This window comes from Sphingomonas rustica (assembly GCF_039652585.1).
Classification (GTDB): Bacteria; Pseudomonadota; Alphaproteobacteria; order Sphingomonadales; family Sphingomonadaceae; genus Sphingomonas; species Sphingomonas rustica.
In genome coordinates this window covers 1-56,427 of sequence record NZ_JBDIZK010000015.1, presented here as the reverse complement: position 1 = coordinate 56,427, position 56,427 = coordinate 1, and the positions used below count along the sequence as shown (strand labels likewise).

Sequence of the window (56,427 nt, the reverse complement as noted above, 5' to 3'; positions counted from 1 at the left end):
GAGCATCCTCGACCCGGACGCAGCCGGCGCTGAACAACCGTTCGCCGCCGCGCAGCAGGCCCTTCTCGTTGGTGTCGTGCAGGTAGACGCCCTGTTCGTTGGGGAACATGAACTTGATCCGCCCCATCGGATTGCCGGGGCCGGGACGCTGGCGCACGCGAAGCTCGGTGCGACCGTCGGCGACCGCGCGCCAGTCGACCGCCGAGGCGGGCAGGATGCGGGCGTCCTCGGTCCAGTCGGACAGGATCTCGTAATTGCGCGCCTTCAGGTGCGAGGGGCCGCGGGCCAGCACGCCCTGCGCCACGCGGCTGGGCACCAGGTCGGGCGGCAGGTTCCAATAGGGATTGATCGCGGCATAGCGGATCAGCGCGGCCATCATCGGGGTGGGATCGGTCGGTTTGCCGACGACGACGCGCATCGTGTCGACCACGCGGCCCTGGTCATACATCCACAGCCGGGCGGCGGCGGCGTCGACCAGCACGAACCGGCCGCCATGCCCCTCCGGCAGGGCGCGGGCGCGGTCGAGATTGGTGCGGATCAGGCGCACCTTGTCGGGATCGCGGTCGCGAACATCGCCCTCGCCGATCCAGGCGATCGCCGCCATGCGCAGATCGGCATAGACCGGGTTCATCCAGCCGATGCGTTCGAGCCAGGCGCCCAGCGCCGGCGCGCCGCCGGCGCGGCGCAGCAGGTCGCCCGGATCGGGTGCGTCCGGGCGAAGCTCGGCATCGGCATAGATCACGCCGACGTCGCGCGGCCGCGCCATGTCGCGCGCCAGGGCGATGAAGCCGCGCGTCAGCAGCATTTCTGCCCGGGCCAGCGACCGCGGCGAGCCGTCGGTGCTGCGGTCGATCGCGTCGAGGATCGGGCGCAGGCGATAGGACTCGGGATCGAGCCCGTCGAGCCGGGCGGTGCGGATCAGGTCGATCAGCGTATCGGCGGCGCGTCCGACACGGCCGTTCGCGACCCATAACGGCGCCCAGTCGCGCGCTGCGTAGAAGCGCTCGACCTCGCGCGGGATGCCGCCCGAGCGGCGCAGCGCCTCGGCAAGCTCGGGATCCGGCAAGACGGGCTGGGCGCGCACCGGGGCAGGCGCGGGCGCGCGGCGCGAGGCCGATTGTGCCGCGGCGGGGCCGGGCAGCACGGGCAACGCCACCGCCAGCGCGAGGCCGGCGGCGACGGCAAGGCGCACCCGGCGGCGAAGCCGGGTGCGCAGGTCGGTGTCTTGCGTCATCGGCACGAGGATGCCGGTCAGCCGCGCTCGCCCGCGCGGCGCGGTGCGGGCGGCGGCGGCGTCCATTCGGGCAGCCCCTCGGCCTCGCGCAGGTGACGCTCGACGATCGGCCAGGTGGCGGCGGCGCAGCGGCGCAGGTTCGAGTTGTCGCCGCGATCGGCATAGTTGCGATGCAGCGCCAGCGCCTCGCGGTGGCCGGTGATCTGCTCGCGCTTATAGCCCGTGTCGAACTCGCCCGGGGGCGCCATGCGCAGCCGTTCCAGCGCATCGCGGTGATGCGGCATCAGGCCCGGCGGGGGCGGCGGCAGCCCGGCATCGGCGGCGCAGCGCATCAGGTCCTGGGTCGTGCGGGTGTGATGGTCGATCATCATCTGGGCGAAGGCGCGGATCGCCGGATTCTGCGACCGCTGGAGCGCCAGGCGGCTGGATTCGATCTCGAACAGGTCGCTGCTGGCGGCGAGGCGCATGAAGCCGGGGGCGGCGAGCGGCGACGACGGATCCATCGCCATTTCGGGTGGTTCGTCGCGGGTGGTGGCGCAACCGGCCAAGGTCATCGCGGCCGCACCGGCGGCGATCAATAATGCTTTCATGGTCTTCTCTCCCTGGGTTGTGACCCTGGGAGGGCGTACGCACTGGAGGGTGCCGGGTTCCGCGTGAGATCGGCCTCCCATTTCGAGAAGATCGCGAGCAAGTGAGCCGGCGGAGAAACCGAAACGCTGCTCCCCGTCGAGTGAGTCTCAGCGCTTCAACCGGACCGACATTGCCAGCTTGCGTGCCAAGGGCAGGAGTGGGCGAGCCTCCTTCATCTGACTCCCGGGGATGAACCGGTACGCCGCGAACATGCGATTACCGATCGCAGAAATGCATACGCCGACGACACTGGTCGCGGCAGGTTCCACTGCAGCGACGAGGACAGTGCCGCCCATGTACACGCAATCTTCGTCGGTTCCCATCACACGCAGGTCGGTCTTGACCTTGGGATCGACACCCACATTCTCCTTCGCGTTCTCGTTGATAGCGGTTTCGTCATCGTCCGAAAGTATGCGCTCGGAATCGCCGAGAGCCGAGCTCTGCTCTCGAAGCGTCTTGATCAATTGCGATCGCGTAACCGGCGTATTGGTCATCGCTCTCGGGCTCTTGATCACAAAAAAATCGGCTGAGCTGGGGTCGTCTGCCTTAGCGCAGGGCAGGAAAATCGCGAGCGTGGCGTTAACGGGGTCCAGCCGGTCGTGCATCTGCAGCACGGCCGCCGCCTGTTTGGTGGGCAGGCAGAACCCATCCGGAGCAGGCACCTCCATCGCCACGCTGCCGATGGAAAATTGCGCCTTTTGCGCAGGCTGGGCTTGCGCCGCCCCGGTCCAAAGCGATGCGACCGTGGCGATCGCAGTGCAGATTTGATGTTTGATTTTCATATGCCCCCCAGACCGTGCTTCCCACTGATGGCCCGTAGCGTCCAGCCAAATCCGACGGCTGCCGCTGCTACGCCGGCGTCAGGGTGTTTCGACGGCCATCGCGACCACCGTCTCGAACTCGCGCGCCCAGCTGGTGACGGCGGGCAGGCACTGGTCGCGCGACATCGCATTGCGCTTCCGGTCGGCAACGCCGGCGTCATAGGCGAGCGTGCCGCCCTCCAGCAGTTCGGGCCCGCCGGGTGCGCGCACCAGCGGCTTGTCCCGCCACCAGTCGCGCCAGCGGCGGACGTCGCTTTCGGGCAGGTGCGGCGCGCACATGCCGATCATATACTGGCCGAGCGACCAGTAATGGTAGAGGCGGAAGGCGGGGCGATCGATCCCGCCGGCCTGAAGCCGGGTCCCGTTTTCGGTCCAGAGCCGGTCGATCTCGGCCTCGGTATCCGCGGATTGGGCGTGGGCCGGGGCTGCGAGAACAAGGGCGATCAGGAGAAGGGGCAGGCGCATCGAAAGGCCTCGATAGGTAAAAGCGCAGGATGATGCCCTATGTCGAGCCGGGCAAGGGCGCATGTCGCTGGCGCAACGGGTCGCTGGTGAGGACGGGACGATGCGCGTTCCCTATGGTGATGGCGGCGCGACGACCGAGTGTGTCTTGCCGATGACCTGTCCCAACGGACCGTGAGACGATCGAAACGGGTTTGCGAGGCGCTGGCCGGTTGGCGTGATCGGGCTTCGACAAGCTCAGCCCGAACGGAGGTCAGGCGTTCGCCCGTGTCCGGACGACAGTCTTGCCGATGCAGGGTGAAGCCCGGAACGGTGCCATCCAACCGCAATCGGTTCAGGCGTCGGGATGGCGACACCCTCTGTGCATTCCCCCACCTAACCCCCAACCACGCGCCTACCCCGATCGCCGAAACAACAGGCGAGTTTGGTCATGTGCGTGGGTGGTACTCCTGATGTTCCTGCGGCGCCCGAGCGGCAGGCGGCGCGTAATCCGGGCGGGGATCCGCGGATGCGGTTGCTCGACCGCGACCGGCGGCGGCGGGGCTATGCCGCGGCGATGATCGCGGCGGCCGGCGGGCCGGCGGCGACCACCAACGTCACGGGCGTCTGAGCGCATGGCGGGTGAATTCCCTGGCGGGCAGGCGGGCCCGGCTTCGCCGTTGGCCGGCGAAGGCGGCGGCGCGGCAACGGGCGGTGCGGCGCCGGGTGCGGCACCGCGCGGCGATGGCGATGGCGGTCGCGACGCGGCGGCGCGGCGGGTGCAGGCTCAGCAGGCCCAGAAGGTGCGGCGCGCCGAGGATGCGGCGCTGCGCACGCATTGCGAGCATCGGTTCAAGTCGATGATGCCGCCGGGCGATGTCGTCGCCGAATGGTATGAGATTGCCGGGCTGTGCATGCCGTCGCGCTCGCGCGCGCTGGTCGAGGGCAATCGGGCGCGGCTGCGCGCCCAGGCGTCGTCGCGCGCCAATCTGTACGACGGCTATCCGATCCGCAGCTTCGAGATCTGCGCCAACGGCATGTTGTCCGGCCTGTCCTCGCGCTCGCGCCCGTGGCGCAAGTCGGTGCTGGAGGACGAGGGGCTGATGGACTTCTACCCCGTCCGCGTCTGGCTGGAAGCCTATGACAAGCTGGTCTATTCGGCGCTGGCCGCGTCCAATTTCTATGAGGCGCTGCTTGCCTGTTATGGCGAGATGGCGGGCTTCGGCACCGGCGCGATCCTGTTGCAGAACCATGACGGCGTGGCGTCGCCAAAGCTGGTGGCGCATGCGCTGACCGTCGGCGAATATGGCATCGCCCTGGGCGAGGACCTGCGCCCCGATGCGCTGGCGCGCAGCTTTACCCTGACCGCGCGGCAGATGGTCGGCGCCTATGTCACCGACCGGTTCGATCGAAAGACGATGCACTGGGACCGGGTGACGACGCGGGTGCGCGAGGCGTGGGACAAGGGCAATTACGAGCAGCGCTTCACCATTCGCCAGCTGATCGAGCCCAACCCGGCATGGGTGCCCGGGCGGATCGGCAGGATCGGCATGCGATACCGGTCGATGAAATGGGAAGCGGGGCAGGACGATCGTCGCGCCTTCCTGGCGATCGAAGGCTACCGGTCGCAGCCGTTCATGGCGCCGCGATGGGAAACGCTGGCCGGCGACGTGTGGGGCACCGGGCGCGGCAAGAAGGCGCTGCCCGACATGCGCGCGCTGCAGCTTCAGGCCAAGCGCAAGGGCGAGGCGACCGACATGGTGGTGAAGCCGCCGACCTGGGGGCCGCCGACGGTGGACCGGGTGGGGATGCTGCCGGGCAATCACACGACGGTGGCGGCGCTGGACATGAACAGCCCCGGCATCCGCCCCGTCTATGCACTGCCGTGGCAGACGATCGAGGTGGTCGGCCGCGACGTCGTCGATGCGCGCCAGGCGATCGACCGGATGACCTATGCCGACCTGTTCATGGCGATCACCAACATGGCCGGCGTCCAGCCGCGAAACATGGAGGAGCTGATGCGCCGGCACGAGGAGCAGCTGACCCAGCTGGGCCCGGTGACCGACCGCGCCAATGTCGAATTGCTGCAGGTGGCGTCGGACCGGATCGGCGATATCCTGGACTCGCGCGGCGACCTGCTGAACGTGCTGCCGCCGCCGCCGCAGGAGTTGCAGGGGGCGGAGATCCGCACCGATTTCGTGTCGGTGCTGGCCCAGGCGCAGCGGATGCTGGGGATCGGCCAGACCGAGCGGGCGGTGAGCTTCGTCGGCAACCTGGCGGCGGCGTTTCCGGGCGCCGCGGACAATATCGATCCCGACGAGATCGTGCGCGATTACTGGGAGCGGTCGGGCGCGGTCAGCAGCGGGCTGCGCGATCCGCGCGCGGTGGCGCAGATGCGCGAGCAGCGGGCCCAGGCGCAGCAGGCCGAGCAGATGGCGGCGATGATGCCCGCGGTGAAGGACGGGGCGGAGGCCGCGCGGCTGCTGTCCGAGGCCGATGCGAGCAGCGGCGGCGCGCTGGCGGCGATGCTGGGCGGGGGCGGCGAATGACCCCCGGCGGCATCGACCTGGACATGAAGCTGTTGATGACGTCGCCGCCGTTTCGCCGATTCCTGTTGCGGCTCGCCCGGCTGGGCGGGCTGTGGCTGCCGGGCGGCGCCGGCGGCGACGGACAGATGCACCAGCGCGAGGGCGCACGGGCGCTGGCGCTGGAGATGATCCGCATCGCCGCGGCGGGACTGCCGCCCGGCGCGACCACCGAAACCGTGCTGGCGACGATCCTGCGCGAGGCGACCCCCGAGGAGATGACGAGTGACCGACCAGATGATGCATGACGCGGCAAGCGAAGCGGAGACGGATTATTCCGTCGATGAGGCCGATGCCGGCGGCGAGGAGGCGAGCCTGCTGGGCGGTGCCGGCGGCGATCCGGCCGATGCCGGCGCCGCGGGCGGCCTGCCCGACGCCTATGCGCTCGACATGCCCGAAGGCTTCACGCTGGACGGCGAGACGCTGGCCGAGGCCGATCCGGTGTTCCGCGAGATGGGCCTGTCGAACGACGCTGCGCAGAAGCTGGTGCCCGTCGCGGCCGGGTTCGGCCGGCGGATGTTCGACGCCGGGCTGCGCCAGGCGGGCGACCGGCTGATGACCGATGCCGCGACGACCCGGCGCGAATGGGCCGATGCGTTCGAGGCCGATCCCGAATTCGGCGGCCAGAACCGCGCCCGCACGCTGAGCGAGGCGGCGCGCGCCTTCGACCATTACGGGCTGAAGGCGGGCGAGGGCCTGCGCCAGCTGCTCGACGAGAGTGGACTTGGCAATCACCCCGACCTGATCCGCTTCGTCGCGCAGATCGGCCGCGACCTGGGCGAGGGCAGCTTCGAGCGCGGCGATGCCGTGCGTCAGCCGCGCGCCGCCGAACAGAAGCTCTACGGCGCCGAATTCCAGGCCCGGTGAGACCGAAACTCAAGCAGAAGGACGAGACGAGATGGCAGTACGGAACGGGGCCCTGGCGACGCTGATGGACGTCACCGCCGCCTATGGCGAGGCGGGCGAAGCGCAGGGACAGATTGCGGAGATCCTGACCAAGGACAATGCGATCCTGGACGATATCAGCTGGAAGGAAGGCAATCTGGTGACCGGCGAGCGCACCTGGGTGCGCACCAGCAAGCCGGGCGTCAGCTGGCGCCGGTACAATCAGGGCGTGCCGCGGACCAAGGGCAATGTCGGGTCGTTCGACGAGGCGTCGGCGCAACTGGCCGCGACGTCGCAGATGGACCGCAGCCTGGCGGTGCTGGGCGGCAATCCGGCGAAATCGCGCATGGCGTTCGCCAAGCCGTTCTTCGACGCGATGAACGAGGAGTTCGCCGAGACGCTGTTCTACGGCAATTCCGCGATCGAATCGAAGGAGTTCACCGGCCTGGCGCCGCGGTACAATTCGCTGAACGGCGTGACCGGCGACTGGATCATCGATTGCGGCGGCACCGGCGTCGACAACCGGTCGATGTGGCTGGTCAACTGGGGCGAGGACACGGTCACCGGCCTGTACCCCAAGGGCACCAAGGCCGGGCTGATGCACATGGACGCGACCGCCAACCTGGCATCGGGCCCGGACGGTTTCCCGATCGGCGACCTGGTGCTGGACGAGGAAGGCAACAGCTATCTGGGCTATTCCGACTTCTTCCAGTGGGACTGCGGCCTGTCGGTGAAGGATCATCGCCATGCGGTGCGCGCGGCGAACATCGACTTCTCGCTGCTGACCAAGGATCGCAGCACGGGCACCGACCTGGAAGACGCGATGGCGCAGATGATCGAGCGGGTGCAGTCGATCGGGCCGAACGCCGCCTTCTATGTGCCGCGTCCGCTGGGCGGGTTCCTGCGTCGCCAGGCCCTGCACGACAGCCGCGGCGGGCGCGGCCTGCTGGGCTTCGACACGATCGGCGGGCGCAAGGTGACGGTGTTCGACGGCATCCCGATCCGGTCGATCGACGCGCTGAACGTCGACGAGGCGCGCGTCGTCGCCTGATCGGGCGGCGATCCCTTTCCCATTCCGACAGAGGAACCAAGAGCATGAACACGGACAAGCAACTGCTGTGCTCCGACAAGCAGGCAGTGACCGTCGACACGGTGTCGACGGATTCGATCCTGGTGACCGGGCTGGCCGGCGCCGATCGCGGGCGGCGGATGCGCGCCTTCTGCCAGATCGAGACGGGGTTCACCCCCGACGGCGCCGCGACGGGCATCACCTTCGAGGTGATCGAGGCGGACAATGCCGCGCTGACCACGGGCGTGGTCTCGCTGTTCTCGCGCACGGTGCTGAACGGCGCCGGCACGGTGAACCTGGCCGCAGGCCAGCGGCCGATCGACGTGGCGCTGCCGCCGCTGAGCAAGGCCTATCTGGGCTTTCGCTATACCACCAATGCCGGCGACTATACCGCCGGCCGGGTGACGGCGGGCGTCACCTCGACCACCGACAGCCCGGTCCAGTCGCGGCCGCCGGCCGAGAGCCACGGATACTGATCGTGGCGGCGGGCGTGACGCACATCCCGCGCAAGGCGTTCGTCGGCGGGCAGCTGGTGGATGCCGCGGTCCCGCCGGGCGAGGGCGGGGCGGGCGTGGCCGATCCGCTGGACCGCGACGGCGACGGGAGGCGGGGCGGTTCGCTGCCCCGCCGACCGGCGGCGCTGAGCGGACTGCGCAAGGCGGAGCTGCTGGCGGTCGCGGCGGCGGACGGTGTGGCGGTGGCGCCGGATGCGACGGTGGCGGCGATCCGGCGGGCGATCGAGGTGTCGCGAGGGCGGTGAGTCGGTGACGGCGTTGTTGGCGGCCGTATCGGGCGGGGTGCCCGGTGCGGCCGTTGGCTTTTGGGCGCGCAGAGGCGCTGAGGCGCAGAGGGGGCGTTGTTTCACGCCCGCCGTTCGGGCCGAGCTGGTCGAAGCCCGCGCACCTCGCCGAGCGATGCGCTTGAGGGCAGTCGCCCGGGCGAACGGGATGGCAAGCGCCAGCGCTATACAGGGGGCAGGCGCGTCATCGGGCAGGGCAGGCGGTCGCCGGTGTCAGGCGGATATTTGCAAGGGTGAGGCGAACGGGTGTGGGTTCCTCATCGTCGGGCAGTTCGATGGCGAAGCTGCCGGCGAACGTCGGTGGGCGGACGTCGGGACTGCCGGCGTCGAGTGGGCCGTCCAGCGTGACCAGGACGAGATCGTCGAGCACCGCGGTCGAGCCAGGGCTCAGCCAAGTGGCGCCGTGGCTGCCATTGCCCTCCAGCACGCCGTCGGGGGTGGCGCGACTGCCGGCGCGGAGCGTCCAGCCCGAGGGGAAGTGGCACACTGCCTCGAACCGCACGCCCCAGGTTTCGATGGCGAAGCCGGAGAGCGCTTGGTCGTTCTTCAGCGGCACCTCGACGATCGAGAGAAGATAGGTGCGCGGCGGCGCCGGCTCTGGTGGCGCGGCGAGAAGGGCGAGCAGGCTGAGGATCATCGGCATCGGGCCCATGATGGACCGTGCGACGGCGTTGGCAATGGCACGGGCGCGGTGAGCGAGTCGATTTCGAAAACGGCCCCTAATTCGCGGGCGTGAAATCGAGTCCGTTCCGGATGCAAGCGACGGTGCGGCTGTTGCGACGCGTGCCTGCGCGGATAGGCTGGTGCCGGATAGCGTGGAGGAGCCGATATGTTCACCGGGGCGGTGCTATGGAGCCTCCTGTTTGCCGGCGGCTCGGCATTCATGGACGCTCGGCAAGCCGCGGCACCGATCGACCCGACCTGCCGGATTATCGAAGCTGCCTATACTGCGGCGATCGGCAGCGACCATCTGGCCTATCCACGGGATATCGATCCCTCCATTCGCGTAATCGATCTGACGCAATTCGTTCCCGACTATCGCAAGCGCCTTGCGATGAATGCGACAGAGTTCAACGGGCTGGCGGCGAGGCAATCGCTTTATGCGCAGGAGAAGTATCGGCCGCTGTGCATGCCGGTGTCGGATCCTGCGCCTCGGGTTGACGAGGAAGGCCACCTGCACAGGGTGTCTTTTACCCATCCGATCGTTTCCGCAAACGGCATGCTGGCCATTACCGAGGTGTCGTTTCAAGAGCCGGGCGGCGCGCGCGCCTTTGGCTACGGCATGATGTGCGTCGTGCGGCGCGGTGCCGCCGGGTGGACGGCCAAATGCGTGGATAGCTGGGTTACCTGAGGCGGCGGGTGAAAGGCCAGAGCGTCAGGTGAGTCTGGGACAGCAGCGGGCTGGCCGGCTCGATCCGGCGCGGGTCGACGCCAGTCGTGGCGCACAAGGCTGTCGCGAAACGCGCCCAGAGGTCGGGATCGGCGTGCTCGGATGCCGGCATCGATGCGACGACCGAGCGGAACACATCGCCGGCCGTATGCCAGTTTCCGGCGTCCGAAATGTCGAGCCGGATACCCAGCGTGCGTTCGACGTCCTCGATCGCATCGATCTCGTCGCCGTCGCCGCCTAGTCCGACGCTGGGTGGGCGAACCGCCATCGTTTCGACCTTAAGCGACCGTTCCCAGCCAATAGCCGTAGCTTAGCAGCATAACGAGGACCGTGGTTGGAATCGCCGCCGGCCACACCCTTGTCCGCACCACCAGAAATCCCGTCGCGAGGGCGGCCATTGCGACGAACAACGGCACATAGGGATAGTGATCTCCATCATGCCCTTGCGCCGCATACCAGCGGTGAACGTCGTGAATCTCGGAGGCGACCCAGAGCAGGAACAGCGTCGAAAGCGTTAGGAAGCCGTAGGACACCACCGACTTCACGGGGTTTTGCAGCGCCGACATCAAACCCCTCCACCCTCCTTGCGTGACCGATTTGTTTCATCATCGATTGCGAAGGTCCAGTCATCTCGCACGATGCGGTGGGCGCGCGGTCGATCACGCGTTGGGAAGCGTCGCGGCGAACCGGTCGCGCAGCGCCGGGTTCCGGCTCCACCAGCCGGCCATTTCGCCATCGACGCCCGCACGAAGCGCGGCGTCGATCGACGGGTGGCCGCGGGCCACCTCGATCCAGCGACGGCCGGTCAGCGCGCGCCAGGCGGCCGCGTCCAGCAGCGGGAGCGGGCCATCGGGATCGGACACGAGCGCGACCGCCGATCCGAGCCACCAGGCCTGAAGCGGATCGTGGAAGAGCAGTTCGACCGCCTGAGGGTCGCGCGTGGTGCCTTGGCGGAGCGGTCCGCGCAGCAGCCGGCCGGCAAGTCCCTGGCGGACCGGGGTGACGACCATCGAGGGATGGGGCCGCTTGAGGCAGAAGGTGACCGCGCCGACCCGGCACAGCGCCTCTGCAATGCTGGTCCTGACCGCATTGGGGACGATGGCATCGATCGACTGGCTCGGATCGGGCCATTCGAGCCAGGCCGATCCGGGATCGCCCTGATCGCCGAGACCGGCACGGGCCGGGGCAGGTCCGGGGTGAAACTGAATCATGGGGGGAAGCCTGGCGAGTTGCCATCGGCCCCGCCCGGTGTGCTTTCCAGCCGTCGCAACTGATCGACTATCAGGTCCGGCATGGGCGATCGGGTGACAATCGTCAGTGTTGCACCGATCCCGGGAACCGGGTTTTTCAGATTCACCCGAAACCGTGAAGCATTGTCGATCGCGATAGCGTCGATTGCCCCATATCCGCCGAAACCCTGGTCGGCCACCTCGGCATAATGATTCTCTCCGAAAAACTCGGCCGTCGCCCCGAGGTCTTCGGGGAGCGAGATGACAAGATAGCCGGCCGGAGATCCGGTGAGGTCGAAGGCGATCTGGACGATGCCGTCCTCGACCGACGCCACCTCCTGAATGCTGTGGCAGGTTACGCCGCTCTCGGCTGTCATCTGATCCACTATCCGATCGCGCTGGGCGCAGGGTGAGTGTCGATTACTCATTTGGCGCGTGTCTGCAACCGGGCCTCGAGCATGGGACGAAATTGCGCCTGTGCATTGCGACCGCGTCGCGCGCGCCGCCGCGCTAACCCCGCCGGCATGACCTCCAGACTTGCACTATGGAACATGGCGGTGGCGGAGCTGCCGGCGGATCGGATCGATACGATCGATGACGTCTCGATCGAGGCGGCGCAGTGTCGGGAGCAATATCGCCCCGCGCTGGAGATGCTGCTGGAGGATCACGGATATGATTTCGCGATCCGGCGCGCGGTGCTGGCGGAGATCGCCAATGACCGGCCGGCGGAATGGGCGCACGCCTACGCGCTGCCGCATGATCTGGCGATGCCGCGGCACCTGCTCCGCTACAGCGCCGACGACGTGTCGGCCGATGGCGGGCGATGGTCGTGGCGCGGGCGGTTGCGCGGGGGCGAGGCGGGCGAGCCGTACCGGATTGCGGGCGGGGTGCTGTATGCCGACCTGCCCGCCGCGACGCTGGAATATGTGACCAATGCGCCCGACGAGGCGCGGTTTCCGGCGCGGTTCGCGCGCGCGCTGGCGCTGGAGCTGGCGGCGCGGATCGTGATGCCGATCAAGAAGGACCGCGCGCGCCAGGGCGAGCTGATGCAGCTGGCCGAAGTGGCGCGCGAGCGGGCCAAGGCAAGCGACATGAACCGCGACCGCGAAACCCCGGGCGATTTCGTCGCCGAGGTTCAGCTGGCGCGGATCGGCCTGGGGAGGGCGTGATGGCGGGACCGCGCATCGGACAGCATAATTTCAGCAAGGGCGTCCTGTCGAAGGAGCTGTGGGGGCGGCAGGACATCGCCCCCTATGCCGCCGGCATCCGCCAGGGGAAGAACGTCCTGATCCTGAAATATGGCGGGCTGACCAAGCGGCCGGGCACGCGGCTGGTGTACGAGATCAAGGACGGGCCGCAGCGGTTGATCCCCTTCGAGGGCGCGTACGAGGCGAGCTATGCCATGCTGTTCGGCCAGACGACGATGCGGCTGGGCGTGAGCGGCGGCATGATGATCGAGGACCGGTTGGTCATCGAGAATGCGACGCGGACCAATCCGGTGCGGATCACCGCGTCGCATCACGGCTATTCTACCGGCGACGAGGTGTTCTTCCAGCAGGTGAAGGGCATGACCGAGCTGAACGGGCTGACGCTGAAGGTCACGGTGACGAGCGAGAGCAGCTTTACCGTGCCGGTGGACGGCACCGGCTTCGGCGCGTTCACCGGCGAGGGCGATGCCGAGGCGATCATGCGCAGCGCGCCGCCGCCGCCCCCGCCGCCGCCGCCGCCCGTGCCCGAACCGGTGCCGGCACCACCCCCGCCGCCCGTCGGCGGCGGTGGTGGCGGCGGAGGCGGCGGCGGGCGCTGGTTCGAATATGAGGCGCATTACTGATGAGTGTTGCCCGGATCTTTCGCACGCCCACGCCCTATCATCAGCAGGAGCTGGCCGAGCTGGACCATGTCCAGGCGTTCGACGTCGTGTACCTGGCGCATCTGAACCATGCGCCGACCCAGCTGGTGCGCAGCAGCCATACCAATTGGGCGTTCGCGCCGGTGACGCTGGGACCGACGATCGCGGCGCCGGCCGGTGCCGCAGTGCATGCGACGGTGGCCAACACCGATGCGGACAATGGCGGCAACGCCTATTTCCCGCGGCTGGCGACCTATGCCGTCACCGCGATCAACGACGTGACCGGCCAGGAAAGCCGCCCTTCGAGCGGGGCGTCGGCGAGCAACGACCTGACGCTGAAGCGCAACAAGAATCTCGTCACCTGGGGCGCCGTGACCGGCGCCAACCGGTACCGGGTGTACAAGGCGAACCATGAATCCGCCTTCGGTTATATCGGCGAGACCCAGGGGACGAGCTTCACCGACGACAATATCGATCCCGACCTGAGCGACGGTCCCCCCGAGGCGAACAATCCGTTCGGACCGAACCGCAATCCGTCGACCGTGACGTTCTTCGACCAGCGGCTGATCTGGGCGCGGACGCGCGAGGTTCCGAACGGCGTGTTCACGTCGCGATCGGCCGATTTCGCGAACATGGACATTGCCCGGCCGGCGCGCGCCGACGATGCGATCTCGATCCGGATTTCTGCCCAGAAGGTCAATTCGGTCCATGCACTGGTGCCGCTGCAGAACCTGATTGCGCTGACCGGCGACGGCGTGTTCGTGATCGCGGGATCGGACGGCGATTACCTGTCCGCCGCGCCGCCGCCGATGGCCAAGCGCCAGTCGGGCCGCGGCGCGTCGCGGCTGAAGCCGCTGGTGCTTGACGAGGCGGTGTTCTTTCAGCCGGCGGTGGGATCGGGCGTGCGCTCGCTGGGTTTCACCTTCGAGATCGAGGGCTACCGGTCGAACGACGTGTCGATCTTTTCGCCCGAGCTGTTCCGTGGACACACGATCGCGTCCTGGGCCTATGCCGAGGAGCCGCTGTCGGTGGTGTGGACCGCGCGCAGCGACGGCAAGGTGCCGACCTTCACCTGGCAGCTTGAGCAGCAGGTCTGGGGATGGACGCTGTGCGAGACGGCGGGGAAGGTCGAGACCATCTGTTCGATCCCGGAGGGCGGGGAGAGCCGCGTCTATTGGGTGGTCGAGCGCGAGATCGCCGGCGTGAAGCGGCGCTTCCTCGAGCGGCTGGCATCCGCCAAGTGGAGCGACCTGGACCTCAGCTGCTATCTCGATTGCGCCGTCACCTTCCGGCTGGAGGCGCCGCAGCGGCGCTTCCTGGTGCCGCATCTTGCGGGCGCGACCGTGGACGCGATGGCGGACGGCTTCGCGATCCGCGGGCTGGCATGCGACGGCGCGGGCTGGGTCGATCTGGGCCATGAGGCATCGCGGCTGGTGACGATCGGCCTGGGATATGAGGCGCTGATCGAGACGCTGCCGCTGGCGGTGCAGGCCGAGAGCGGATCGATCCAGGCGAAGCGCCAGATGCTGGGCGATGTCGTCGTGCAGGTGGCGGACACCCGGTTGGGCGCGATCGAGGTGGGGCGGCGGCTGGACCGGATGCAGCAGCCCCGGGCACGCACCACCGAGCCGCTGGGCACGCCGAGCGCGCTGTTCACCGGTGCGGCGGTGGTCGGGACCGAGCCGGTGACGGCGGGCGAGGCGACGCTGTTCATCCGCTCGCGCGAGCCGTTGCCGATGACGGTCACCTCGGTCTTCCTCGATCCGGTGGTAAGCGAGGCGTGATCCGGCTGGCCGAGGCGCGGCGCCCGCACGTCGCGCCGATCGCGCGGGCGATGCGGGAATGGGACAGGGCGGAGTGCGCGGCGTTCGGGCGAACGCCGCGCCAGGCGCTGCGGCTGGGCCTGGCGGCGTCGGCGCTGAGCGCGACCGTGCTGATGCAGGACAAGCCGATCGCGATGTTCGGCGTGACGCCGATCAGTGCGATCGAGGGGCGCGGATGCGTGTGGTTCCTCGGCACCGATGCGGTGCGCGGTTTCCCGCGCGAACTGCTGGTGCTGGGCCGATATGTGCTGAGCGAGATGCAGGCGCGCTTTCCCCGGCTGGAGAACCATGTCGCGCGCGGCAATCGCGATGCGATCCGGATGCTGCGGCATTGGGGTTTCGGCATCGACGATGCCGCCGTGATGATCGGCGGCGTCGAGTTCGTTCCGTTTCACAAGGAGGTTTGAAGATGTGCGATCCCCTGACGCTGACGGTGGCGGCGACTGCCGTGTCGGCAATCGGCACCGGCGCATCGAGCATCGCCGCCGCGCAGCAGGCGCGGTACCAGGCGGAGGTCGCCGACCGCAATGCGCGCATCGAGAATGATGCCGCGCGGGACTCGCTCGAGCGCGGGCGGATCGAGGACAAGAAGCTGCAGGAGCGAACCGCCCAGCTGATGGGTGAGCAGAATGCCGCGCTTGCCGCCAACGGCATCGATATCGCCTTTGGCAGCGCCGCCAATGTGCGCGGCGACGCGGCGGTGATCGGCCAGCAGGACGCGGCGACCTTGCGCGAGAATTCGATGCGCGAGACGCGCGGGTTCGAGATCAACGCCGCCAACTACCGCGCCAGTGCGCAGGCGTCGCGCCAGGCGGCAAGCGGCGCGCTGATCAACGGCGCGTTCCAGATCGGATCGACGATCCTGGGCGGGGCGATGCAGTATGACAAGCTGAACGCGGCGCGGAATCCCAAGATCGTCGGCAAGGCTGCTGGATCTGGTTCCAAGACTACGATGTCCACCCCGATCATCCGGGCCTGATCCCAGGGGCGCGGGTTGTGCAAAGCGATCCGCGAGCTGCCCGCTGACCGATAGGCCGAGGACATGGCACGAGTTCCGATCCTTCGGGAAAACACGGTAGCGCTGGCTCCGCTGAGCGGCGCGCGACTTCAACCTGCGAACAATGGCGGCGGCGCCCTGGGCGGCCTTGGCGCCGGGATGACGTCGCTAGGCGGCGCGATCGGCAAGGCAGCGGAGGTGCAGGATGAGATCGACCTGCAGAATGACGATCGCGGACGCCTGAAGGAGGCGAACGCGTATCAGACTGAAGTCCAGGAAAAGGTTGCCAAGTTCAAGGCACTTCGGGGCGACGCGGCGGTCGAGCAGCGCGAGACGCTGCTGAAGGAAATCGAGCAACTCCGCAGTGACCATGCCGAGCGGACGACGTCGCCTCGAATGCGCGCGATGTTTCTGGATACGATCGCGCCCTATGACCAGGTTCACCTGAACGACATCGAAGTGCACTCATTGGTGCAGATCGATGTCGCGCGAGGTGCAGGCCTCGACGGGCGGCTGAGGACCGCGTTCAACATGGGCGGCACTCATTGGGATGACCCCAACGCGCGTGAGGAAGCTCGAACCGCTGCCCAACAGACGCAGAACCATATACTCGATCGCGAGGGAATTCTGGACCCCGATGCGCGTGCCGCGCGTCTTCGCGAGATCGATTCGGCGTATGTGACGATGGTCGCGCTCGCGATGAGCGGCAAGGGTCGCATAACGGACGCGGAAGCTTATATTGCTGAAAACAAGAGTGTTTTTACGATAGACGATCTTCGCAAGATCGATGACGAACTGAAGCATCCACGCCAAAGACGTCAGGCTGAGGCCGACGTCACCGCGCTCATTCCTGCACTGCGTTTTGCGGAAGACCCGACTGCCAAACCCGGCAAGGGCAAGGGGGCGTTTAAGCTGCCCGAAATCGACCTGCATGATGCGGTCAGACGGATCGAGCTTGAGGCTGTCAAAGGGAAGTGGGAGCCGGAGCAAAAAGACGCCGCCCTGCAATATCTTTTCGGCCGGGTGGATGTTCAGCAGCGGGCGCTGAACCAAGGCTTTTCGCAGGCGCGAGACGACGCCTCGAAAAAGGTGAAGGCACGTGGAGCAAATTTCACCTCCGTCACGCAACTTGGGTCAACCGCAGCTGAGCTTTCCCCTGCTGATCTTCGCAGCTACGCGGCGCTCGCCAAAGCAAATGCGCGGGCGAACATGCAGCGCACCGGTGATCTGGACGCCGCGAGCAGGAAGTTCGCGAACCCTAATTATGCCTGGAGCTCGACGAACAAGGACGATGCCCGCGCCGTGGAAGCGGTGGTGGCAGTCCAAGGCGCGTCGCTGACCGCTGCGCTTCAGGTTTTCAACTCTACCGGTATCCTTGCAACGGCAGGAGTGAAGGCGCTTCGCGCGGGCCTTGAATCAAAAGATCGTGGCATGAGCAGCGAAGCAGCCGCGACGCTCGGGGGCATCTTGCGCCACAACCCAAAGGTGTTTCTCGGGATGGACGGTGCAGACCGCCCGGAACGCGTCGGTGTCCTGTTCAATCATTACCTCAACTTCGGGATCGATTCGGCAGACGCTGCTCGACGTGCTGTGGATGAGACCACGCCGGGATATCGCAGCAAATTGTCGATGCGCGGCCTGCCCATTTCGGTCCTTCGCGACTATTGGCGCGGGAAGGGCGCGCCGGAGGGCATGTTTCCGGGCGCGAAGTTTCATGACGAAGCGAGCAGGGCGCTGGCCGGGGACATCTATTTCGAGCTGTTCCGGAACGAGGTCGAGAAGGATACCGACCCTGAAGCTGCCTGGGCGGTGGCGGGAGAAAAGTTCCGGCAGATGTTCGGCGTCAGCGCAGGCGGCACCATCACTGCTTACCCGATCGAGCTGACATATGACCCGATCGATGGCGGACATGATTACGTGTTTCAGGACGCCATGAAAGCCGTGCGTGAGCTCAAGGGTCGGAAAGACAATCCCAGCAGGATCGTATTTCAGACGGTGTTGGGGGTGACCGATAGCGATTACCAATCAAGGCAGCCGGCGCGCTACCGGCTATACTATGCCTATGCTCGCAACGGTCATCTGATCTGGGAAGTAGCACCCCATTTCTGGCAGGCTGATCCCAACGCGGCGAGTAGAGCCAACGAGGCCAGCTTGCGAAAAGCGAAGGCTGCACAAACCGCTCTTTCGGACGGCCCAGTCGTGCCGACGTTCATTCCCTATCTCTAATTTTGATTGAGGCTGGAGGAAGCCATGCCGTTCGTGCCCGAAAAGCGCTCGCAGCTGACCATCGTTACGCCCCAGACTTTCAGCGTAGCCCGCCGACCCGGTGATCCGACCACAGGAGAGATTTTCGGCGCAGCCTTTCGCCGAGACAATCTGCTGTTCTCTGCCTGGCAGGGGCTCTATAATTTCGCGACCGCCGATCAACGCATCGATCCGAACTATGATGTCTGGAACGACATCAAGGGCACGAAATACGAGTCCGCATGGAAGATCTTCGCTCGTTCGGGCAATGCGCGCTATACCGCCGCTCTGAAGGCGCAATATGATCGCGAGATGGCCGATCGCGACATTCTGGCGCGAGGCGGCGCGATGGCGATGGGTGCGACGCTGATCGCCAACCTTGCAGACCCGACAATGCTGATCCCGGTCGGCGGCCAGGTGGTGAAGGGCGCGCGCGGAGTCTACACCATTCTCAAGGCAGGCGCCCGCACCGCGGCTGCAGGTGGGGTCAGCACCGCGGTTCAGGAAGCCGGTCTCCACGCCACTCAAGTCACGCGCACGTTTCAAGAGAGTGCGATTTCTGTCAGCGCTAGTGTCGTCCTGTCGGGGCTTCTCGGATCGTCGATCACTTATCTGTCGCGAAATGCCATAAATCAGGCCTCAGGCGGGATCCCACCGATCACGCCATCGGCCGGCCCGAATGGTCTCGATCCGCCACCGGCTTTCGGCCCCTTGAACCTGAGTGATCTCTCGGTGGACGGGGTCGCTGCGAACGAGCTTGCGCGCATAACACAGAAGTTAAGTCCCAATCTCCGTCTGAACTTCAGCGAGAGCGTTGTCGCGCGTGAGACCGGACAGCAGCTTTCGGAAAACGCAACCATTCAGACCATGCATGCGCAGGGACGTTCCCTTGGGCCTGCCGTCTCTCGATTTGCTACAATTCGACAGAACGACCTGACAGCACGCACCGTAACCGCGATCGACGACAATTACGCAGAGATGCGCAAGCTCGGCGGACAATTGACGCGCGACGACTTCAACGAGGCGGTGTCCACCGCGATGCGCAAGGGGGACCGCGCGCCCGATGCTCATGTCGCGCAGGCGGCACTCGCGCTGCGCAAGGTGATCGTCGAACTCAACGACGATGCTGCGCGGCTGGGCCTGTTGCACCCGCAAGCCGGGGAACAGATGGCAGAGAGCCTTCTTCCGCGGTTGTTCCGGCAAAAGATGCTGATCGAACAGGAAGGGCAGATCAAGCCGGTCTGGTACCAGGATGTGCACAACTGGGCGGACGGCCAGTATCGTCAGTCTGCGACGCGGTATCTCAATGAGGAGCGCGCTCTGGACGCCGAGGAGGCTCGATTACGGGTCGCGGAAGCCCAAGCGGGAGGAGGGTCGAGATCTCGACGCCCCGCATCCCCCGCCGGAGGACCGCGGCCGACGCGGAAATTCGCTGCAAAGTACGCGGCGCTGACGCGAAAGCGAGATGCGCTGCGCAGTGATTTCCGTACGCTGTGGGAGATCCGATCCGGTGCCGGTCGGCTTGACCCGTTCGACGCCGCGACCGCGCCAAACTTGCGAGACATGGCGGAGCGGTTTGTAGATCGGAACTACGAAGTGCTTACGGGGCGTGACTACGGCGCCAGCACGTCGGTTGCCCCCAGTTTCCAGACGCCCGTCCGTGTCGGGGGGCTGGAGGCCAATGCGCTGCCGGTATCTGACGACGTCCTTGTCCGTCAGGGAGTCCTGGAAACCGACGCGAGCGAGATTGTCTCGCGCTACATTCGGACGATGGCGGCGGACATCGAACTGACGCGTCGGTTTGGCGATCCAATGATGACCAGCGTACTCGCCAAGATTTCCGCGGACCACGCGCTTCTGAGGCAGGGAGTCACCGATCAGCGAGAGTTACGGCGGCTGAAGGCTCGTGAGGAGGCAGACCTGCGGGACATCGAGGCCGTGCGCGACCTGGTGCGTGGCACGTACAAGGCGGTGGAAAATGCCAGCACCTTCGGTCGCGTGGTTCGGACGCTTGGCCATTATGATTTCGTTCGGAAACTGGGAGGCACGGTCGAGTCGGCTCTCTCCACCATCTATCGACCTGCGATGACGCATGGCCTGTCTGCGTATATGGCAGACGGGCTCATCCCGCTGATGCGCAATGGACGCGGGATTCAGCTCAGCCTCGCTGAAGCGAAGCTGGCCGGGTTGGTTCTCGATCGGGTTTTGGCGCAGCGGATGTCGTCGTTGAGCAGCCTTGCCGACGAGATGGCCGCCGGCACGCCGATCGAGCGCCTGATCGAGAACATGGCGCGTGGTGGCACGCGGTGGAGCGGGATCACGCTGTGGAATGACGCCATCAAGGGGATGACCTCCATCCTGTCACAGAACATGATCCTGGCTGGAAAGCTCGATGCGCGAAAGCTGGCTTTTCTGGGGATCGATGCGAATATGGCGAAGACGATCCGGCGTCAGTTTGCCAGCCATGGCGAAACGATCGATGGCGTCCTCGTAGCAAGGACCGAGCGCTGGACGAATGCGGAGGCCGTGCGTGTCTTCCGCGCGGCGGTTGCCAAAGATGTTGATATGACCAACGTGACGCCTGGCGTCGGGGACTTGCCGCTGTTCATCCACACTCCGCTTGGAAAACTTATCGCGGAATTCCGGAGCGTCGCCTTGGCATCGCATCAGCAGGTGCTGCTGCGCGGAATGCAGGAGGGGCGCGCGCGTTTTATTTCCGGCATGGTCGGCATGTCGACGTTGGGAATGCTGACTGCCTATCTGAAGGCTCGCGGAGAAGGAGACGCGGCGTTTCACGAGTTTCAGGAAAAGGCGCGCAATCCTGGCTTCCTCATCGGCGAAGGGCTCGACAATTCAGGCATGTTTGCGCTCGCCTTCGACCTTGCCAACACAGCCGAGAAAGTGAGTGGCGGATATGCGGGTAGCGCATTCAATCCGTTCAAGACGCCTTTGGAAATGGCCGGGGCGAGAGTGAGTCCGGGAGCAACCGGCGTGGATCGCGGAAGGCCGACGCCACCGGAGGACGACCTGTCACGGATCGGCCCTGCAGGTGCTCTAGCAGGATCGGTCGTCGGAATGTTTGCCGATGACCTTCCGGTTGCCATTCAGGGCGCGGTCAACGAGTGGCGAGGATCGCCCGCCACATTGGGCGAAAAGCAGGCATGGCAGAAGCTAGTCCCGGCGGCATCATTCTATGGGCTTCGGGAGATTGCCCAGACTCTCAATGGCGATCTGCCCTATGGGCATTCGCATGGCGACGACGCTCTCGGATTCCCGTGGCAGGCTGGCGGATATGATTCGTCGCGGCCTCGTTCGGCCGGGGCACCGGCAAAGAGAGGAACTGCGGCGCGCTGATCCGCAGGTCGAACCTCGTTCACTTGCACGTCACCTGTCCGGAGAGGTCGCCACCGCCGTCAGCGACGCGCCGTAAACCCGCGCCATACCCACCAGCCGCCGAGCACGAACCACAGGACCGTGAGGGGGCCGAGGACCAGCGCCCAAAGGGCAAGGGTGATCCGTTCCGCCGCCGCATTGGCGCGAAGCTGCGCCGCGATGTGCCGGTCGATGCCTCGGTTCATCTCCTCTTCATGGTACGGGCGGCGGTTCGGCGTTGCGGCGACCTGGTCGACATAGGCCTGGTGCTGTTGAGCCTCCGTCAGGGCGGCGACCCTGCGCTGGTCATGGACATACAGAAATGCGCCCCAGCCCAGGAGCCATGGCGCGATGAGGATCACCAGCAGGCGCAGGATGCCCGGGCCGGCGGATCGGGCTGGGGCGGGGTTGGCGTCGGGGGATTGGTTCATGGTGTCGTGCTCGGGATCGGGTGGTGGTTCCGCAGAATGCGGTGGGTTCGGGCGTTAGCGCTCGAGCAGCGCCCGCACCTGGGCGGTGCGTCCTGGCTTGACCCACCGCGCCAGCTCCTCGTCGGGCATGGCGCGGACTTTCTCGCGTGAGGCGGCGGCCAGCGGCCCGGCCAGCAGCAGGTCGCTGCGGACCAGCGGGCCCAGCAGATGGGCGAGGTGAGCCGCGTCCTCAAGCGGCCGTCCCAGTTCGACCATGCTCCCCAGATCATCGTCGCAGGCGGCGTCGATCAGATCGTTCTGCAGGGACGGAATGGGGGCACGCGTCGGCGTGAGAAATTCGGGTGGGCGGCGGAGGGGCCTCGCGCTTGCTCCCGGCGGATAGGAGATGAACGCCAGGATGCGGTAAGTTCGCGCCCTGCAGTCGAAGGAGAAGGTCATCGTCTGCCAGGCGGAGTCGATCACCGGTGCGTCGGTGTTCACGGCGATGCGCACCCGTCGGTCGGTGTCGGGGCCGGAAATGCTATCCTGATCGAAATAATAGTGCAGGCTGGCGGCGCTGTGAGACCAGTACCAGTGACCGACAACCGCCCTCGACCAGTCTGTCGACTGTCCAGCGCGCGCGTCGACCGTTACCCCACCTGCTGCTGTCATCAGAACCGCGCCGGCGATCCATCCAATGTCGAACATCGCGCCTCATCCCCCCGATCTTCGCCTAGGGTACGAGCTTTTTGCGCCCGGCTCGACCCCTTCGGCGCCCAGACTGCTCGATAATGGCGAGATCCCTACGCAGTCGTCCCTTGTGCAAATCGCGCCTTGCGGGCCACGCATCCCATTAGCCCCGGTCCCGAAACAGCATCGGGAAGCAGCATGACCGTCTCCGTCACCAGCGTGATCGCCGGGCCCTTCGCACCCAATGGCGCGACCACCGATTTCGGCTTCGCCTTCAAGGCATTGTCCGCAGACGAGGTGCGGGTGTTCCGCGGGCCGCCCGACACCGGCCAGCTGGTCGACGCCGCGCTCTACACCGTGTCGATCGACCCCGATGTCGAGGGCGGGATCGTCCGCTTCGCCGCGGCGCCGGCGGCGGGATCGGGGGCGATCCATATCGTCTCGGCGCCTGCCTTCACCCAGGAAGCGGGCTTTTCCGGGGGCGAGACGCCGTTCACCCCGAGATCGGTCAACCGCCAGTTCGATCGCGCCGCGGTGCGATCGCTGGTGCTGAAGGAGCGAAGCGACCGCGCGCTGGTGGTGCCGCGCGGCGAGAGCGTGCCGCCGCTGCCTGCCGCCGCCGCGCGCGCGGGCAAGATCCTGTCGTTCGACGCGGCGGGCAAACCCGGCGTCGCCGGAATCGAAACCGCCGTGTCGCAGTTCCGCGCCGGCATCGCGACCGATCTGGCCTCGTCGCAGCTTGCGGCGACCATGGCGGCGAACAATGCCGCGCGGACCAACTCCGATCGGATCGCGGCCCAGGCGGCGCGGGCGAGCGCGGAGGCCTTTTCCGCTGCCGTCTCGGCCGGCGCGACCTGGCCCAGCATCGCCGCCGGCCTGGCAGCGACGGCGGAGGGCGGCAGCTTCTGGGTGCGGATCGGCGGGGCGGGCGTGATTGCGCGCCTCTATGCGAAGACCGGTGGCAATGCGGTGCTGGTCGGCGAGTTGCCCGGCACCGCCGCCGATGTGCTGGGCCGCAAGATCGCGCCAATGCAGCTTGCCCGCACGCGCCCGCCCGGCATCCGCCTGGCGCACCACCTCTACAAGCTGCGCTACGGCCTGACCGATCAGACGCGGATCCTGGTGTTCGGCGACAGCCTGACCACCAATTCCTGCGGCCAATGGGCCATCCAGCGGGTGCTCGGCCAGCATTATTCGAAGGAGCCGGTCTACAGCTTCAGCCCCGGCTCCTGGGTCGATTATCTGGGCTATGGCATCCCCAGCATGAGCTCGGCGGTGTCGATCGTGCCGGTCCTCGGCACCGCGTCCTATCGTCAGAAATACGACTATACTTACAGCTTCGACGGCTCGTTCGTCGAACATGTCGATGGCCAGCAATCGATCATGGGCCACCAGATCAACGGCGACACCGTCCTGATCCCGATCATCATCGAACCGGGCGCCGGCAGGGTAAAGATCGAATGCAGCACGCTCCAGGTCGCCAGTTCCACTGTCGGCTGGACCACGCCGACCGATGACGAGATCGTCAGCGCACACAGCCTGACCGGGGGCGAGCTGATCATCGATGCCAATGGCCCGCGCGGCCTCGCCACGGTCCGCCTGGAATTCGCGTCGATCAACTACCGCAGCATCCGCATCACCCATCTGTCGGGCAATGCGGTGCGCACCTTGTGGCCCAGCGTCCAGGTGCGCAACGCGGCGGCGATCAACTATTATCTGGTTGGCCAGTCGAGCAATGCCTGGTCGAACACCACCGACGCTTCGGTCCCGCTGATGGCGGGGCTGATCCGCGACTTCGCCCCCGACATCATCTGGCTGGTCAGCGACGACAAGGCCGCCGATTACCAGGCGATACTCCCCCGGCTGGAATCCGCGATCGGCCAGTCGGGCATGGCCAACCCGCCTGCGGTGATCCTCGAGCGCAATCCCTTCTATCGCAACGGACCGTTCGACGACCTGTCTCTGGCCGAGGCGACCGATGTCTGCTGGCAATTCGCGCAGAGCCGGCTCGACTGGGACGTGCTCGACCATATGGCGATCGTCGGCGGCTACAGCGCGGCGGTGAAGGCCGGGCTTGACGGCGACGGCATCCATTATGCCAGCCAGATCAGCGAGATGGGCGTCGACGCCTGGGCGAGCGCGCGCGGTTACTTCCCAACCCAGGTCCGCGCGACCGCCGGCACTGCCGACAGCCGTGCGGTCTTCGAAGCCATGACCCCGCGCCCGCTGACCGCCAATCAGATCCCGGCGATCCTGCTCGAAAATGGCGTGCACGACCTGCGGCACTCGACCTGGAGCGCGATCCGCACGGGAAGTGCTGCGGACATCGCGCCGACCGCGTCGAAGACGTTCCTAATGCAGACGGGGGCGGTCCCGAACTCGACGGTGGTGGCGTATATCAACGATCCGTCGCCGCCGTTCATGGTCGGCGGACCTTCGCGGGTCATAGGCATGATCGGAGGTTTGAAATCCCGCGTGCAGTTCATCGGTGCGTCGGATACCGGCTCTTTTCACCTGCTATTGGCCAACGACCGTCCATTCAATGCAGGATACGTCGGCGGCTTAACGGCGGGAGGTTTTGGGTTTGTGGTACGCAATAGGGTCGTGCGAGGTGTTTGTCGCATACCAAGCGGCATCTACGAAACTGAAGGAAGCTTCACATTACCTCTCTCCGCCTGGAGCGATTTGCTTATCGTAATACGTAAACATCGATCAGACCGTTTTTTTGCGGATCTAATTGAGTGGTATGTAGACGGTCTGATCCCGGGAGGATCTGGTCTTACGAAGCTTGGAGAAGCATTCCTTGACTGGAATATCGCGCAAGCTCAGTCATTTAGATTTGAAATGTCTAACGGCTCTTCGGGTCAAGACTATCGCATAAAAGTCGAGCCTCCTCGATTGGTATCAATGTACACTGAAGCATTGCTATGAGCCTGCCCGATTAAAATAATTTACTTATTTACGCGGTTACACATGCAATTTTAATTGAGAAGATCCAAGCTCTCGATTTAATATTCGGCCAAGCGGGCGTCTTTGAAATTCCTGATTGTAAGTAGCAAGCGCCACCCCTCACAGCTTCGTCCCACCCATCTTGTACGTCAGCTGCAGGTAGAAGCTGCGGCCCACGCCGTCGAACCACGAGATGTCGTAATAGGGATAGGACGAGTAGGTCGGGTCCTTGATCGGTTTCTGGTCGAACAGGTTGTTGACCGTGCCGGACAGGCGCAGGCGATCGGTGATGTTGTACTGGGCCGACAGGTTGAAGAGGTAGCTCGGCTTGATATAGCCCTCCTCCGCCCAATTGGGCAGGCGGCCCAGGCGCTGGCCGTTCAGGGTGGTGGTCAGGCGGCCATATTCCCAGGTCAGGCTGGCGGTGCCCTTTTCGTGCGGGATGTAATAGCCGCTGGCATAGTCGAGCTTGTCGATCACCGGATCGCCCGGATACTGGCGGATCGTGTGGTTGAAGACATAGGTATAGCCGGCCGCCAGCGAGAAGGTGCCGATACCCGCGGTCGGCAGGCGCAGATGCGCCGCGACGTCGATGCCGTCGGTGGTCTCCTCGGCGATGTTGATCGGGTTGATCCGCACGCCGCGCAACTCGCCGTCCAGCGCCCCGCCGACATAGCGGTCGACCCGCGCGATCGCGTCAATACAAGTGGGGGAGTTGCCGTCGACCGGCGATCCGCTGACCGTCTTGCCCTCCCGACAGTCGGCCTCGTCACGCAGCAACTGATCGATGCTCATATCGCGCACCTGATTGCCCATCTTCACCCGGAAATAATCGACCGAGACGTCGAACCGGCGTGACGGCTGGAACACGAAGCCAGCGTTGAGCGAGGTCGAGGTTTCCGGACGCAGGCGGCGGTTGCCGGTGCGTCGCGAAACGATGCCCTCGTCCGAGTAGGTGCAATCCGAGATGTCCTCGTCGGGAAACTCCTTCCGGCACAAATAATAGTCGGTGCCGCTGGGATGGGTGTTGCCCGGCCCGCGGAAGACATAGTTGAGGTCGGGCGCGCGGAAGCCGGTGCCATAGGCGCCGCGGATCAGCAGGCTGCTGGCCGGGCGGAACTCGGCGCCGACATTATAGGTGAACTTGCCGAAGCTGTTGCCGGCGAACGCGTAGCGGTCGTAGCGGCCGGCGCCCTCGACCGTCAGCATCGAGAACACCGGGATGCGAAGCTCGCCGCCCACGCCCCAATGCTGGCGGCGTCCGGCGCCGTCGGAATCGATCAGCCCGACATAATATTGCTCGAGCGCCAGCGGATCGGGCCGCAGGTCATAGCCCTGGTTGCCCGCCTCGACGACCGCGGCGAAGCCGACCGGTCCGGCGGGCAGTCGGAACAGCTCGGTCGTGTTGATCGTGGCGGAGGCGTTGTTGACCCAGGATTTGGGCCGGTAGATCGAATTGGTGGTGATCGAGCGATATTGCTCGACGGTCAGCGGGGTGTAGAGCCGGCTCACATCGGCGTTGAAGATCTCGTAGCCGCTGTCGGGATCGATCCCCTGCGGCCGGCCCAGGAAGAAGTCGTTCGCCTTCGAGATAACCACTTGGGGGAAGCTGACGCGCGAGCTGTACTCGGCATGGTTCAGCGCCACTTCGTAGGACCACGTGCCGGCAAAGCTGCCCTTCACGCCCGGCGTGATGTTGTAGCTGAACGACCGGTTGCGGGTGCGGCCGTTCTTCAGGCCGCCCATTTCCTCCGGCGTGAACTGGCGGCTCCAATTGTCGAGCTGGGTGCCGAACCCGGTCGCGTCGGGGGACAGATTGGGGTTGAAGAAGGTGCCTTCCTCGTTCCCGTCAGGCGAGACATAGGACCAGTTGAGCACGTCGCGGAACAGCTTGAGATCCGAATAGCTCGCCTGGATATCGGCGAAGAACTCGACGCTGTCGTTCAACGTATAGCCGATCGAGCCATAGCCACTGGCGGAGCGGCGATCGGAGATCATCGTGCCATAGGCGATCGATTCCTCGCTGCCGCAGAAATAGCCGGGGCCGCCGAACGTGCCGTAGCGCGGGCGCGCCGCATATTTGACCGTGCCGCCATTCAGGCCGCTCAACCCTGCGCAGACCGACGCGCCGGGATCGATATAGCCGGCGTCCTCATCGGTGCGCAGGAACGTGCGGCGTGCCACGCGCGAATTCTCGGTCGGGCCGTCTGCGGTCGAATCCTGGAACTTGCGCTGATATTGCCACAGCGGCCGCTGATCGAGCAGCTCGACGCCGACCACGCCGTGGAAATTGCCGGTTTCCCACCCGGTCGACAGCGACAGGCGCTGCGACGACCCGCCGCCATGTTCGGTAAAGCCGGCGCGGTAATCGATCCGGGTGCCGTCGGGCCTGGTCTTCAGCTGGAAGTTGATCACGCCGGCGATCGCGTCCGACCCGTAGATCGCCGATGCGCTGCCGCTCAGCACCTCGACCCGCTCGATCATGCCGACGGGAATGTTCGATATGTCGGTGAAATTGCTGTTGCCGTTGAAGGGCAGGGGGAAGTCGGCGATGCGCCGGCCGTTGACCAGCACCAGCGTGTGGTTCGGGCCCAGGCCGCGCAGGTCGACCTGCTGTGCGCCGGGCGTGAAGTCGGCGCCCGATGCGCTCTGCTGGCTCTGCGTCTCGCCGCCATTCTGGGTGATCGCGCGCAGCACGTCGGGCACGCTCTGGTATCCGTTGCGCAGGATATCCTGGTCGGTAATCGTCGTCACCGGCGCCGGGCCTTCGGACTGGACGCGCGGGATGCGCGATCCCAGCACGACGATCTGGCCCTCCTCCGCGGGCTCGTCCGCCGCGACCGGGGGCGCGGCCTCCTGAGCCTGTGCGACGTTCGCCACTGCCGTGAAGCTGATGCCCGCCAGCGCAAGCGCCGCGATCCTGCCGACCCGCATCTTCCGATTCCCCCGTTTATTGCTACCCGATGACATATTGACATAGCCTGCCGACAGAATGGAATAAGAAAAATGCGGATTGACGGTTCACCGCAATCAAATTGTTCGCCGGGCGGAAAAGGGGTTGGCGCGATGAAGGTTTTCAATCGGTTGCTGGCCGGGCTGATGCTGGCGCTCGCGTCGCTCGCCCTGGCAATGCCCGCGGCGCAGGCGAAGACGGCGGAAGGCTATACAAGGTACGAGATCGGCGACCTGAAGGCGAAGACGCCGGGCAGGACCGCGTTCGGCATGATGCTGATGGGCGGGGGCGAGTGGAGCCATGACGCATGGCGCTGGTTCCTCTCGCGAGCCGGCAATGGTCATCTCGTCATCCTGCGCGCCTCGGGCGGGGCGGATGCGGGCGAGGAGATCTTCCGCGACATCGGCGGCGTCGCCTCGGTCGAGACCTTCGTGTTCGACGATCGCAAGGCGGCGAGCGACCCGCGCGTCCTAGCCAGCCTCGCGCGGGCCGACGGCATCTTCCTGGCCGGCGGCGACCAGTCCAACTATGTCCGCTACTGGAAGGGGACGCCCGTCGCTGACGCGCTGAACGCGCATGTGGCGAAGCGGCGTCCGATCGCCGGAACCAGCGCCGGCCTCGCGATCCTGGGCGCGCAGGCCTATGGTGCGATGGACGGCGGCAGCGTCGACTCGCTCACCGCTTTGGCCGATCCGATGGGACCGGCGGTGACGATGGTCGGCGATTTCCTGAAGATGCCGTACATGGCGCACATCGTCACCGACACGCATTTCAACGCGCGCGACCGGCTGGGCCGGCTGATCGCTTTCGTCGCCCAGGTGCGCGCGAGCGGTGACGCGAAGGCCGTCGGCCTAGGCGTCGACGAGGAAAGCGCGCTGTGCGTCGAGAGTGACGGTAGTGCGAAGCTGTACAGCCGCAATGGCGGCCATGCCTGGCTGGTCGAGCCGGTCGGCAGGCCCGGCGCGGTCAAGGGAAAACCGCTCGACTGGGCGGCGGTGAAGGTCACAGGCGTCGGCAGCGACGGCGCGATCGACCTGAAGACGCTGAAGGTGACGAAGCCCGCTTTCTCCGGCACCGCGAAGGTCGTCGCGGGCCGGCTGACCGGCGCGCCGTTTCCGCCGAACGCGCGCTGGACCCTGGCCATCCATGGCGGCGCCGGTGTGATCGAGCGCGGCAGCCTGACGCCGCAGCAGGACCGCGACTATCGCGCCGGGCTGGACGCGGCGATGGCGGCGGGATCCAGGGTGCTGCGCGAAGGCGGGTCGAGCATGGACGCGGTCGAGGCGACGGTGCGCGTGCTGGAGGACAATCCGCTGTTCAACTCGGGCCGCGGCGCGGTGTTCGATGCGGAGGGCAAGAACCAGCTCGACGCCGCGATCATGGACGGCGCGACGCTGCGCGCCGGCGCAGTCGCGGGGGTCAGCCGGACGAAGAACCCGATCACCCTGGCGCGCACGGTGATGGAACGTTCGCGCCACGTGCTGCTGACCGGCCCGGGCGCAGACCAGTTCGCGCGCGAACAGGGCGTCGAACAGGTCGACCCGTCCTATTTCCGCACCGAGAAGCGCTGGAACGAATATCTCGAATGGAAGCGGACCAACACGACCGCCGGCATCGACCAGACGCACAAGTTCGGGACGGTCGGCGCGGTCGCGATGGACATGCGCGGCCACATCGCCGCCGCGACCTCGACCGGCGGCCTGACGGGCAAACGCTGGGGCCGGATCGGCGATTCGCCGATCATCGGGGCGGGCACCTATGCCGCCGACGGCGACTGCGCGGTGTCCGCCACCGGCACCGGCGAATATTTCATCCGCCAGAGCGCCGCGCGCCAGATCTGCGACCGGATCGCCTGGAAAGGCGAGAGCGTGAAGACCGCCGCCGATGCGACGATGGAGTCGATCGGCGACCTGGGCGGCGATGGCGGGCTGATCGCGATCGACGGCAAGGGCGAGGCCGCGTTCGCGATGAACAGCGAGGGGATGTATCGCGGGCTGGTGACCAGCACGGCGCCCGCGCGCACCGCAATCTATGCGGACGAGGCGCTGGTTGGCCCGCGCCGCTGATCCCGGCCCCCCGGTGCCCGGCGCGGCGCCGCCGCCTGCGGAAAAGCGCGGGCAGGATGCGTTCGACCTGCAGTTGCTGACGCTGCTGCGCGAGGATTCGCGCCGCCCCGTCTCCGATCTCGCCGCCGCGCTGGGCGTGTCGCGCGCGGGTGTCTATGCCGGGATCGACCGGCTGGAGCGCGACGGCACGATCGCCGGCTACACCGTCCGGCTGGGCGCCGATTACGACCGCCGCATGATCCGCGCGCATGTGATGATCAAGGTGCTGCCCAAGGTCACCGCCCGCACCCAGGAGGAACTGGCGGCGATGCCCGAGGTCACCGGCCTCTACGCGATCAGCGGCCAGTACGACTTCATCGCGCTGGTCGAGGCGCCGCACGTCAATCGCCTGAACGACCTGATCGACGCGATCGGCATGCTGGAAGGGGTGGAGAAGACGACCTCGTCGATCATCCTCGCGACGAAATTGCAGCGGTGAACCGCCCATTTCCTCCCCTGGATGCTGCGCATCCGGGGGAGGGGGACCATTCGCGCAGCGAATGGTGGAGGGGGTCCACCACGTCTGTTGCAGCCCCCTCCACCACGATGCTGCTCATCGCGGTCCCCCTCCCCCGGAGCCGCAGGCTCCTGGGGAGGAGAGGTGGTTGCGCTTCATCCTCCACACCCTTTAGGACCCCGCCATGACCACGCCCCTCCCACCGCTCGCCGGCCGCCGCGTCCTCGATCTCTCGCGCGTCCTCGCCGGGCCCTGGTGCACGATGGTCCTTGCCGATCTGGGTGCCGAGGTGACCAAGGTCGAGCATCCGCGCGGCGGCGACGACACGCGCCACTGGGGCCCGCCCTATACCGGCGGCGAGTCCGCCTATTATCTGTGCGCCAACCGCAACAAGCGGTCGATCGCGATCGACCTGTCGACCCCCGACGGCCAGCGCATCGTGCGCGAGATGGCGGCCGAGGCGGACGTGCTGGTCGAGAATTACAAGCTGGGCGGGCTCGACAAATATGGGCTCGACTATGCCTCGATCGCCGCGATCAACCCGCGCATCGTCTATTGCTCGGTCTCGGGCTATGGCCGCGCCTCGCCGATCGCCGAGCGGCCCGGCTATGACTATGTCATCCAGGCCGAGGGCGGGCTGATGGCGGTCACGGGCCCGGTAGACGGCGAGCCGATGAAGGTCGGCGTCGCGGTGACCGACCTGTTCACCGGCATGGCCGCGGCGCAGGCGATCCTGGCGGCGCTGATCGCGGTCGACCGCGACGGGCTGGGCCAGCATCTCGACATGGCGCTGTACGACAACCAGATCGCGATGATGGCCAATGTCGGCAGCGCCGCCCTGGTCTCGGGCAACGAACCGCGCCGCTTCGGCAACGGCCATCCGACGATCGTGCCATATCAGTTGTTCGACACCCAGGACGGGCAGGTCGTCGTCGCGGTCGGCAATGACGGCCAGTTCGCCGCCTTCGCCCGGCTGCTCGGCCGGCCCGACCTGATCGAGGACGAGCGCTTTGCCCGCAACTCCGCACGCGTGGGTAATCGCGATGCGCTGCTGGCACGGATCGTGCCACTGATGCGCGAACGGCCGACCGAATACTGGCTGCAGGGCCTGCGCGCCTCGGGCATCCCCGGCGGCGCCGTGCGCGGCGTGGCCGAGGCCCAGGCCGCGCCCGAGACGCTGGCCCGCGACATGATCGCCACCGTGCCGCACCCCACCGCAGGCGAGGTCAAGCTGGTCGCCTCGCCGCTCAAGCTGAGCCGCACGCCGGTGGTCGCCTCGGTCGCGCCCCCGCTGCTCGGGCAGCATAGCGACGACGTGCTGGCGGCGATGGGCTATGACGCCGGCGCGATCGCCGAGTTGCGCGCGAAGGGCGTGGTCGCCTGATTTCCGCCGGTCGCGGCATTCGAATCGCCTCTGCACCGAATCTCCACAGCGGTTGCGCAACGCCCTTCACATCGCAGTGCCATTGCCTCAGCCTCGATAGAACCGGAGGCACAGGATGATCCCCACCGTTCCGCAACCGCCGCGCAGCCTTGCTCGCCTGCGTATCCTCGGATGGAGCGCACTTGCCGCGCTGCTGGCCGCGCCGCTCGTCGCGACGCAGGTGACGCGCGAAGTCGCCTGGTCGCCCTTCGACTTCATCGTGGCCGCCGCGCTGCTCGCAGTGGTCGGCGCGGCTATGGAGATCGCCATCCGCGGTCGCCAGGGCGTCTCCTACCGCACCGCGGCCGCGATCGCGCTCGTTGGAAGCGTCGCGATGATCTGGGCCAATCTGGCGGTCGGTATCGTCGGGAGCGACACGAACCCGGCCAATCCGATGTTCGCGGCAATCCCCGCGCTGGGCCTCGCGATCGCACTTTTCGGCGGCTTCGGCGCGGCGAATCTGGCACGGGCGCTGGGTGCGATGGCGCTGGCTCAGCTTGCCGCAGGCAGTGTCGGGGTCGCAGCGTTCGACGCGCCGTGGCGCGAGATCGTGCCGTTCACGCTGATCTTCGCCGCGCTCTGGGTTGCTGGGGCGGCGTTGTTTCGGCGTGCGATCGGGGGCTGATCATCGCTCAGCGAAAGGTCGTCTCGAGCTCGTCTTCCGCTTCGCTCCGCGATCGCATCTCGCGCTCCAGCCGGACGCCGCGCCAGATGACAATCGCGCCGACGATCAGCGCGGCGATGCAATACCAGACCGGGTTGAACTGCGCGGCGAAGGCAATCGCCATCGACGTCACCCATGCCGCGAAAACCGACGCCGCCTTGCCCGCCACCGGCCGGTGCATGATCCGCATGAACAACAGATATTCCCACAGCAACTGGAGCAGATAGAGCAACAGGCACGCACCGACGATCGATCCCAGAACATAAGCCATGTTGGCTTCCCCTCGCTACGCCGCGGGTCCGGCGCGATTGCACGATAACCGAGGCGGCGCATCGCTCGCAATGTCGGTGGCGAGGGCGGCTCGGCCCGGCTGGTGATCGCGTCATCCTTGCTGATAAGGCAACCCTCGCCCCATCCGGGGTAGCGGGGGTAGCGTGTTCGAGGTCGCATTCATCCAGGAACAAGGCGCAGGTCGCCTCGACATCGAGGCGCGGATGGTGCGCGATGCCTGCCTGCGCCGCGATATCCCCGTCGAGCTGTTCACCCGAAAGCGCATCGCCCGGCGCCAGCTGCCGCTCGACCCGCGGAGTTATGTCTTCGGCGATGTCGATTGTGCGCAAGGTGCGATGCGTCAGCTCGGCATTCCGGTGCCAGCCCCGGATTACTATCCCGATATTCTCGAACCCTATCTGCATCGGCGGATCTGGAGCGAGCGGCTGGGCAACCTTCGGGATCGGATCATGGAGGGTGGCGAGCCCATCTTCGCCAAGCCGGCGCTGCGGCCGAAGCTGTTCACGGGCATGGTGTTTTCCGGTCCCGGCGATTTCTATTTCGCCAATGGAGCCAGCCGGAGCGAGCCGGTCTGGTGTTCCGAGATCGTGCGCTGGCGGTCGGAATATCGCGTCTATGTGATGGGCGGCCGGATCCTGTCGATCGATCATTATGACGGCGATCCGTCCGTCACCATCGACCGGGCGGTCGTCGAGCGGGCGGTCGTCGAGCGGGCGATCGCCGACCTGGCGGGATCGGGAAAGGCGCTGGCCGGCTACGGGATAGACTTCGGGGTGCTGGCAACGGGACAGACCGCGCTGGTCGAGGCAAATGAGGGATATGCGCTCGGAGCCTACGGCATCGACGGCGATCTCTATGCTGCGCTGACCTTCGCCCGGTGGCGCGAATTGCTCGGGACCATCACTGCATAACCTGTGTCGGCGGTGCGCCCGGCGCGGGCCCGCGTCCCGATCACCGTCTTCGCCCGATTGATGCTTTGGCGCTCTTCCGTGCACCCCGGACGGCTGATAGTGCCGCACATCCGCGTCGGGGCGGGACCAGTGGGGGAAGCGCGCAACGATGTCGCCATGGGCCAGCCAGACGCTGTTGCGCGGAACGCTGACGGCGGGCGTGCTGCTTGCCGTCTCGCCCGCCCATGGCCAGGCGCTGCCCGGATCGCTGCCCAGCCGCCAGCAGGTCGAGGCGCCGCGCGTGCCCGACTCGCCGCCGCCCTCCAGCCTGACCGTGCGCGACGATCGGCCGCGCCCGGCGCGCTGTGCCTTTGCCGGCTCTACCCTGTCGGTCGCGATTGATCGCCTGCGCTTCACCGCGGCCGATGGCGGGCCGCTGCCCGATCCGGTGCGAGCGGCGCTGGCGCAAATCCGGCCGACGCCCGGCCTTCAGCCGCTGGATCAGCTGTGCGCCCTGCGCGATGCGGCCGCGTCTGCGCTCGGGCGGCGAGGCTATGTCGCGGGGGTGACGATCCCGCCGCAGGAGATCGTCGATGGCGAGGCGCGGCTGAGCGTCGTGCTCGCCCGGCTGACCGAAATACGCATCACCGGCGATCCCGGCCCGCATGGCCGCACGCTGACCCGGCGCGCGCAGCGGCTGATCGGCCTGCCGGTGCTCGACACCGCGGAGATCGAAAGCGTCCTGATGGGCGCGAATGACGTGCCGGGATTGCAGGCGACCCTCGTGCTTGCCGCTGCCGGGACCGTCCCGGGCGAAGTGATCGGGGAACTCACCGTCACCCATATGCCTTGGCTGGTGGTCGCCAATGCGCAGAACAGCGGTGCGCGCGCGCTCGGCCGGGAGAGCGCGACGATCCGCGCCGAAATCTACGGGCTGACCGGTCATGCCGACCGCACCTATCTGGGGCTGTCCTCCACCTTCGACCTTCGCGAACAGCGCGTGGTCCAGATCGGCCACAGCATGGCGACCGATGGCGGCGCGACGTTGGGCGCGCGGTTCAGCTATGCCTGGTCGCGTCCCGATCTGGGCGGGCTGGACCTTCGCGCGCGATCGATGATCGCCGGGCTCGACCTGTCGGTGCCTCTCGCGCGCGGGGTTCGCGGCCGAAGCGAGATCGGCGGCGGCGTGGAACTGGTCGAGCAGCAGTTGCAGCTTGGCGGCGGCGATGTCGGCGGCAGCGTACCCGTGTCTCGCGACCGGCTTCGCGTCGCCTATTTGCGGATGGGGTTCGACCGGCGCGAGCCGCGGTTCAGCGGCATCGACCGCTGGTCGCTGTCGGGCTCGTTCGAGCTGCGCCAGGGCCTCGACCTGTTCGGCGCGACGCAGGGCGGTGTGGTGTCGGGCGACGGCTATGCGCCCAGTCGCTTCGACGCCAGCGCCACCGCGACCGTCGCGCGCGGCAGCATCGATGCGACGTTCAGCGCGGGTCCGGTGTTCAGCCTGTCGGTCCAGGCCCAGGGGCAATGGGCCAGCGGGCCGTTGTTCAGTTTCGAGGAATATGCCGTCGGCAATCTGACGATCGGCCGCGGCTATGACCCGGGGATCGCGGCGGGGGACGGCGCGCTCGCCTTTCGAATCGAACCGCGCGCCGACCTGCCCTGGGGGTCGCCGGCGGTGGTGCAGGCATTCGCCTTTCTCGACGCGGCGCAATTGTGGAATCGCGACGAACTGTCGGACGAAAGCGGCAACCGGCTCCGCTCGCTCGGCCTCGGGATCCGCGGCTGGCTGCCGGGGCGGCTGGCGGTCGAGGCGATCTACGCGCGCCCGCTCGATCCCGAGCTGCGTTTTCCCGGTGCCCGCCGGGCGGGTGATCGTCTATTGCTGTCGCTTACTGCGCAATTCGCGCCGCGCCGCTGAAGGAGGACGATCATGCCGAGACCCGCTGCCTACGTCCTGCGCCGACTGTGCCTCGTCGGCGCGCTCGGTGTGGCCACGCCGGCGCTGGCGCAGGGCGGGAGCGGCATCCCGGTACTGCCCGACATCGGCAACGTCACCGTACGTACCCCGACCGGCCCCGCCGCTCCCGTCATGACCGTCGGGCCGCCAGGTCAGGGCGGCGCGGAACTGGACATAAGCCTGAGAGACACGCGGACAGTCATCGACTGGCGCGGATCGGGATTCAACATCGGACCCCGCGACGCCGTCACCTTCCGCGATGGCCGGACCAGGGCGGACGGAGGATCGATCGCCGTGCTCAACCGGGATCTGTCGGGTCGGCCGTCGCTGCTTCGCGGGTTGCTTGGGTCGGACGCCAATGTTTCGGTGTGGCTGATGAACACGCGCGGCGTGCTCGTCGGGCCGGGTGCAACGATCCGTACCGGTGGCTTCGTCGCCACCGCGCGTGCGATGGATGAGGCCGATTTCCTCCAGGCTCCCGATGCCGGAAGCGTCGTCAATGGCGATGGTGCGGTCCGGCCAGGGGTGCAGCATGTCGCCGCCAGCGGGGCGGGCGGCATCATCGTCACGCCCGCCGGCACCAGCTTCTCGACCGGCACCGTTTCCCGCCTCGTGGCGCAGGATGCCGGCGCACCCGTCGAGGATGATGGCCCGCGCGAGGATGAAGTCTTCATCGGCGCGATCGACGCCGCTCCCGCGCCGGTGGGCGTCGTGGTGCAAAGCATGGCGGGCAGCCCGGTGCTGGTGGTGATGGCCGACGATCCCGCGACCGACGATGCGTCGCAGGGCGCGTTTGCCGGCCGTAACCCGATCCTGTCGGCGGCGCTGCTCGGGTCGACCGGCGAGCGGGGGGCGGCGCGCTTCGCCCCGATCACCGCGACGCGGGCGACCGCCACCAGCCGGGGCGTGATCCTGACCGCGGATCAGTGACCCTCAAACCAGCTTGCAGATATCCACCCACCGGGTCGACACCAGGTCCGCCAGCCGATCGGGCGCGATCTCGACCGAACTGGTCAGCGATCCGGCCGCGGGGAACACGCTGGCGAAGTCGCGCAGCGACACGTCGCAATAGACCGGGATTGGCGTCGCCAGCCCGAACGGGCACACGCCGCCCACCGGATGCCCGGTCAGCGCCAGCGCCTCGTCGGGGTTCAGCATGCGCGGGCGGCCGCCATACTCGGCCTTGGTCTTGGCATTGTCGATCCGCGCATCGCCGCGCGCCACCACCAGGAAGCTGTCCTCGCCGACCCGGAGCGCCAGCGTCTTGGCGATCCGCGCCGGCGCGACGCCCAGCGCGGCGGCTGCCTCCGCCACCGTGGCGGTGCTGACGCCGTGCTCGATCGGCTTCAGGTCGGGAGCATGCTGGTCCAGCCAGGCGTGCGCGGTCTCGATCGTCATGGCATCGGCGCTTATCATGAAGCGGCGGCGGGCGTCACCGGATCGGGCGGCATCGCGGTGGCGACGACGACGCCTTGTGCCCTCGGCTGAATGCCGCTGCCGGCCAGCACCCCGGCACCGATCGGTCCGGCGGCCGACCCGGGCTGATACAAACTGATACAACTCGACTCAGGCGAACATGCTATCCGGAAACATTCCGAACACAATCGGGCGCAAGGCCGGACACATGCTTCACACTCCAGTTCCGACGACCAGCACCGCGACCTTGCTGGTGGTCGATGACGATCGCGACATTCGACAGCTCATCGCCGACAGCCTGGGCGCGCGCGGCTACCGGGTCGAGACCGCCGCCAATGCGCGCGAGATGGACCAGGTGCTGGCGCGCCTGCCGGTCGACCTGATCATCCTCGACGTGATGATGCCGGGCGAGGACGGGTTGAGCGCCTGCCGCCGCATCTCCCGCGACGACGGGCCCGAGATCGTGCTGCTCAGCGCGCTGGGCGAGGAGCATGACCGGATCCTCGGGCTCGAGGTCGGCGCCGGCCATTACCTGACCAAGCCGTGCAGCCCGCGCGAGATCCTGGCGACGGTGCGGGCGGCGCTGCGCCGGCGCGGCGGATCGGGACCGACCCAGTCGCAGCAATTCACCTTCGACGGCTGGCGCATCGACCTCGCCTCGCACGAGCTGTTCGATCCCCGGGGCGTGCTGGTCAGCCTGACCGATGGCGAGTTTGCTGTGCTGCGCGTGTTCATCGAGCGCCCGCGCCGGGTGCTGTCGCGAGAGGCATTGCTGTCGGCCGCGCGCGGCCCGGATTCGGACGCCTATGACCGGGCGATCGACGTCCAGGTCAGCCGGCTGCGGCGAAAGCTGCGCGCCGGCGGAGACGAGATCCTGCGCACCGTGCGCAACGAAGGCTATCTGTTCGTGCCGCGTGTGATCCGCGCATGAGGCGGCTCCGCGTGGGGGGCGCGGAGATCCCGTTGTTCCAGCGCATCTTCCTGGTGATGCTGGCGTGCGTCGTCTCGGTCCAGCTGCTCAACCTGATGCTGTTGCTGGTGGTGCCGGCGCCCGATGCCCGCATCACCACCATCGGCCAGATCGAACGGATGCTGCTGACCGGCAGCGATCCGCAGGGCAATCTGAAGCTGGTCCCCGGCCGCAAGGCGGACGAGGGCGACTGGACCCCGCGCGTCGATCGTATCCGCGCGGCGATGATCTTCGCGTTCCAGATGCCGGCGGACGCGGTCGAGCTCAGCTTTCCCAGCGTCAGCGGCGACGTGACGCCGGTGTTCGACCGCAGCCGCATCCCGCCGCCCACGCTGCCGCGCAGCCGTGCCGATGCCCGCGACGTCGTCATCGTCGGCGACTTCATCGTCTCCGCCCGCCGCCCGGACGGCCAGTGGGTGACGGTCACGCTGGCGCATGGCGGCTTCGACCTCTGGCGCTGGCGCGGCGTGCTGTGGCTGGGCTTTGCCGCACTGGCGGTGCTGCCCTTCGCCTGGGCGCTGGCGCGGCGGCTGGCCAAGCCGATCGGGGTGTTCGCCCAGGCGGCCGAACGTCTGGGCCGCGATCCGCGTGCCGCCCCGCTGGACCTGAAGGGCCCGCCCGAGATCGGCGAGGCGGCACAGGCGTTCAACCGGATGCAGGCGCGGCTCAATCGCTATGTCGACGATCGCTCGACCATGATCGCCGCCATCGCCCATGACCTGCGCACCCCGCTGATGCGGCTCGAGCTGCGGCTGGAGAATGCGCCCGACGACATCCGCCACGCATGCGAGAACGACGTTCGCGACATGGAGGCGATGATCACCGCCGCGCTCGCCTTCGTCCGAGACACCAGCCGCGCGGTCGCCCGCCGCCCGCTCGACCTGCGCTCGCTGGCCGAGAATGTGACCGACGACCTGGCCGATCGCGGCGAGCCTGTGACGCTGGCGCCGGGCGACCCGATCGTGGTCGAGGGCAATGTCGTGGCGCTCAAGGCGCTGTTGTCGAACCTGATCGGCAACGCCCTGAAATATGCCGGCAGCGCCGAGGTGACGCTGTCGGGGACCGAGAACCAGGCGGTGATCGAGGTCCGCGACCATGGCCCCGGCATCCCGTCGCAGGATATCGACCGCGTGTTCGAGGCCTTTTTCCGCGGCGACCGATCGCGCAACCGCGACACCGGCGGCATCGGTCTGGGCCTGGCCAGCGTCCGCGCGGTAGCACTGGCGCATGGCGGCGACGCGACGGTGGAAAACCACCCCGACGGTGGCCTGCTGGCGCGGGTGACACTCCCGGCGTAGCGGGCCGGCTTCGGCCCGCACAATGGGAGATCAGCAGCGCGTCACCCCCTACCATTGCGCATCTTGCGCCGGGCGCGATGTCCCGTCATGCTGCCGAAGATAGCGCTAACATAATCTGGCCGGTCGTCCCTCGGGACAGGCAAGGCGGCGCGCAAGGAGGGAGCAGGGGCGATGGGCATGGAACTGGGCCGGCGCGGAGTGTTGCGCGGGATCGGCGCGGGGGTCGTGGCGAGCAGCCTGCCGTCCTGCGCGCTGGCGGACGCGCTGCAAAGCGGGCGCAAGCTGGGCTATGCGGTCGTCGGGCTGGGCAGCTATGCCGTCAACCAGCTGCTGCCGCGCATCCGCGAATGCGACTATGCGAAGCTCACCGCGCTGGTCAGCGGCACGCCCGCCAAGCTCGAGAAATACGGCGCCGAATACGGCATCCCGAAGACCCACCGCTACGATTATGCCGGCTATGACCGGATCCGCGACAATCCCGACATCGACCTCGTCTATGTCGTCCTGCCCAATTCGATGCACGCCGAATATTCGATCCGCGCCAGCAAGGCGGGCAAGCATGTCCTGTGCGAAAAGCCGATGGCCAACACCGCCGCCGAGGCGGAGGCGATGATCGCCGCGGCAAGGGCGGCGAACCGCCGGCTGATGATCGGCTATCGCAGCCATTTCGAGCCGCATAATCTCTACGTCATCGACCAGATCCGGAAGGGCGCGATCGGTCGCCCGACGCTGATCACCTCCGAACACGGCTTCTATGCCAAGCCCGGCCAGTGGCGGCTGGACCGGCCGATGTCGGGCGGCGGATCGCTGATGGACATCGGCATCTACAGCCTCAATGCCGCGCGCTACCTGTCGGGCGAGGAACCGGTGCTGGTCCAGGCGATGGAATCGACCGACCGCAGCGACCCGCGCTTCGCCACGGTCGAGGACCGGATCGACTTCCAGCTCAAATTCCCCTCGGGCGCGATCGCGAATTGCGTCTCCAGCTACAGCTCGAACCACAATGCCTTCCGCGCGACGGGCACCAAGGGGTGGATCGGGATGGAGCCCGCCACCGTCTATGACGGGCACAGCATCTTCGTCCGGATCGACGGCAAGACCGGGCCGGTCGAACTGCCCAAGGCAACCAAGTCGCAATGGGCGGCGCAGATGGACGAACTGGCCAAGGCGGCGATCGAGGGGCGCGAACCGCGCGCGTCGGGCGCGGAAGGACTGCGCGACATGCGCCTGATCGAGGCGATCTACGCCTCCGCGCGCGAGGGCCGCGCGATCCGGATGACGTCGTGATCGATCGTCGCGGGGCGATTGCCAGCGGGGTGCTTGCGGCCGCACTGCTGCGCGTTCCGGCCCGGGCGCAGGTGACGAAGGACATGCGCAAGCGGATCGATGCGCTGGTCCGGCAGATGACGCTGGCGGAAAAGCTGGGGCAGATGACCCAGATGCCCGGCGGCCGGCAAAAGGCGCTCAATTCGCGGATCGACGCGGCGATGCTCGACCGCGTGCGTCGGGGTGAGGTCGGCTCGTTCCTCCATGTCGCCGGCGCAGAAGCGCTGCAAAAGCTGCAGAAGGTCGCGGTCGACGAAAGCCGGCTGGGCATCCCGCTGCTGTTCGCGATGGACGTCATCCACGGCTTTCGCACGATCCTGCCGGTGCCGCTGGCGCTTGCCGCCAGCTGGGATCCGGCGCTGATGCACGATGCCGCAAGGCTGGCGGCGGAGGAGGCGTGGGCGGCGGGGCTGCACTGGACCTTCGCGCCGATGGTCGACATCGCCCGCGACGCGCGCTGGGGCCGGGTGGTCGAGGGTGCGGGCGAGGACCCCTATCTCGGATCGCGCATGGCCGAGGCGCAGGTGCGCGGGTTCGAGGGGCCTGACCCGGCCAGCGGCCGCCGCGTCCTGTCCTGTACCAAGCATTTCGTCGGCTATGGCGCGGCATCGGGCGGGCGCGACTATGACAGCGCCGACCTGTCCGACCGCACGCTGAACGAGGTCTATCTGCCGCCGTTCCACGCGGCGATGCGCGCCGGCACCGGCAGCATGATGACCGCGTTCAACGATATCGGCGGCGTGCCGATGACCGCCAATGCCGATCTGGTCCGGCGCCAGCTGCGCGGCGACTGGGGCTACCAGGGGCTGATCGTCAGCGACTGGAACGCGATCCGCGAACTGATCGACCACGGCATCGCCGAGACCCCGGCCCAGGCCGCCGCGGCGGCGCTGAAGGCCGGGATCGACATGGACATGGCCGGGTCGGTGTATGCCGACGCGCTGGGCGACGCGGTGAAGGCGGACCGCGCGCTCCAGCCGCTGATCGACCAGGCGGTGACGCGCATCCTGTCGGCCAAGGCGCGGCTGGGGCTGTTCGATCCCGACGGCTTCGGCGATCCGGCCAGCGAGAACCGGGTGACCATCGCCTCGCGCGCAGTCGCCAGGCGTGCGGCGCAGCGGTCGATCGTCATTCTGCGCAATCAGGGCGACCTGCTGCCGCTGAAGCCCGGTCACAAGCTGGCACTGATCGGCGCGCTTGCCGACGACGCCTCGTCGACGCTGGGATCGTGGCGCGCGCGCGGCCAGGCGGACGAGGCGATCACCTTGCGCCGCGCGCTGGGGGATCGTGCCGTCTATCAGCCCGGCACCGACATCGCCGCCGCGGTCGCCGCCGCGCGCCGCGCCGACGTGGTGCTGCTGGCGATCGGCGAGGATTACGACCTGAGCGGAGAGGCGCGCAGCCGGTCCGATATCGGCCTGCCCGGCGATCAGGCGGCGTTGGTCGAGGCGATCAAGGCGACCGGCAAGCCGATCGTCGCGATCCTGATGAACGGCCGCCCGCTGGCGCTGGAAGCCACGCTGACGGGGATCGCGGCGGTGGTCGAGACCTGGTTCCTCGGGCTCGAGAGCGGCCCGGCGATCGTCGACATCCTGACCGGCGCGGTCTCGCCTGCCGGGCGCCTGCCGATGGGCATGCCGCGCGTCACCGGCCAGACGCCCCAGACCTATGCCCATCTGCCCAGCGGCCGGCCCGCCAATCCGGACCTGAGCGTCGACAGCGCGCGCTACCGCGACAGCGGGATCGGCGCGCTGTTCCCCTTCGGCCACGGCCTGTCCTATGCCCGGTTCGACTATTCGGACCTGCGCATCGGGCTGGACCGGAGCGGCAAGGGAAGCTCGGTCGAGGTCTCGCTTGCCGTGACCAACCGTTCGTCGGTCGCCGCCGAGGACGTGGTCCAGCTCTATGTCCGCGATCCCGTCGCCTCGGTCGCGCGCCCGGTGAAGGAATTGCGCGGCTTCGTGCGTGTCGCAATCGCGCCCGGCGCGACGAAGACGATCACCTTCATCCTGACCCCCGAACAGCTCGCCATCTGGCAGCCGGGCGGCCGCTGGGCGGTCGAGCCCGGCCGGATCGAGGTGATGGTCGGCGCCTCGTCCGAGGACATCCGCCTGCGCGGCAGCTACGACATCGCCGCGGCAGGCGAGGGCAAGATCCCCGCCGCGTCGATCGAGACCCGGGTGGTGGTGCGCTGATGGTCATGACCCTGACCATCGTCGCGCTCAGCATCGCCGCGGTCGTGCTGCTGGTGCTGCGGCTCAGGATGCAGCCCTTTCTCGCGCTGCTGCTCGTCGCGCTCGTCACCGGGCTGGCGTTCGGCGGCGATCCGATCAAGGTGATCGACGCGATCCGCAAGGGCACCGGCGAGGCACTGGGCTTCGTCGCGGTCGTCATCGGCCTGGGCGCGCTGCTGGGCGGCATGCTCGAGGCGTCGGGCGGCGTGCGCGCGATCGCCCACCGGCTGCTCGACCTGTTCGGCGAGCGGCGCATGCCCTGGGCGCTGACCGCGATCGGCGTGATCGTCGGCATCCCGCTGTTCTTCGACGTCGCGCTGATCATCCTCGCCCCGCTGGTCGCGACGCTGGCGATGCGGGCGCAGCGGCGGGTGACCTGGTTTGCGCTGCCGATGCTCGCGGGCCTGATGACGATGCACGCGCTGCTGCCACCGCATCCCGGGCCGGTCGCGGTCGCCGAACTGCTCGGCACCGATTACGGCCTGCTGGCGCTCTACGGCCTGGCCTGCGGCATTCCCGCCGCCATCGTCGCCGGGCCGGTCTTCGCGCGGCTGTTCCATTCGGCGCCGGGCTGGGGCGACCAGAGCACGCCGCCGATGCTCGACGAAGGCGCGCCGCAGACGCAGCCGATCGGCTTCTGGCCGGCACTGGTCGCGATGCTGGTGCCGCTGACGCTCATCATCGTCGCCGCCGTCGCTAATCAGGGGATGGCGGCGGGGCCGCTGCGTTCGGCGATCCTGTTCCTCGGCCACCCGTTCACCGCGCTCGTCATCGCCTGCCTCGGCACCATCGCCTGGCTGCGCATCCGCGCCGGCACCTCGTTCGACACGCTGTCCAGCATCATGACCCGCTCGCTGGAACCGGCGGGCGTGATGGTGCTGATCATCGGCGCCGGCGCGGCGTACAAGGAAGTGCTGATCGAATCGGGCGCGGGCGAACAGGTGACCGCCGCCGTCACCGCCGCGCAGGTGCCGGTGCTGGTCTTTGCCTTCCTTCTGGCCGCCTTCGTCCGCGTGGCGCAGGGATCGGCAACCGTCGCGATGGTCACCGCCGCCGGGCTGGCCGCGCCGCTGATCCAGGCGGCGGCGCTCAATCCCAATCGCATCGCGCTGGTCACCGTCGCGATCGCCGGCGGCGCCTCGGTCGCCAGCCATGTCAACGACACCGGCTTCTGGCTGGTGAAGCAATATCTCGGCCTGACCGAGGCGCAGACCTTTCGCAGCTGGACGATCTGCGCCACGCTGGCGGGGTTGACGATGTTCGCGATGGCGCTGATCCTGTGGCCGTTCGCGTGAGGGGAAAGACCGACATGACCGCAATCCGCATCACCCGCCGCGCGGCGCTGGCCGGCATGGCCGCCTTGCCCTTCGTCCCCGCAATCGCCGGCGCCGAGGTGGGCGGCATCACCCGGCTCGACCCCGCGCTCGATGCGGTGGTCGACGCCAACGCCCCGATCGAGATCATCGCCAGCGGCTATAAATGGGCCGAGGGACCCGCCTGGGACGTGGCGGAGAAGTGCCTCTATTTCTCCGACGTTCCCTCGAACATCGTCTATCGCTGGAAAGAGGGCGAGGGGGCGAAGGAATTCCTCAACCCCTCGGGCCTGGCCGGGCCGATCCCCGCGGGCATCCGCGAGGCCGGGGCCAACGGCCTGCTGGTCCATGACGGCAAGCTCCTGCTGGCCGACAGCGGCACCCGCCTGATCGCCGCGGTCGACCTGAAGACCCGGGCGCGCACCGTGCTGGCCGACCGCTATGACGGCAAGCGCTTCAACAGCTGCAACGATCTCGCCCGATCGTCGGACGGCGCGATCTACTTCACCGACCCGCCCTATGGCCTGGCCGAGGGCGACCAGTCGCCGCTGAAGGAACTGCCGTTCAACGGCGTGTTCCGGCTGAAGGACGGCAAGGTCGACCTGATCGACCGCAGCCTGACGCGCCCCAACGGCATCGCCGTGTCGCGCAATACGCTGTTCGTTGCCATCTCCGATCCCGACCGGCCGGAGATCCTGGCCTACACGCTCGGCACCAATGGCCTGCCCAAGGGCAAGCCGCGCGTATTCCACGACGCCCGGCCGCAGATGGCGCAGAAGCTGCCCGGCAATTGCGACGGGCTGAAACTCGACAATGAAGGCCGCGTCTATGCCACCGGCCCGGGCGGCGTCCATGTCCTGTCGCCCAAGGGCAAGCTGCTCGGCATCATCGGCACGGGCAAGGCAGTCGCCAACTGCGCGTTCGGCGAGGACGGCGGGACCCTGTTCCTGACGTCAAGCGACAGCGTGGCCCGGGTACGGCTGAAGGCGCGGGGCTATTTCCTGATGGAATCGCCTGCCTGAACTGAGGGGCTTCGACAGGCTCAGCCCGAACGGTGAATGGGGATTTCGCCCGCATATCTCCACCGTTCGCACTGAGCCTGTCGAAGGACGCCTATCCTCCAGGCGAACCGCCCCGTGGCGAGCCGGGCCTCGACAAAGCGTAGCCCGAACGGGCGGTGAGGAGGAAAAGCACGCGCGCACCGAACCCGCCTCCCCGGTTGCAGGCCCGCGCGCGACTCCCTAACCCGGTGGCATGGCCGAACCCGAGATCCACCCCGCCGCCACGGTCGTCGTGATGCGCGAGGTGGCGGACGGGCCGCCCGAACTGCTGATGGTCGAGCGGGCCAAGGCGATGTCGTTCGCCGCCGGCGCGCTGGTGTTTCCCGGCGGGCGGATCGACGCGGGCGACCATGCGCTGGCCGCGACGCTGCCGGGCGACGCGGACGAAACTGCCGCGCGCATCGCCGGGATTCGCGAAACGCTGGAGGAGGCCGGCGTCGCGGTCGGCGTCGAGCTGGATGCCGCGCACATCCCCGAACTGCGCCGCGCGCTGTACGCGGGCGAGCCGATGGCCGAGGCCTTCGCTGCCGCCCGCGCGACGCTGCATCCGGAAGCCCTGGTGCCGTTCGCGCGTTGGCTGCCGAACATGGTCCATCACAAGGTCTTCGACACCCGCTTCTACCTCGCTCGCGCGCCCGAAGGCGCCACTGCGGTGGTCGACGGCAACGAGAATAGCCGCGCCTTCTGGATGAGCGCGGCGGGCGTGCTCGCCGAATGCGCGGTCGGCCGCGCGCATGTGATCTTCCCGACGCGCCGAAACCTCGAACGGCTCGCCCTGTACCGCTCGTGGGATGCGGCGGTCGCCGACGCACGGGCGCACGAGATCCGTACCGTCACCCCCTGGATCGAGGATCGCGGGGGCGAGCGCTGGCTCTGCATCCCCGACGATCTCGGCTATCCGGTCAGCGCCGAGCCGCTCGCCACGGCCACTCGCGCATGAAGCCCCGCGCGCTGCGGCGGCTGATCAAGACCGGCATCGTCCTGTTCGTGCTGCTGCTGGCCGGGCTGCTGCTCTACATGCTGGCGCGCGACCGGCCTCAGGACCTGCCCTGGACCGCGCTCGACCTGGGCGAGCGGCCCGGCATGTTCACCGGCCGCAAGATCGCCGCGCTGCGCGAGGACTTCCCCGAATGCCAGCGGCTGATGACCCGCGCCGGCATCCGGTACCAGACGCTGGCGCCGGTCGAGGTCCGCGACCAGCCGCAATGCGGCTATTCCGACGGTCTGCGACTGGTCAGCGGCGGGTCGCTGTCGATCGACTATCTGCCCAAGGATCTCGGCACCTCCTGCCCGGTCGCGGCGGGGCTGGCGATGTGGGAATGGAATGTCGTCCAGCCCGCCGCGCGCCGCCATTTCGGCCGGCAGGTCGCGGTGATCGAACATTATGGCAGCTATAATTGCCGCCGCATCGTCGGCCGGGGCGAGGGGGTATGGAGCCAGCACGCCACCGCCAACGCGATCGACATCGCCGCCTTTCGCATGGACGACGCCACCCGCATCACGGTGAAGGGCGACTGGAACAGCCGCGACCCCCAGGTCCAGGCGTTCCTGCGCGAGGTTCGCGACGGCGCCTGCGGCCTGTTCGCGACGGTGCTGTCCCCTGATTACAACGAGGCGCACCACGACCATTTCCATTTCGACCAGGCCGATCGCGGCGCGATGGGGTGGAGGGCGTGCAGGTGAGGGCGCCTTAGCTCCCCTCCCGCCTGCGGGAGGGGCTGGGGGAGGGCATGTCCTCAACCGCAACGTCCGGGACGGCAAACAGGCCCTCCCCTAACCCCTCCCGCAAGCGGGAGGGGGACTATATTCGTCGCCCTAACTACAACTGGGCTCCCCCTACCTGGCCAGGAACGGGAAGAACTCCCTCAGTTCGACAGCGCCGCCCCGTCGACCTTCTCCACCCATTGCGGGAAGAATGCCGGCTGGCGGCTCGACCAGCCCGAGGCCGTCGCCGCGGCTTCGCTGATCGACTGGAGCAGCTTGCGGCGCAGGTCGGGGTGGAGATGGGGCAGGGCGGCCGCCGAGCAGAAGGCGGCGGGCAGCCATGGCCGCACCTCGGCGCCGACGAGGCGCTCGTAGAGGAAGCGATAGGCGGAGAAGTTGGTCAGCCGCCCCTGGCTCAGGTCGAACGCGGTGACGGTGATCAGCGGCGCCAGGAACGGCTCGATCGCGTCCAGGCTGCTCTCGCCGGGCAACAATGCGCGCACCTCGACCAGGCGATCGTACATGCGGGCCTGGGCGCGGATGCTGGCGGCCTCGACCACGTCGCGCGACCAGCGAAGCATCGCGTCCTCGCGCTCCAGTCCGATGTCGAGCGCGCGGCGAATATAGCGCTGGGTCGCGGCCGTGAAGCCGGCGAATTCCTTCATCTCGGCCAGCGTCATCGCGCCTTCTGCCGGTTTCATCCTAGAGGCCATTTGAGCAACTCCCACCCCGATAGAGACTACCAGGACAGATCATGCGCTCGCTCGGTTGACGCAGCGCTTAATCTGCCGTTTTCCCGCGTTCATCAACAGAACCTCTTTCTTTGTGCGTTGCAACAAGCATTGCGACGAACGGAGGATACTGCACGGATCGTGCGCCCAGTGATGCGCTTTCGCCACAGCTGCGTCAGCCTGTGGCGGTTACCTAGTTGGCGAATCCGCACGGCCGCGAATCCGTTTCGTCGTCGAGACGAATCGATCGGTTCCACGGCTCGTCGATGGATGGAAACGGTTCATCGGAGAGTCAGGTTCGCCGACCCCCGCCCATCGGCTGACCGCAACGTTTCATCCCGTCTGACGGGCCGATGGGTGGACGTTCGCGGCCCGCTCTGGTCAACAGCATCCACCGACGCAAACCGACCGGGGGGTCACGAAATTGTCTCTGCAAGCTGTAACTGCGCGTTTTGCGCTGCTGGCCGCGCTTTGCCTGGCGATGGCGACCCCGGCCCAGGCTCGTTCGGGCTTTCTCCAGTGCGTTCCCTTCGCCCGTCAGGTGTCCGGCATCGACATTCGCGGCAACGCCTGGACCTGGTGGGACCAGGCCGCCGGCCGCTACGAGCGCGGCGGCCAGCCCAAGGTCGGATCGGTCATGTCGTTCAAGCGCACCGGCCGTAACCCCTATGGTCATGTCGCGATGGTCTCGAAGATCGTCAGCGAGCGCGAAGTCCTGCTGACCCACGCCAACTGGTCCTATCGCGGCGGCATCGAGCGCAACGTCCGCGCCGTCGACGTCTCGGCGGCCGGCGACTGGAGCGAAGTGAAGGTGTGGTACGCCCCCAATGGCGGCCTCGGCACCACTGTCTTCCCGGTCAACGGCTTCATCTATTCGGACGGCGCGCCCGAAGAGCCGGCCGAGCCCGTCACCGCCCCGCCGCTGTTCAAGCTCGACATGACGGCGCTGGCCGAGAAGACCGGCCTCGGCGGTTGATCGCCCGCGGGACCGGCATGCGGCCCCGCTCACGCTCGACCCGCCTCACGCCTTTGGCGTGAACTTCATCGCCACCCCGTTCATGCAATAGCGTTTGCCGGTCGGCTTCGGCCCGTCGTCGAACACATGACCCAGATGCCCGCCGCATCGCCGGCACAGCACCTCGGTCCGCGCCATGCCCAGGCTGCGGTCGGTGCGGGTGATCACCGCCCGCGGCAGCGGTGCATAGAAGCTCGGCCAGCCGGTGCCGCTCTCGAACTTGGTCGTCGACGAAAACAGCGGCAGCGCGCATCCGGCACAGGCGAAGGTCCCGGCGCGATGCTCCTTGTTGAGCGGACTGGTCCCGGCAAATTCGGTCGATCCCTTGCGCAGCACGTCATAGGCCTGCGGGCTCAGCCGCTTGCGCCACTCGGCATCGCTCAGCGTCAACTCGAACTTCTGCGCCGCCTGGCTCTCGCCGGGCGAACACCCCACCACCGCCACGACCGCCCCGCCTCCGGCGGCGGCCAGCAGCTTGCGTCGCGTGAACTGCATCGGGTTGCTCCTTCAAGGGGATAGGTGGGGGCGCGGCAAGGGTACGCCAAGGGGGAGGGGCGCCCCATAAACTTCCCTCCCGCAAGCGGAAGGGGGGACTGGATCGCCCGCCCCTCGAGTTTCCTCCCTCGCGAAGCGGGGGAGGGGGACCGCGCCCGCAGGGCGTGGTGGAGGGGGCCTCTCCCCGCGAGCGTCATATTAGAGGCAGCGTCGCGCATGCCCCCTCCACCCCTCGCTACGCGAGCGGTCCCCCTCACCCTGAGCTGCGCTCCGGGAGGAAAGAGCTTACCGAACCACGCCCGCCTTGCGATTCTCCACCTCCGGCACCTCGCTCACCCGCGCATCCCACGCGTTCGACTCCTGCCAGCGATCGTCCGAATCGAATATGGTGACGCTCAGGTCGCGCTCGATCACGAACAGGCCGCGGCCATCGCCGATCTGGTCGTCCTCGACGCGGTAGAGCCTGCCCGGGCGCAACGGTACCGGGGCGACGTCCTGGACGTAGCAGTCGGAAGGCAACTGGCCGTAGCGGACCGGATAGGGCCGCTCGGTGCAGCCGTCCTTCGCGTGGATCGACCAGATGATGCCCGCCTGCGATCGGATCGAGAAGGCGCCGACCATCCTGTCCTCGGATGCCTCGAACGCCAGCCTGCCGCCGCTGGCGACCGCGCGGATGTCGAAGCCGGGCGGCTGGCACCCGCTCAGGCCCAGCGCACCGGCGAGGACGAGCCATCTGATCATGTGCGCCTGCTCCCGATCGTCGATGGCGGATCAACAATCGGCAGGAGGGAAGGATGCTGTGACAAACTCCCCTCCCGCCTGCGGGAGGGGCTGGGGGAGGGCATGTCCTCAACCGCAACGTCCGGGACGGCAAACAGGCCCTCCCCTAACCCCTCCCGCAAGCGGAAGGGGGACTGAACCGCCGCAGCCGTGACCCGGCCTCAATAGCGGCTCAATTCCACGGGCATCTTCCTGTACCCGTGGACGAAGCACGCGGCGATCCGCTCGGGCTCCGCCAGCGTGTTCACCCGCAGGCGGCGCTTGGCCATTTCCTCCATCAAGATCCCGATCTGCAGCTCGGCCAGCCTTGCGCCGACGCAGCGGTGGATGCCGTGGCCGAAGGCCAGGTGGCGGCGGGCATTCTCGCGCTCGATGCGCAGGCTGTCGGCATCGGGGAAGACGCTTTCGTCGCGATTGGCGGAGACGTACCACAGCGCCAGCTTGTCGCCCTCGCGGATGCGCATGCCCTCCACCTCGGTATCCTGCGTGGCGGTGCGGCGCATGTGCGACAGCGGCGTCTGCCAGCGGATGATCTCCTGCGTCGCATTGGTGATCAGGCCCGGATCGGCCTCCAGCTTCGCCCGCTCCTTGGGAAACTGGTTCAGGGCCCAGGCATAGGCGCTCATCGAATTGCGCGTCGTGTCATTGCCGCCGACGATCAGCAGGATCAGGTTCCCCAGGAATTCCATCTGGTCCATGTGCGACATCGCGTCCGAATGGATCATCATCGAGATCAGGTCGGGGCTCGGCTCCTTGCCGATCTTGCCCTGCCACAAATTGCCGAAATAGGCGGCGCATTCGAACAGGATCTTCTGCCGCTCGATCTTGCGCACCGGATCCTTGGCGATCTCGATATCGCCGGCCCAGTCGGACCAGTAGGTCAGCTTGCGCCGGTCCTCCCAGGGAAAGTCGAACAGGATCGCCAGCATCTGGGTGGTCAGCTCGATCGACACCTCGTCGACCCAGTCGAAGGGCTTGCCCACCGGCAGCGCGTCGAGAATCTCGGCGGTGCGCATGCGGATATTGTCGGTCATCCGCACCATTTCGGACGGGGTGAAGGCGGGGGCGACGGTGCGGCGCTGGCCGGTATGCTTGGGCCGGTCCATCGCGATGAACATCGGCATCTTGATGTCGCCGTCCTGCAGGTCGGCGACGGTGATCCCGCCCGCCTCGGACGAAAAGAGCTCGGGCAGCGACTCGATATGGACGATCGGCTTGTAGGTCGACACCGACCAGAAGGGGCCGAAGGCACTGTTCTCGGTATAATAGAGCGGCGCCCTGGCGCGCAGCTCGCGGAACGGCTCGTGCCAGGTGTCGTCGCGGTACAATTCGGGCCGGCTCATATCGAGCGGATCGACCGCATGCTCGGGCTGCGGGGCAAGCGTCGCCATGGTCCTCTCCCTTGTCGTTGACGGGAATAGGCCCTTAACTGACACGACTGTCAATAGCGCTATGGCCGGTCAGTCGGCGAAGGGATCGTCGCTTGCGGCGGGCGGGTCGGCAAAGGGATCCTCGCGCGTCGTCGGCGCAGCGCGGCGGGCAGGGGCCTCGCGCCGCGCCGCCTCGGGTGCTTTCGCCTCTGGCGCAGGCTCGGCCTGGCGGTCGAGACCGGGAACGACCTTGCCCCGTCGGGAGGGTGGTAGCGAATAGCGTTCTGGCTCCGTTTCGACCCATTCACCCCGGGTCCACCAGGTGTCGTTGCCCCGGTAACTCGCCGGGTCGGCAAAGACGCTGTTCGCTCCGAACTCGGCATCGTCATAGGAGTCCGACTCCTGCTGCTGGCGCATGATCAGGATCGCCAGGGCGATCACGGCAAGGACCGCGATCAGCGCGACGATCACCACGCCGGAGATCAGCAACGCATTGCCGCCCGAGGAGTCGCGCTGAATCCCGGCGGACCCGGCGGGGTTCGACCAGTCGTTCGCTTTCCCGGATATCGGGGCGGCAGGTGCGGGCGGCGCGGGTGCCGGCGCAGGGCCGGCCACCGGCGTCCGCCGCAACCCGTCGAGGATCGACTGCGCCGCGACCAGGATCGTTCCACCGATGAACACCACCCCGCCCAAGATGCCCAGCATCAGCCGCCGGGGCGCGCCGGTATCGGCATAGTCCTGATAATCGAACTCCGCCGGCAGCAGCACCGCCGACAGCAGCGCGAGCGCCCCCAGCGCCAGCAATCCGTAACCCAGTCCCTTCATCCTGCCCCTCCCACAGGGATCCGCCGGCCGCTCAGGCCGCCGGCGCCTCTGCCGCCTGCGGTGTCTCGCCCGCCGTCTTGCGCCGTGCCGAGCGCCGCTTCGGGTTGCCCGATTTCAGCACCCCGCGGCGGAACAGCCGCGCGCTGATCGCGACCACGATCCCGACCCACAGCGCCTGCCAGGCAAGCGCCAGCAGATGCGGCCACAGCTCGGGCGCGTTGGCCGCGCGCGCCGCCATCGCGCTGGGCGAGCTGAGCGGAAAAATCTCCGCCGCCAGCGCCAGCCAGCTTTCGGGATGCGCCGCGCCATAGGTGGCGAAGCCCAGCACCGCGACCTGGACGATCGTGATCGGCAGCGACAGCATCTGCAGCTCGCGCTGGGTCGATGCCAGCGCGCCGATGCCCAGGAACACCGCGCTGAGCAACAGATAGGCGGTGGTGAAATAGGCGAGGAACAGCAGCGGAAAGACCGGGCCGACCGCCGCGCCCAGCTCGGTCAGGCCGATCGCCATCGTATCGGGCATCAGCCGCGGCAGCGCCGTCAGCAGCGTCCCCCAGAAGGCGACGAACAGCAGCGCGGTGCCGAACGCGCCCAGCAGCTTGCCGAAGAACACGCTTTCCAGCGGCACCGCGGCGGCCAGCACCTCGATCACCTTGTTCGACCGCTCCTCCGCCATCGCGCCGACCGCCTGGCCCGACAGCATGACGGTCAGCAGGAACACGCCCAGCGCGGCGAAATAGGCGACCTGGCTCTGGCCGCTGGTGCTCGCCTGGGCCCGGACGGTCGATTCCAGCTCAGGGGTGCTCAGCGGGGTCAGGCTGCCCGATCGCTCGATCCGCAACGTCTGTTCGGCCAGCTGGGCGAGGAAGTTCGCCTCGCTCCGCGCGCTGGGCACATAGAGGATGTGCGGTCGGTCGAGCGGACCCGACAGGATCGCGGTCGCCTCGATGTCCTTGCGGTCCAGCATCGCGCGGGCCTGGACCCGCGCATCGCCTGCGGGAGTCTCGATCACCAGCGGCGGGCGCACGCCGGGCACGCTGAACACGCTGCGCAACTGACGGTCGGCGGCCAGGATCGCCGGCGATTGCGCGGCGGGCGCGAGGATGACGATCCGCTGGTTCTTCTCGCCGCTGCCCGCGACGGTCGATGCGCCCATGCCGCCGATCAGCGCAAAGCCGAGCATCAGCAGCGGGGCGAGCAGGAACAGGATGAAGGTGGGCGTCATCACCGTCGCGGTGAGGTCGCGCCGGGCGATGGTAAGCGCCTGGCGCAGGCCGCGTCCGAATGGGCTCATGCCGCATCCTCCCCGCGCAGCGCATCGGCACCGACGATCCTCACAAACGCGTCGTGCAGCCCCGGCCGCTCGATCGACAGGCCCGAAATGCCGTATCCGGCCCCGATCAGCGTCACCAACAGGCTCTCCATCCCTTCGTCCGGCACGGTAAAGCGCCAGCTGCCGTCGTCATGCTCGGCATCGGCCGGCAACAGCGCGCGCAGCGCGTCGCCGTCGCTGCGCGGCGTGTACAGCGCCTTGGCGGGCAGCAGCCCGCGCGCCTGCGCCACCGTCCCCTCGAACTTCACGGTGCCGCCAGCGATGATCGACAGCCGCTCGCACAGCCGCTCGGCATGCGCCATGACATGGGTGGAGAACAGGATCGTCGCGCCGCGATCGCGCTGCGCCAGGATCAGCTGCTCCAGCTTCTCCTGGTTGACCGGGTCCAGCCCCGAAAAGGGCTCGTCCAGCACCAGCAATTCGGGTTCGTGCACCACCGATCCCAGCAGCTGGACCAGTTGCGCCATGCCCTTGGACAGCTTGCGGATCTTCTCGTCCCTGGCGTGGCCCAGCCCCGCTTCCTCCATCAGCACGTCGGCGCGCCTGCGCCCCTCGCGCCAGGGCAGGCCGCGCAGCGCGCCCATGAAGGCGATCGCGTCGCGGCACTTCATCGCCGGGTACAGGCCGCGCTCCTCGGGCAGATAGCCGACCCGGTCGCTCGCGTCGCGCGGGCTGTCGCTGCCCAGCAGCGTGCGTGCGCCCGAATCGGGCTCGATGATGCCCAGCAGCATGCGCAGCGTCGTGGTCTTGCCCGCGCCATTGGGGCCCAGCACGCCATAGATGCTGCCCTTCTGCACGGCGATGCTGACCCCGTCGACCACGCGGCGATCGCCGAACTTCTTGACGAGATGGTCGGCGCTGACCGCCAGGTTACTGTTCAAAACCGCGTGACTCCTCTGCCCCGCTTCGTGGTAGCGGGTGCGCGTGGCGCAGCACAAGTCGCTCGAATTGCGTATCCGCGAGAAGGCGGCCGAACTGGGCTTCGCCGCGTGCGGCATCGCGCCCGCCGATGCCGCGCCGCTGGCCGGGCAAAGGCTGCGCCAGTGGCTGGACGAGGGCGCGCACGGATCGATGATCTGGATGGAGGAGCGCGCGCATCATCGCGAGCGCCCGGCCGGGCTGTGGCCGCAGGTGCGCAGCGTGATCTCGCTGGGGATGAGTTATGCCCCCGGCCTCGATCCGCTGGCGCTGGCCGGGGCCGGGGAACATGGGCGCATCTCGGTCTATGCCCAGGGCGGCGATTACCACGACGTGGTCAAGAAGGCGCTGAAGGCGCTGGGCCGGTGGCTGGCGCAGAGCGCGCCGGCGGGCAGCGGCGTCGACCTGAAGGTGTTCGTCGATACCGCGCCGGTGATGGAAAAGCCGCTGGCCGAGGCGGCGGGGCTGGGCTGGCAGGGCAAGCATACCAATCTGGTCAGCCGCGACCATGGCAGCTGGCTGTTCCTCGGCGCGATCTACACCACGCTCGATCTGGCGCCCGACCTGCCCGCGCGCGACAGCTGCGGCAGCTGCACCGCCTGCCAGGCGGCATGCCCGACCGATGCGTTCCCTGCGCCCTATCGCCTCGATGCGCGGCGCTGCATCTCGTACCTGACGATCGAGCACAAGGGGCCGATCCCGCCCGAATTCCGCGAGGCGATCGGCAACCGCATCTATGGCTGCGACGATTGCCTGGCGGTGTGCCCCTGGAACAAGTTCGCCCACGCCGCTGCCACCAACCGCGCCTTCGCCCCGCGCGCCGAACTGACCGCACCCGAACTGGCCGACCTGATGGCGCTGGACGACGCGGACTTCCGCCAGGTCTTCTCCGGCTCCCCGATCAAGCGCATCGGCCGCGACCGCATGGTCCGCAACTGCCTGATCGCCGCGGGCAACAGCGGCAGCGCAGCGCTGGCGGGGCAGGTGGCGGGGCTGCTCGACGACCCGTCGCCCGAGGTGCGGGGCGCGGCGGTGTGGGCGCTGGGCCGGCTGGACCCGGCGCGGTGGCGTGTGGAGCGCGACGTGCGTGCGCTTGCGGAAACGGACGCATCGGTAAGGGAGGAGTGGGCCGCCTGACCTTCGAGTCCTGCCGGGCAACCCGCCCGCACCGTCACGCGTCCGGGATGGAGGATGGGTGGACCCCGGGACTACGCCCCACAACTGTCCGGGATTCACAGGTTGAGGGTCATTTGGGGATTTTGTGGCAGTTTTGCTGGCTGGATTGGTGGTGGTTTGGCTCGTCCAGAGAGGTCGAGCCTGCTGAACAGTGCGACCCTGATGCGGGTGATGAGGGCCTGTGGCTCCCGGCGGTGTGAGATGGCGCAGGTTTGTCGCAGCATGCGCAGGAGCAGGAATGCGATCATGGCGGCGTAGATCTGGATTTTGACGGCGTTTTCGCTGCGTCCGATGAAGCGTTTGAT

53 protein-coding genes and 1 pseudogene (1 of these 54 only partly in view) are annotated in these 56,427 nt (G+C 67.7%); 32 read left to right on the top strand and 22 right to left on the bottom strand.

The features are described 5' to 3' along the window. The 4 genes from TPR58_RS20570 to TPR58_RS20555 form a co-directional block, all read right to left on the bottom strand. Positions 1 to 1,300 carry the 5' portion of a L,D-transpeptidase scaffold domain-containing protein gene (locus TPR58_RS20570; protein WP_346248639.1) on the bottom strand. 194 nt of this gene lie to the left of the window's left edge, so only the first 1,300 of its 1,494 coding nucleotides appear in the window; it begins with the start codon at positions 1,298 to 1,300; its stop codon lies off the left edge, out of view. Further along, the gene (locus TPR58_RS20565; protein ID WP_346248638.1) at positions 1,252 to 1,824 is read right to left on the bottom strand and encodes a DUF4142 domain-containing protein; all 573 of its coding nucleotides are present in this window, start codon (positions 1,822 to 1,824) and stop codon (positions 1,252 to 1,254) included. Before TPR58_RS20565 ends, TPR58_RS20570 begins: the two co-directional genes overlap by 49 nt. A gap of 147 nt (positions 1,825 to 1,971) precedes the next feature. Then, positions 1,972 to 2,646 (bottom strand): hypothetical protein, encoded by a 675-nt coding sequence (locus tag TPR58_RS20560; RefSeq protein WP_346248637.1) that lies wholly within the window; start codon positions 2,644 to 2,646, stop codon positions 1,972 to 1,974. A gap of 78 nt (positions 2,647 to 2,724) precedes the next feature. Beyond that, positions 2,725 to 3,150: a hypothetical protein gene (locus TPR58_RS20555; protein ID WP_346248636.1), complete on the bottom strand. Its 426-nt coding sequence runs from the start codon at positions 3,148 to 3,150 to the stop codon at positions 2,725 to 2,727. A 611-nt stretch (positions 3,151 to 3,761) separates the two neighbouring features. Here TPR58_RS20555 and TPR58_RS20550 point away from each other — a divergent pair. From TPR58_RS20550 to TPR58_RS20525, 6 genes are read left to right on the top strand one after another with little or no spacing between them, the layout of a single operon-like run. Continuing rightward, positions 3,762 to 5,675, top strand: a complete 1,914-nt coding sequence (locus TPR58_RS20550; protein WP_346248635.1) for a portal protein — start codon at positions 3,762 to 3,764, stop codon at positions 5,673 to 5,675. Further along, positions 5,672 to 5,959, top strand: coding sequence for a hypothetical protein (locus TPR58_RS20545; protein WP_346248634.1), 288 nt, complete (start codon positions 5,672 to 5,674; stop codon positions 5,957 to 5,959). Before TPR58_RS20550 ends, TPR58_RS20545 begins: the two co-directional genes overlap by 4 nt. Continuing rightward, positions 5,937 to 6,578, top strand: coding sequence for a hypothetical protein (locus TPR58_RS20540; protein WP_346248633.1), 642 nt, complete (start codon positions 5,937 to 5,939; stop codon positions 6,576 to 6,578). Before TPR58_RS20545 ends, TPR58_RS20540 begins: the two co-directional genes overlap by 23 nt. A 31-nt stretch (positions 6,579 to 6,609) precedes the next feature. Next, on the top strand, positions 6,610 to 7,647 hold the full coding sequence (locus tag TPR58_RS20535; RefSeq protein WP_346248632.1) for a major capsid protein: 1,038 nt from the start codon (positions 6,610 to 6,612) through the stop codon (positions 7,645 to 7,647). Positions 7,648 to 7,691: 44 nt separating this feature from the next. Then, positions 7,692 to 8,141, top strand: coding sequence for a Bbp16 family capsid cement protein (locus TPR58_RS20530; protein ID WP_346248631.1), 450 nt, complete (start codon positions 7,692 to 7,694; stop codon positions 8,139 to 8,141). Between the two features lie 14 nt (positions 8,142 to 8,155). Continuing rightward, positions 8,156 to 8,425: a hypothetical protein gene (locus tag TPR58_RS20525; protein ID WP_346248630.1), complete on the top strand. Its 270-nt coding sequence runs from the start codon at positions 8,156 to 8,158 to the stop codon at positions 8,423 to 8,425. 223 nt (positions 8,426 to 8,648) lie between these two features. On the opposite strand, the gene TPR58_RS20520 is transcribed toward TPR58_RS20525, so the two are convergent. Next, complete coding sequence (locus TPR58_RS20520) at positions 8,649 to 9,107, bottom strand: hypothetical protein (protein WP_346248629.1); 459 nt, start codon at positions 9,105 to 9,107, stop codon at positions 8,649 to 8,651. 186 nt (positions 9,108 to 9,293) lie between these two features. Between TPR58_RS20520 and TPR58_RS20515 the strand changes: the two genes are divergently transcribed. Continuing rightward, on the top strand, positions 9,294 to 9,815 hold the full coding sequence (locus TPR58_RS20515; RefSeq protein ID WP_346248628.1) for a hypothetical protein: 522 nt from the start codon (positions 9,294 to 9,296) through the stop codon (positions 9,813 to 9,815). Here the strand turns inward: TPR58_RS20515 and TPR58_RS20510 are convergent. The 4 genes from TPR58_RS20510 to TPR58_RS20495 form a co-directional block, all read right to left on the bottom strand. Next, entirely contained in the window at positions 9,808 to 10,122 is a 315-nt protein-coding gene (locus TPR58_RS20510) for a hypothetical protein (RefSeq protein WP_346248627.1), read from the bottom strand. The two genes, TPR58_RS20515 and TPR58_RS20510, sit on opposite strands and share 8 nt — an antisense overlap. 10 nt (positions 10,123 to 10,132) lie before the next feature. After that, positions 10,133 to 10,420, bottom strand: coding sequence for a hypothetical protein (locus tag TPR58_RS20505; protein ID WP_346248626.1), 288 nt, complete (start codon positions 10,418 to 10,420; stop codon positions 10,133 to 10,135). Positions 10,421 to 10,513: 93 nt separating this feature from the next. Next, positions 10,514 to 11,065, bottom strand: a complete 552-nt coding sequence (locus TPR58_RS20500; RefSeq protein ID WP_346248625.1) for a hypothetical protein — start codon at positions 11,063 to 11,065, stop codon at positions 10,514 to 10,516. Next, on the bottom strand, positions 11,062 to 11,460 hold the full coding sequence (locus TPR58_RS20495) for a hypothetical protein (protein WP_346248624.1): 399 nt from the start codon (positions 11,458 to 11,460) through the stop codon (positions 11,062 to 11,064). Before TPR58_RS20495 ends, TPR58_RS20500 begins: the two co-directional genes overlap by 4 nt. Positions 11,461 to 11,607: 147 nt before the next feature. Here TPR58_RS20495 and TPR58_RS20490 point away from each other — a divergent pair, with 147 nt between their 5' ends. From TPR58_RS20490 to TPR58_RS20460, 7 genes are all read left to right on the top strand, one after another. Further along, the gene (locus TPR58_RS20490; protein WP_346248623.1) at positions 11,608 to 12,252 is read left to right on the top strand and encodes a phage connector family protein; all 645 of its coding nucleotides are present in this window, start codon (positions 11,608 to 11,610) and stop codon (positions 12,250 to 12,252) included. Next, the gene (locus tag TPR58_RS20485) at positions 12,252 to 12,914 is read left to right on the top strand and encodes a ubiquitin-activating E1 FCCH domain-containing protein (protein WP_346248622.1); all 663 of its coding nucleotides are present in this window, start codon (positions 12,252 to 12,254) and stop codon (positions 12,912 to 12,914) included. Before TPR58_RS20490 ends, TPR58_RS20485 begins: the two co-directional genes overlap by 1 nt. Then, on the top strand, positions 12,914 to 14,716 hold the full coding sequence (locus TPR58_RS20480) for a phage tail protein (RefSeq protein ID WP_346248621.1): 1,803 nt from the start codon (positions 12,914 to 12,916) through the stop codon (positions 14,714 to 14,716). Before TPR58_RS20485 ends, TPR58_RS20480 begins: the two co-directional genes overlap by 1 nt. After that, a complete protein-coding gene (locus TPR58_RS20475) occupies positions 14,713 to 15,162 on the top strand; it encodes a hypothetical protein (protein WP_346248620.1) in 450 nt (149 codons plus the stop codon). The genes TPR58_RS20480 and TPR58_RS20475 overlap by 4 nt, the downstream gene beginning before the upstream one ends. A gap of 2 nt (positions 15,163 to 15,164) precedes the next feature. Continuing rightward, positions 15,165 to 15,734 (top strand): virion core protein, T7 gp14 family, encoded by a 570-nt coding sequence (locus tag TPR58_RS20470; RefSeq protein WP_346248619.1) that lies wholly within the window; start codon positions 15,165 to 15,167, stop codon positions 15,732 to 15,734. A 63-nt stretch (positions 15,735 to 15,797) separates the two neighbouring features. Further along, the gene (locus TPR58_RS20465) at positions 15,798 to 17,978 is read left to right on the top strand and encodes a hypothetical protein (RefSeq protein WP_346248618.1); all 2,181 of its coding nucleotides are present in this window, start codon (positions 15,798 to 15,800) and stop codon (positions 17,976 to 17,978) included. A gap of 24 nt (positions 17,979 to 18,002) precedes the next feature. Then, the gene (locus TPR58_RS20460) at positions 18,003 to 21,350 is read left to right on the top strand and encodes a hypothetical protein (protein WP_346248617.1); all 3,348 of its coding nucleotides are present in this window, start codon (positions 18,003 to 18,005) and stop codon (positions 21,348 to 21,350) included. A gap of 59 nt (positions 21,351 to 21,409) precedes the next feature. On the opposite strand, the gene TPR58_RS20455 is transcribed toward TPR58_RS20460, so the two are convergent. Both TPR58_RS20455 and TPR58_RS20450 read right to left on the bottom strand, forming a co-directional pair. After that, on the bottom strand, positions 21,410 to 21,799 hold the full coding sequence (locus TPR58_RS20455; protein ID WP_346248616.1) for a hypothetical protein: 390 nt from the start codon (positions 21,797 to 21,799) through the stop codon (positions 21,410 to 21,412). A gap of 54 nt (positions 21,800 to 21,853) precedes the next feature. Continuing rightward, a complete protein-coding gene (locus TPR58_RS20450; RefSeq protein WP_346248614.1) occupies positions 21,854 to 22,486 on the bottom strand; it encodes a hypothetical protein in 633 nt (210 codons plus the stop codon). 180 nt (positions 22,487 to 22,666) lie between these two features. Here TPR58_RS20450 and TPR58_RS20445 point away from each other — a divergent pair, with 180 nt between their 5' ends. Then, positions 22,667 to 25,399: a hypothetical protein gene (locus TPR58_RS20445; RefSeq protein ID WP_346248613.1), complete on the top strand. Its 2,733-nt coding sequence runs from the start codon at positions 22,667 to 22,669 to the stop codon at positions 25,397 to 25,399. Positions 25,400 to 25,537: 138 nt separating this feature from the next. On the opposite strand, the gene TPR58_RS20440 is transcribed toward TPR58_RS20445, so the two are convergent. Next, a complete protein-coding gene (locus tag TPR58_RS20440; RefSeq protein ID WP_346248612.1) occupies positions 25,538 to 28,351 on the bottom strand; it encodes a TonB-dependent receptor plug domain-containing protein in 2,814 nt (937 codons plus the stop codon). A gap of 132 nt (positions 28,352 to 28,483) precedes the next feature. Here TPR58_RS20440 and TPR58_RS20435 point away from each other — a divergent pair, with 132 nt between their 5' ends. From TPR58_RS20435 to TPR58_RS20420, 4 genes are all read left to right on the top strand, one after another. Next, on the top strand, positions 28,484 to 30,436 hold the full coding sequence (locus tag TPR58_RS20435) for an isoaspartyl peptidase/L-asparaginase (RefSeq protein ID WP_346248611.1): 1,953 nt from the start codon (positions 28,484 to 28,486) through the stop codon (positions 30,434 to 30,436). Then, positions 30,420 to 30,914, top strand: a complete 495-nt coding sequence (locus tag TPR58_RS20430) for an Lrp/AsnC family transcriptional regulator (RefSeq protein ID WP_346248610.1) — start codon at positions 30,420 to 30,422, stop codon at positions 30,912 to 30,914. The genes TPR58_RS20435 and TPR58_RS20430 overlap by 17 nt, the downstream gene beginning before the upstream one ends. 202 nt (positions 30,915 to 31,116) lie before the next feature. After that, complete coding sequence (locus tag TPR58_RS20425; protein ID WP_346248609.1) at positions 31,117 to 32,316, top strand: CaiB/BaiF CoA transferase family protein; 1,200 nt, start codon at positions 31,117 to 31,119, stop codon at positions 32,314 to 32,316. A gap of 115 nt (positions 32,317 to 32,431) precedes the next feature. Next, positions 32,432 to 32,980 carry a hypothetical protein gene (locus tag TPR58_RS20420; protein WP_346248608.1) on the top strand — a complete coding sequence of 183 codons (549 nt, stop codon included), beginning with the start codon at positions 32,432 to 32,434 and terminating at the stop codon, positions 32,978 to 32,980. A gap of 7 nt (positions 32,981 to 32,987) precedes the next feature. Here the strand turns inward: TPR58_RS20420 and TPR58_RS20415 are convergent, their stop codons facing one another. Continuing rightward, on the bottom strand, positions 32,988 to 33,290 hold the full coding sequence (locus TPR58_RS20415) for a hypothetical protein (protein ID WP_346248607.1): 303 nt from the start codon (positions 33,288 to 33,290) through the stop codon (positions 32,988 to 32,990). A 163-nt stretch (positions 33,291 to 33,453) separates the two neighbouring features. On the opposite strand from TPR58_RS20415, the gene TPR58_RS20410 reads away from it, so the two are divergent. From TPR58_RS20410 to TPR58_RS20400, 3 genes are all read left to right on the top strand, one after another. Next, on the top strand, positions 33,454 to 34,221 hold the full coding sequence (locus TPR58_RS20410) for an ATP-grasp domain-containing protein (protein ID WP_346248606.1): 768 nt from the start codon (positions 33,454 to 33,456) through the stop codon (positions 34,219 to 34,221). A 148-nt stretch (positions 34,222 to 34,369) separates the two neighbouring features. Further along, entirely contained in the window at positions 34,370 to 36,118 is a 1,749-nt protein-coding gene (locus tag TPR58_RS20405; RefSeq protein ID WP_346248605.1) for a ShlB/FhaC/HecB family hemolysin secretion/activation protein, read from the top strand. A 12-nt stretch (positions 36,119 to 36,130) separates the two neighbouring features. Beyond that, positions 36,131 to 37,087 carry a filamentous hemagglutinin N-terminal domain-containing protein gene (locus TPR58_RS20400; protein ID WP_346248604.1) on the top strand — a complete coding sequence of 319 codons (957 nt, stop codon included), beginning with the start codon at positions 36,131 to 36,133 and terminating at the stop codon, positions 37,085 to 37,087. A 3-nt stretch (positions 37,088 to 37,090) separates the two neighbouring features. Here TPR58_RS20400 and TPR58_RS20395 read toward each other — a convergent pair whose 3' ends face one another. Further along, complete coding sequence (locus TPR58_RS20395) at positions 37,091 to 37,555, bottom strand: YbaK/EbsC family protein (RefSeq protein ID WP_346248603.1); 465 nt, start codon at positions 37,553 to 37,555, stop codon at positions 37,091 to 37,093. A 226-nt stretch (positions 37,556 to 37,781) separates the two neighbouring features. Between TPR58_RS20395 and TPR58_RS20390 the strand changes: the two genes are divergently transcribed. The 8 genes from TPR58_RS20390 to TPR58_RS20355 all read left to right on the top strand — a co-directional run bounded on the left by TPR58_RS20390 (position 37,782) and on the right by TPR58_RS20355 (position 47,458). Further along, positions 37,782 to 38,504 carry a response regulator gene (locus TPR58_RS20390; RefSeq protein WP_346248602.1) on the top strand — a complete coding sequence of 241 codons (723 nt, stop codon included), beginning with the start codon at positions 37,782 to 37,784 and terminating at the stop codon, positions 38,502 to 38,504. Further along, positions 38,501 to 39,841: an ATP-binding protein gene (locus tag TPR58_RS20385; RefSeq protein WP_346248601.1), complete on the top strand. Its 1,341-nt coding sequence runs from the start codon at positions 38,501 to 38,503 to the stop codon at positions 39,839 to 39,841. Before TPR58_RS20390 ends, TPR58_RS20385 begins: the two co-directional genes overlap by 4 nt. A 177-nt stretch (positions 39,842 to 40,018) precedes the next feature. After that, on the top strand, positions 40,019 to 41,128 hold the full coding sequence (locus tag TPR58_RS20380; RefSeq protein ID WP_346248698.1) for a Gfo/Idh/MocA family protein: 1,110 nt from the start codon (positions 40,019 to 40,021) through the stop codon (positions 41,126 to 41,128). Then, positions 41,125 to 43,362, top strand: a complete 2,238-nt coding sequence (locus tag TPR58_RS20375) for a glycoside hydrolase family 3 N-terminal domain-containing protein (protein ID WP_346248600.1) — start codon at positions 41,125 to 41,127, stop codon at positions 43,360 to 43,362. The genes TPR58_RS20380 and TPR58_RS20375 overlap by 4 nt, the downstream gene beginning before the upstream one ends. Beyond that, complete coding sequence (locus TPR58_RS20370) at positions 43,362 to 44,696, top strand: GntT/GntP/DsdX family permease (RefSeq protein WP_346248599.1); 1,335 nt, start codon at positions 43,362 to 43,364, stop codon at positions 44,694 to 44,696. Before TPR58_RS20375 ends, TPR58_RS20370 begins: the two co-directional genes overlap by 1 nt. 14 nt (positions 44,697 to 44,710) lie before the next feature. Further along, positions 44,711 to 45,736, top strand: coding sequence for an SMP-30/gluconolactonase/LRE family protein (locus TPR58_RS20365; protein WP_346248598.1), 1,026 nt, complete (start codon positions 44,711 to 44,713; stop codon positions 45,734 to 45,736). Positions 45,737 to 45,968: 232 nt separating this feature from the next. After that, a complete protein-coding gene (locus TPR58_RS20360; RefSeq protein ID WP_346248597.1) occupies positions 45,969 to 46,715 on the top strand; it encodes an NUDIX hydrolase in 747 nt (248 codons plus the stop codon). Next, positions 46,712 to 47,458 (top strand): extensin-like domain-containing protein, encoded by a 747-nt coding sequence (locus TPR58_RS20355; RefSeq protein WP_346248596.1) that lies wholly within the window; start codon positions 46,712 to 46,714, stop codon positions 47,456 to 47,458. Before TPR58_RS20360 ends, TPR58_RS20355 begins: the two co-directional genes overlap by 4 nt. A 182-nt stretch (positions 47,459 to 47,640) precedes the next feature. Here the strand turns inward: TPR58_RS20355 and TPR58_RS20350 are convergent, their stop codons facing one another. Next, complete coding sequence (locus tag TPR58_RS20350) at positions 47,641 to 48,192, bottom strand: hypothetical protein (protein ID WP_346248595.1); 552 nt, start codon at positions 48,190 to 48,192, stop codon at positions 47,641 to 47,643. Positions 48,193 to 48,634: 442 nt separating this feature from the next. On the opposite strand from TPR58_RS20350, the gene TPR58_RS20345 reads away from it, so the two are divergent. After that, positions 48,635 to 49,186: a CHAP domain-containing protein gene (locus TPR58_RS20345; protein WP_346248594.1), complete on the top strand. Its 552-nt coding sequence runs from the start codon at positions 48,635 to 48,637 to the stop codon at positions 49,184 to 49,186. Positions 49,187 to 49,231: 45 nt separating this feature from the next. Here the strand turns inward: TPR58_RS20345 and msrB are convergent, their stop codons facing one another. The 6 genes from msrB to TPR58_RS20315 all read right to left on the bottom strand — a co-directional run bounded on the left by msrB (position 49,232) and on the right by TPR58_RS20315 (position 54,909). Next, positions 49,232 to 49,720: a peptide-methionine (R)-S-oxide reductase MsrB gene (msrB, locus tag TPR58_RS20340; RefSeq protein ID WP_346248593.1), complete on the bottom strand. Its 489-nt coding sequence runs from the start codon at positions 49,718 to 49,720 to the stop codon at positions 49,232 to 49,234. A 285-nt stretch (positions 49,721 to 50,005) separates the two neighbouring features. Beyond that, positions 50,006 to 50,461, bottom strand: coding sequence for a hypothetical protein (locus TPR58_RS20335; RefSeq protein ID WP_346248592.1), 456 nt, complete (start codon positions 50,459 to 50,461; stop codon positions 50,006 to 50,008). A 200-nt stretch (positions 50,462 to 50,661) separates the two neighbouring features. Further along, complete coding sequence (locus tag TPR58_RS20330) at positions 50,662 to 51,891, bottom strand: cytochrome P450 (RefSeq protein WP_346248591.1); 1,230 nt, start codon at positions 51,889 to 51,891, stop codon at positions 50,662 to 50,664. A 69-nt stretch (positions 51,892 to 51,960) separates the two neighbouring features. After that, positions 51,961 to 52,695, bottom strand: a complete 735-nt coding sequence (locus tag TPR58_RS20325) for a hypothetical protein (protein WP_346248590.1) — start codon at positions 52,693 to 52,695, stop codon at positions 51,961 to 51,963. 31 nt (positions 52,696 to 52,726) lie between these two features. Beyond that, a complete protein-coding gene (locus TPR58_RS20320) occupies positions 52,727 to 53,989 on the bottom strand; it encodes an ABC transporter permease (protein WP_346248589.1) in 1,263 nt (420 codons plus the stop codon). Continuing rightward, positions 53,986 to 54,909, bottom strand: a complete 924-nt coding sequence (locus TPR58_RS20315; RefSeq protein WP_346248588.1) for an ABC transporter ATP-binding protein — start codon at positions 54,907 to 54,909, stop codon at positions 53,986 to 53,988. The genes TPR58_RS20320 and TPR58_RS20315 overlap by 4 nt, the downstream gene beginning before the upstream one ends. A gap of 43 nt (positions 54,910 to 54,952) precedes the next feature. Between TPR58_RS20315 and queG the strand changes: the two genes are divergently transcribed. Continuing rightward, positions 54,953 to 56,083 carry a tRNA epoxyqueuosine(34) reductase QueG gene (gene queG / locus TPR58_RS20310; RefSeq protein ID WP_346248587.1) on the top strand — a complete coding sequence of 377 codons (1,131 nt, stop codon included), beginning with the start codon at positions 54,953 to 54,955 and terminating at the stop codon, positions 56,081 to 56,083. A gap of 95 nt (positions 56,084 to 56,178) precedes the next feature. On the opposite strand, the pseudogene TPR58_RS20305 reads toward queG, so the two are convergent. Beyond that, a pseudogene (locus tag TPR58_RS20305) lies at positions 56,179 to 56,427 on the bottom strand (hypothetical protein); the annotation flags it as partial.

Coding starts and splice junctions, on each gene's coding strand:
- TPR58_RS20335 (WP_346248592.1), bottom strand. CDS start 50,461: ATGATCAGATGGCTCGTCCTCGCCGGTGCGCTGGGCCTGAGCGGGTGC.
- TPR58_RS20565 (WP_346248638.1), bottom strand. CDS start 1,824: ATGAAAGCATTATTGATCGCCGCCGGTGCGGCCGCGATGACCTTGGCC.
- TPR58_RS20400 (WP_346248604.1), top strand. CDS start 36,131: ATGCCGAGACCCGCTGCCTACGTCCTGCGCCGACTGTGCCTCGTCGGC.
- TPR58_RS20370 (WP_346248599.1), top strand. CDS start 43,362: ATGGTCATGACCCTGACCATCGTCGCGCTCAGCATCGCCGCGGTCGTG.
- TPR58_RS20350 (WP_346248595.1), bottom strand. CDS start 48,192: ATGGCCTCTAGGATGAAACCGGCAGAAGGCGCGATGACGCTGGCCGAG.
- TPR58_RS20405 (WP_346248605.1), top strand. CDS start 34,370: ATGTCGCCATGGGCCAGCCAGACGCTGTTGCGCGGAACGCTGACGGCG.
- TPR58_RS20460 (WP_346248617.1), top strand. CDS start 18,003: ATGCCGTTCGTGCCCGAAAAGCGCTCGCAGCTGACCATCGTTACGCCC.
- TPR58_RS20420 (WP_346248608.1), top strand. CDS start 32,432: ATGATCCCCACCGTTCCGCAACCGCCGCGCAGCCTTGCTCGCCTGCGT.
- TPR58_RS20515 (WP_346248628.1), top strand. CDS start 9,294: ATGTTCACCGGGGCGGTGCTATGGAGCCTCCTGTTTGCCGGCGGCTCG.
- TPR58_RS20440 (WP_346248612.1), bottom strand. CDS start 28,351: ATGCGGGTCGGCAGGATCGCGGCGCTTGCGCTGGCGGGCATCAGCTTC.
- TPR58_RS20325 (WP_346248590.1), bottom strand. CDS start 52,695: ATGAAGGGACTGGGTTACGGATTGCTGGCGCTGGGGGCGCTCGCGCTG.
- TPR58_RS20355 (WP_346248596.1), top strand. CDS start 46,712: ATGAAGCCCCGCGCGCTGCGGCGGCTGATCAAGACCGGCATCGTCCTG.
- TPR58_RS20550 (WP_346248635.1), top strand. CDS start 3,762: ATGGCGGGTGAATTCCCTGGCGGGCAGGCGGGCCCGGCTTCGCCGTTG.
- TPR58_RS20470 (WP_346248619.1), top strand. CDS start 15,165: ATGTGCGATCCCCTGACGCTGACGGTGGCGGCGACTGCCGTGTCGGCA.
- TPR58_RS20360 (WP_346248597.1), top strand. CDS start 45,969: ATGGCCGAACCCGAGATCCACCCCGCCGCCACGGTCGTCGTGATGCGC.
- TPR58_RS20435 (WP_346248611.1), top strand. CDS start 28,484: ATGAAGGTTTTCAATCGGTTGCTGGCCGGGCTGATGCTGGCGCTCGCG.
- TPR58_RS20530 (WP_346248631.1), top strand. CDS start 7,692: ATGAACACGGACAAGCAACTGCTGTGCTCCGACAAGCAGGCAGTGACC.
- TPR58_RS20535 (WP_346248632.1), top strand. CDS start 6,610: ATGGCAGTACGGAACGGGGCCCTGGCGACGCTGATGGACGTCACCGCC.
- msrB (WP_346248593.1), bottom strand. CDS start 49,720: ATGCAGTTCACGCGACGCAAGCTGCTGGCCGCCGCCGGAGGCGGGGCG.
- TPR58_RS20380 (WP_346248698.1), top strand. CDS start 40,019: ATGGAACTGGGCCGGCGCGGAGTGTTGCGCGGGATCGGCGCGGGGGTC.
- TPR58_RS20455 (WP_346248616.1), bottom strand. CDS start 21,799: ATGAACCAATCCCCCGACGCCAACCCCGCCCCAGCCCGATCCGCCGGC.
- TPR58_RS20390 (WP_346248602.1), top strand. CDS start 37,782: ATGCTTCACACTCCAGTTCCGACGACCAGCACCGCGACCTTGCTGGTG.
- TPR58_RS20425 (WP_346248609.1), top strand. CDS start 31,117: ATGACCACGCCCCTCCCACCGCTCGCCGGCCGCCGCGTCCTCGATCTC.
- TPR58_RS20415 (WP_346248607.1), bottom strand. CDS start 33,290: ATGGCTTATGTTCTGGGATCGATCGTCGGTGCGTGCCTGTTGCTCTAT.
- TPR58_RS20520 (WP_346248629.1), bottom strand. CDS start 9,107: ATGCCGATGATCCTCAGCCTGCTCGCCCTTCTCGCCGCGCCACCAGAG.
- TPR58_RS20385 (WP_346248601.1), top strand. CDS start 38,501: ATGAGGCGGCTCCGCGTGGGGGGCGCGGAGATCCCGTTGTTCCAGCGC.
- TPR58_RS20365 (WP_346248598.1), top strand. CDS start 44,711: ATGACCGCAATCCGCATCACCCGCCGCGCGGCGCTGGCCGGCATGGCC.
- TPR58_RS20330 (WP_346248591.1), bottom strand. CDS start 51,891: ATGGCGACGCTTGCCCCGCAGCCCGAGCATGCGGTCGATCCGCTCGAT.
- TPR58_RS20320 (WP_346248589.1), bottom strand. CDS start 53,989: ATGAGCCCATTCGGACGCGGCCTGCGCCAGGCGCTTACCATCGCCCGG.
- TPR58_RS20395 (WP_346248603.1), bottom strand. CDS start 37,555: ATGACGATCGAGACCGCGCACGCCTGGCTGGACCAGCATGCTCCCGAC.
- TPR58_RS20465 (WP_346248618.1), top strand. CDS start 15,798: ATGGCACGAGTTCCGATCCTTCGGGAAAACACGGTAGCGCTGGCTCCG.
- TPR58_RS20480 (WP_346248621.1), top strand. CDS start 12,914: ATGAGTGTTGCCCGGATCTTTCGCACGCCCACGCCCTATCATCAGCAG.
- TPR58_RS20445 (WP_346248613.1), top strand. CDS start 22,667: ATGACCGTCTCCGTCACCAGCGTGATCGCCGGGCCCTTCGCACCCAAT.
- TPR58_RS20545 (WP_346248634.1), top strand. CDS start 5,672: ATGACCCCCGGCGGCATCGACCTGGACATGAAGCTGTTGATGACGTCG.
- TPR58_RS20490 (WP_346248623.1), top strand. CDS start 11,608: ATGACCTCCAGACTTGCACTATGGAACATGGCGGTGGCGGAGCTGCCG.
- TPR58_RS20510 (WP_346248627.1), bottom strand. CDS start 10,122: ATGGCGGTTCGCCCACCCAGCGTCGGACTAGGCGGCGACGGCGACGAG.
- TPR58_RS20495 (WP_346248624.1), bottom strand. CDS start 11,460: ATGACAGCCGAGAGCGGCGTAACCTGCCACAGCATTCAGGAGGTGGCG.
- TPR58_RS20500 (WP_346248625.1), bottom strand. CDS start 11,065: ATGATTCAGTTTCACCCCGGACCTGCCCCGGCCCGTGCCGGTCTCGGC.
- TPR58_RS20555 (WP_346248636.1), bottom strand. CDS start 3,150: ATGCGCCTGCCCCTTCTCCTGATCGCCCTTGTTCTCGCAGCCCCGGCC.
- TPR58_RS20560 (WP_346248637.1), bottom strand. CDS start 2,646: ATGAAAATCAAACATCAAATCTGCACTGCGATCGCCACGGTCGCATCG.
- TPR58_RS20485 (WP_346248622.1), top strand. CDS start 12,252: ATGGCGGGACCGCGCATCGGACAGCATAATTTCAGCAAGGGCGTCCTG.
- TPR58_RS20505 (WP_346248626.1), bottom strand. CDS start 10,420: ATGTCGGCGCTGCAAAACCCCGTGAAGTCGGTGGTGTCCTACGGCTTC.
- TPR58_RS20450 (WP_346248614.1), bottom strand. CDS start 22,486: ATGTTCGACATTGGATGGATCGCCGGCGCGGTTCTGATGACAGCAGCA.